The 57002-nt window shown below is 61.1% G+C and carries 51 protein-coding genes and 5 pseudogenes (1 of these 56 running past the window's edge); 37 read left to right on the forward strand and 19 right to left on the reverse strand.

From position 1 onward, the window contains the following. Nucleotides 1–112 precede the first annotated feature (112 nt). The gene (locus tag NKH01_RS16615) at nt 113–550 is read left to right on the forward strand and encodes a hypothetical protein (RefSeq protein ID WP_292659986.1); all 438 of its coding nucleotides are present in this window, start codon (nt 113–115) and stop codon (nt 548–550) included. Nucleotides 551–686: 136 nt separating this feature from the next. Here the strand turns inward: NKH01_RS16615 and NKH01_RS16620 are convergent. Beyond that, nucleotides 687–937, reverse strand: a pseudogene (locus tag NKH01_RS16620) (hypothetical protein). Between the two features lie 137 nt (nt 938–1074). Between NKH01_RS16620 and NKH01_RS16625 the strand changes: the two are divergent. Continuing rightward, nucleotides 1075–1269, forward strand: a complete 195-nt coding sequence (locus tag NKH01_RS16625; protein WP_352979823.1) for a hypothetical protein — start codon at nt 1075–1077, stop codon at nt 1267–1269. Between the two features lie 67 nt (nt 1270–1336). Continuing rightward, nucleotides 1337–5146 carry a methionine synthase gene (metH, locus tag NKH01_RS16630; protein WP_353021212.1) on the forward strand — a complete coding sequence of 1270 codons (3810 nt, stop codon included), beginning with the start codon at nt 1337–1339 and terminating at the stop codon, nt 5144–5146. A gap of 648 nt (nt 5147–5794) precedes the next feature. On the opposite strand, the gene NKH01_RS16635 is transcribed toward metH, so the two are convergent. After that, nucleotides 5795–6388: an SDR family NAD(P)-dependent oxidoreductase gene (locus NKH01_RS16635; protein ID WP_353021214.1), complete on the reverse strand. Its 594-nt coding sequence runs from the start codon at nt 6386–6388 to the stop codon at nt 5795–5797. A 36-nt stretch (nt 6389–6424) separates the two neighbouring features. On the opposite strand from NKH01_RS16635, the pseudogene NKH01_RS16640 reads away from it, so the two are divergent. Continuing rightward, a pseudogene (locus tag NKH01_RS16640) lies at nt 6425–6805 on the forward strand (secretin GspD/PilQ domain-containing protein); the annotation flags it as partial. Between the two features lie 114 nt (nt 6806–6919). Here NKH01_RS16640 and NKH01_RS16645 read toward each other — a convergent pair. Then, nucleotides 6920–7087: pseudogene (locus tag NKH01_RS16645) on the reverse strand (3-oxoadipyl-CoA thiolase); the annotation flags it as partial. Between the two features lie 263 nt (nt 7088–7350). Then, nucleotides 7351–8241, reverse strand: a complete 891-nt coding sequence (locus NKH01_RS16650; protein WP_353021215.1) for a LysR family transcriptional regulator — start codon at nt 8239–8241, stop codon at nt 7351–7353. 155 nt (nt 8242–8396) lie between these two features. Between NKH01_RS16650 and NKH01_RS16655 the strand changes: the two genes are divergently transcribed. Continuing rightward, nucleotides 8397–9131 (forward strand): SDR family oxidoreductase, encoded by a 735-nt coding sequence (locus NKH01_RS16655; protein WP_353021217.1) that lies wholly within the window; start codon nt 8397–8399, stop codon nt 9129–9131. Between the two features lie 502 nt (nt 9132–9633). Here the strand turns inward: NKH01_RS16655 and NKH01_RS16660 are convergent. The 3 genes from NKH01_RS16660 to NKH01_RS16670 form a co-directional block, all read right to left on the reverse strand. Then, nucleotides 9634–9909, reverse strand: coding sequence for a hypothetical protein (locus tag NKH01_RS16660; RefSeq protein WP_352639326.1), 276 nt, complete (start codon nt 9907–9909; stop codon nt 9634–9636). 199 nt (nt 9910–10108) lie between these two features. After that, a complete protein-coding gene (locus NKH01_RS16665) occupies nt 10109–10546 on the reverse strand; it encodes a helix-turn-helix domain-containing protein (RefSeq protein ID WP_353021219.1) in 438 nt (145 codons plus the stop codon). A 272-nt stretch (nt 10547–10818) separates the two neighbouring features. Continuing rightward, entirely contained in the window at nt 10819–10953 is a 135-nt protein-coding gene (locus NKH01_RS16670; protein ID WP_353021221.1) for a hypothetical protein, read from the reverse strand. Between the two features lie 142 nt (nt 10954–11095). Here NKH01_RS16670 and NKH01_RS16675 point away from each other — a divergent pair, with 142 nt between their 5' ends. Together NKH01_RS16675 and NKH01_RS16680 are read left to right on the forward strand one after the other, a co-directional pair. Continuing rightward, nucleotides 11096–12154, forward strand: coding sequence for a sugar phosphate isomerase/epimerase family protein (locus NKH01_RS16675; protein ID WP_353021223.1), 1059 nt, complete (start codon nt 11096–11098; stop codon nt 12152–12154). Between the two features lie 9 nt (nt 12155–12163). After that, the gene (locus NKH01_RS16680) at nt 12164–13045 is read left to right on the forward strand and encodes an alpha/beta fold hydrolase (RefSeq protein WP_352639331.1); all 882 of its coding nucleotides are present in this window, start codon (nt 12164–12166) and stop codon (nt 13043–13045) included. 114 nt (nt 13046–13159) lie between these two features. Here the strand turns inward: NKH01_RS16680 and NKH01_RS16685 are convergent. Both NKH01_RS16685 and NKH01_RS16690 read right to left on the reverse strand, forming a co-directional pair. Further along, nucleotides 13160–13357: pseudogene (locus tag NKH01_RS16685) on the reverse strand (FAD-dependent oxidoreductase); the annotation flags it as partial. A 67-nt stretch (nt 13358–13424) separates the two neighbouring features. After that, nucleotides 13425–14237: a class I SAM-dependent methyltransferase gene (locus NKH01_RS16690; protein ID WP_352815128.1), complete on the reverse strand. Its 813-nt coding sequence runs from the start codon at nt 14235–14237 to the stop codon at nt 13425–13427. 143 nt (nt 14238–14380) lie between these two features. On the opposite strand from NKH01_RS16690, the gene NKH01_RS16695 reads away from it, so the two are divergent. Genes NKH01_RS16695 through NKH01_RS16705 form a run of 3 tightly spaced genes read left to right on the forward strand, consistent with a single transcriptional unit; the run spans nt 14381 to nt 17392 of the window. Continuing rightward, a complete protein-coding gene (locus tag NKH01_RS16695) occupies nt 14381–15490 on the forward strand; it encodes an ABC transporter substrate-binding protein (protein WP_352639478.1) in 1110 nt (369 codons plus the stop codon). Continuing rightward, a complete protein-coding gene (locus NKH01_RS16700; protein ID WP_352589389.1) occupies nt 15480–16559 on the forward strand; it encodes a FecCD family ABC transporter permease in 1080 nt (359 codons plus the stop codon). Before NKH01_RS16695 ends, NKH01_RS16700 begins: the two co-directional genes overlap by 11 nt. After that, nucleotides 16553–17392, forward strand: coding sequence for an ABC transporter ATP-binding protein (locus NKH01_RS16705; RefSeq protein ID WP_353021226.1), 840 nt, complete (start codon nt 16553–16555; stop codon nt 17390–17392). The genes NKH01_RS16700 and NKH01_RS16705 overlap by 7 nt, the downstream gene beginning before the upstream one ends. Before the next feature lie 81 nt (nt 17393–17473). Here NKH01_RS16705 and NKH01_RS16710 read toward each other — a convergent pair whose 3' ends face one another. Continuing rightward, nucleotides 17474–18352 carry a GNAT family N-acetyltransferase gene (locus tag NKH01_RS16710; protein ID WP_353021229.1) on the reverse strand — a complete coding sequence of 293 codons (879 nt, stop codon included), beginning with the start codon at nt 18350–18352 and terminating at the stop codon, nt 17474–17476. Nucleotides 18353–18590: 238 nt separating this feature from the next. Between NKH01_RS16710 and argE the strand changes: the two genes are divergently transcribed. The 5 genes and pseudogenes from argE (at nt 18591) to NKH01_RS16735 (ending at nt 23737) form a co-directional block, all read left to right on the forward strand. Continuing rightward, a complete protein-coding gene (gene argE / locus NKH01_RS16715; RefSeq protein ID WP_352844779.1) occupies nt 18591–19715 on the forward strand; it encodes an acetylornithine deacetylase in 1125 nt (374 codons plus the stop codon). A gap of 17 nt (nt 19716–19732) precedes the next feature. After that, nucleotides 19733–20656: a 2-hydroxyacid dehydrogenase gene (locus NKH01_RS16720; protein WP_353021231.1), complete on the forward strand. Its 924-nt coding sequence runs from the start codon at nt 19733–19735 to the stop codon at nt 20654–20656. Between the two features lie 14 nt (nt 20657–20670). Then, nucleotides 20671–21028: pseudogene (locus NKH01_RS16725) on the forward strand (cupin domain-containing protein). Nucleotides 21029–21199: 171 nt separating this feature from the next. Continuing rightward, the gene (locus NKH01_RS16730; RefSeq protein ID WP_353021233.1) at nt 21200–22243 is read left to right on the forward strand and encodes a tartrate dehydrogenase; all 1044 of its coding nucleotides are present in this window, start codon (nt 21200–21202) and stop codon (nt 22241–22243) included. An 18-nt stretch (nt 22244–22261) separates the two neighbouring features. Beyond that, entirely contained in the window at nt 22262–23737 is a 1476-nt protein-coding gene (locus NKH01_RS16735) for an NAD-dependent succinate-semialdehyde dehydrogenase (RefSeq protein ID WP_353021235.1), read from the forward strand. Between the two features lie 156 nt (nt 23738–23893). Here the strand turns inward: NKH01_RS16735 and NKH01_RS16740 are convergent, their stop codons facing one another. Continuing rightward, entirely contained in the window at nt 23894–24583 is a 690-nt protein-coding gene (locus NKH01_RS16740) for a haloacid dehalogenase type II (RefSeq protein ID WP_353021237.1), read from the reverse strand. 426 nt (nt 24584–25009) lie between these two features. Here NKH01_RS16740 and NKH01_RS16745 point away from each other — a divergent pair, with 426 nt between their 5' ends. Next, entirely contained in the window at nt 25010–26386 is a 1377-nt protein-coding gene (locus NKH01_RS16745; protein ID WP_353021239.1) for an aspartate aminotransferase family protein, read from the forward strand. A gap of 308 nt (nt 26387–26694) precedes the next feature. On the opposite strand, the gene NKH01_RS16750 is transcribed toward NKH01_RS16745, so the two are convergent. Beyond that, nucleotides 26695–27171 (reverse strand): Lrp/AsnC family transcriptional regulator, encoded by a 477-nt coding sequence (locus tag NKH01_RS16750; protein ID WP_353021240.1) that lies wholly within the window; start codon nt 27169–27171, stop codon nt 26695–26697. Between the two features lie 10 nt (nt 27172–27181). After that, on the reverse strand, nt 27182–28255 hold the full coding sequence (locus NKH01_RS16755; RefSeq protein WP_352639340.1) for a tartrate dehydrogenase: 1074 nt from the start codon (nt 28253–28255) through the stop codon (nt 27182–27184). Between the two features lie 846 nt (nt 28256–29101). On the opposite strand from NKH01_RS16755, the gene NKH01_RS16760 reads away from it, so the two are divergent. The 5 genes from NKH01_RS16760 to NKH01_RS16780 all read left to right on the forward strand — a co-directional run bounded on the left by NKH01_RS16760 (nt 29102) and on the right by NKH01_RS16780 (nt 35763). Next, nucleotides 29102–30766 carry an ABC transporter ATP-binding protein gene (locus tag NKH01_RS16760; RefSeq protein ID WP_023718595.1) on the forward strand — a complete coding sequence of 555 codons (1665 nt, stop codon included), beginning with the start codon at nt 29102–29104 and terminating at the stop codon, nt 30764–30766. A 23-nt stretch (nt 30767–30789) separates the two neighbouring features. Next, complete coding sequence (locus tag NKH01_RS16765; RefSeq protein ID WP_353021243.1) at nt 30790–32460, forward strand: peptide ABC transporter substrate-binding protein; 1671 nt, start codon at nt 30790–30792, stop codon at nt 32458–32460. A gap of 78 nt (nt 32461–32538) precedes the next feature. Beyond that, the gene (locus NKH01_RS16770; protein ID WP_023718593.1) at nt 32539–33489 is read left to right on the forward strand and encodes an ABC transporter permease; all 951 of its coding nucleotides are present in this window, start codon (nt 32539–32541) and stop codon (nt 33487–33489) included. A 32-nt stretch (nt 33490–33521) separates the two neighbouring features. Continuing rightward, on the forward strand, nt 33522–34400 hold the full coding sequence (locus NKH01_RS16775; protein WP_353021245.1) for an ABC transporter permease: 879 nt from the start codon (nt 33522–33524) through the stop codon (nt 34398–34400). A 112-nt stretch (nt 34401–34512) separates the two neighbouring features. Continuing rightward, the gene (locus NKH01_RS16780; protein ID WP_502896329.1) at nt 34513–35763 is read left to right on the forward strand and encodes an NAD(P)/FAD-dependent oxidoreductase; all 1251 of its coding nucleotides are present in this window, start codon (nt 34513–34515) and stop codon (nt 35761–35763) included. 278 nt (nt 35764–36041) lie between these two features. On the opposite strand, the gene NKH01_RS16785 is transcribed toward NKH01_RS16780, so the two are convergent. Next, on the reverse strand, nt 36042–36980 hold the full coding sequence (locus NKH01_RS16785; protein ID WP_352483209.1) for an ornithine cyclodeaminase family protein: 939 nt from the start codon (nt 36978–36980) through the stop codon (nt 36042–36044). Between the two features lie 121 nt (nt 36981–37101). Here NKH01_RS16785 and NKH01_RS16790 point away from each other — a divergent pair, with 121 nt between their 5' ends. From NKH01_RS16790 to NKH01_RS16855, 14 genes are all read left to right on the forward strand, one after another. Then, nucleotides 37102–38139, forward strand: coding sequence for a GNAT family N-acetyltransferase (locus tag NKH01_RS16790; protein WP_353021250.1), 1038 nt, complete (start codon nt 37102–37104; stop codon nt 38137–38139). 11 nt (nt 38140–38150) lie between these two features. After that, nucleotides 38151–39329: an alanine racemase gene (locus NKH01_RS16795; RefSeq protein WP_353021252.1), complete on the forward strand. Its 1179-nt coding sequence runs from the start codon at nt 38151–38153 to the stop codon at nt 39327–39329. A 59-nt stretch (nt 39330–39388) separates the two neighbouring features. Then, complete coding sequence (locus tag NKH01_RS16800; RefSeq protein WP_353021254.1) at nt 39389–40663, forward strand: NAD(P)/FAD-dependent oxidoreductase; 1275 nt, start codon at nt 39389–39391, stop codon at nt 40661–40663. Continuing rightward, nucleotides 40660–42114, forward strand: a complete 1455-nt coding sequence (locus NKH01_RS16805) for an aldehyde dehydrogenase family protein (RefSeq protein WP_353021256.1) — start codon at nt 40660–40662, stop codon at nt 42112–42114. Before NKH01_RS16800 ends, NKH01_RS16805 begins: the two co-directional genes overlap by 4 nt. Nucleotides 42115–42595: 481 nt before the next feature. Beyond that, entirely contained in the window at nt 42596–43918 is a 1323-nt protein-coding gene (locus NKH01_RS16810) for an NAD(P)/FAD-dependent oxidoreductase (protein WP_353021258.1), read from the forward strand. Beyond that, entirely contained in the window at nt 43905–44111 is a 207-nt protein-coding gene (locus NKH01_RS16815) for a hypothetical protein (protein WP_352589407.1), read from the forward strand. Before NKH01_RS16810 ends, NKH01_RS16815 begins: the two co-directional genes overlap by 14 nt. 3 nt (nt 44112–44114) lie before the next feature. Beyond that, a complete protein-coding gene (locus NKH01_RS16820) occupies nt 44115–44276 on the forward strand; it encodes a hypothetical protein (RefSeq protein WP_353021261.1) in 162 nt (53 codons plus the stop codon). 132 nt (nt 44277–44408) lie between these two features. Continuing rightward, nucleotides 44409–45050 (forward strand): NADPH-dependent F420 reductase, encoded by a 642-nt coding sequence (locus NKH01_RS16825; RefSeq protein WP_353021264.1) that lies wholly within the window; start codon nt 44409–44411, stop codon nt 45048–45050. After that, a complete protein-coding gene (locus NKH01_RS16830; protein ID WP_353021267.1) occupies nt 45047–46546 on the forward strand; it encodes an aldehyde dehydrogenase family protein in 1500 nt (499 codons plus the stop codon). Before NKH01_RS16825 ends, NKH01_RS16830 begins: the two co-directional genes overlap by 4 nt. Beyond that, nucleotides 46543–47313, forward strand: a complete 771-nt coding sequence (locus NKH01_RS16835) for a type 1 glutamine amidotransferase domain-containing protein (RefSeq protein ID WP_352639351.1) — start codon at nt 46543–46545, stop codon at nt 47311–47313. Before NKH01_RS16830 ends, NKH01_RS16835 begins: the two co-directional genes overlap by 4 nt. A 144-nt stretch (nt 47314–47457) precedes the next feature. Further along, nucleotides 47458–47802 (forward strand): hypothetical protein, encoded by a 345-nt coding sequence (locus tag NKH01_RS16840; protein WP_023718579.1) that lies wholly within the window; start codon nt 47458–47460, stop codon nt 47800–47802. Nucleotides 47803–47877: 75 nt separating this feature from the next. Continuing rightward, complete coding sequence (locus NKH01_RS16845) at nt 47878–48672, forward strand: helix-turn-helix domain-containing protein (RefSeq protein WP_353021270.1); 795 nt, start codon at nt 47878–47880, stop codon at nt 48670–48672. A 46-nt stretch (nt 48673–48718) separates the two neighbouring features. Beyond that, entirely contained in the window at nt 48719–48934 is a 216-nt protein-coding gene (locus NKH01_RS16850) for a YdeI/OmpD-associated family protein (protein ID WP_353021272.1), read from the forward strand. A 185-nt stretch (nt 48935–49119) separates the two neighbouring features. Continuing rightward, a complete protein-coding gene (locus tag NKH01_RS16855) occupies nt 49120–49935 on the forward strand; it encodes an MBL fold metallo-hydrolase (protein ID WP_353021274.1) in 816 nt (271 codons plus the stop codon). Between the two features lie 82 nt (nt 49936–50017). Here NKH01_RS16855 and NKH01_RS35305 read toward each other — a convergent pair whose 3' ends face one another. Continuing rightward, entirely contained in the window at nt 50018–50119 is a 102-nt protein-coding gene (locus NKH01_RS35305; protein ID WP_156948055.1) for a DUF2274 domain-containing protein, read from the reverse strand. 98 nt (nt 50120–50217) lie between these two features. Beyond that, a complete protein-coding gene (locus tag NKH01_RS16860; protein ID WP_352589419.1) occupies nt 50218–51087 on the reverse strand; it encodes a LysR family transcriptional regulator in 870 nt (289 codons plus the stop codon). 235 nt (nt 51088–51322) lie between these two features. Between NKH01_RS16860 and NKH01_RS16865 the strand changes: the two genes are divergently transcribed. After that, nucleotides 51323–51478 carry a YjiS-like domain-containing protein gene (locus tag NKH01_RS16865; protein WP_352589422.1) on the forward strand — a complete coding sequence of 52 codons (156 nt, stop codon included), beginning with the start codon at nt 51323–51325 and terminating at the stop codon, nt 51476–51478. 10 nt (nt 51479–51488) lie between these two features. Beyond that, the gene (locus NKH01_RS16870; RefSeq protein ID WP_352855592.1) at nt 51489–52472 is read left to right on the forward strand and encodes an aldo/keto reductase; all 984 of its coding nucleotides are present in this window, start codon (nt 51489–51491) and stop codon (nt 52470–52472) included. 168 nt (nt 52473–52640) lie between these two features. Here the strand turns inward: NKH01_RS16870 and NKH01_RS16875 are convergent, their stop codons facing one another. The 3 genes from NKH01_RS16875 to NKH01_RS16885 form a co-directional block, all read right to left on the reverse strand. Next, nucleotides 52641–54755 (reverse strand): hypothetical protein, encoded by a 2115-nt coding sequence (locus NKH01_RS16875; protein WP_353021277.1) that lies wholly within the window; start codon nt 54753–54755, stop codon nt 52641–52643. A gap of 381 nt (nt 54756–55136) precedes the next feature. After that, nucleotides 55137–56246: an acyltransferase family protein gene (locus NKH01_RS16880; protein ID WP_353021279.1), complete on the reverse strand. Its 1110-nt coding sequence runs from the start codon at nt 56244–56246 to the stop codon at nt 55137–55139. 64 nt (nt 56247–56310) lie between these two features. Beyond that, on the reverse strand, nt 56311–57002 hold the 3' portion of the coding sequence (locus NKH01_RS16885; RefSeq protein ID WP_353021281.1) for a class I SAM-dependent methyltransferase. It continues 94 nt past the right edge of the window; only the last 692 of its 786 coding nucleotides appear in the window; its start codon lies beyond the right edge, outside the window; the stop codon is at nt 56311–56313.

Below are 57002 nucleotides of genomic sequence, written 5' to 3' on the forward strand. Positions count from 1 at the left end.
GAAGCCCTCCCAGCATCATCGTGATTGGACTTCACGATCGGTCGGAGTCACGCTGGCCGCAGGTATAAGAAGGATATGGGTGGGCCAACTATCGTCCGAATAGGAGGCTAAAATGAAGCACCAGACGCTTGAGCAACTGCAGATCGTCGCCGAGATCGATCAGGACTACCTGCGCCAGGCCATGTCGCGCAGCGAACGTCTTGAACGCTGGGCGGAGCTCCTTGAACGGAACCCTGACCGGCGACTCTCGACGCTACACCAGACCGAGTATCAGCCGGTTAGATCACGCGGGGCCATGCGCGGCGACGGCTCGCCGATCTCAGTCGCTTTCGAGGATCCTGTCCTCCGCGCCGCCGGGTTGGAAAACGACAACTACGGCGAAGCGAAGCGGTTCTTCGAACTGACCGACAGGCAATTGCATGAGATCATCTGCTATTGTCATTTCGGCGCGACGGTGAGCGCCGTAACGGCCGCCCGTCACATCCGTGCGGCGATTGCCGGGAGACAGCCCGGCATGTTCGCTCGGATGCGTGAGGCGTTCGTCGGATAAGCCGGCGACGCTTCGCGGCATCATTGTTGAAGCGGGCTCGCATGGAAAGCCGCCGCCGCAGCGCAGGCAAGCGCTCCCCACGCGGGAAGGCTACGTTGCATGAGCGATGGTGCGGTCATGATTATCCAAGGTCCTTTTAGAGAGCGGCGTCAACTGCTGGGCTGAGCTGCACCATCTGTTGCGCCGAACTCTGCAGGGCGATTGCCGGCAGGTGAATGAACGCGCCGACGCGTCGCCAGGCAAGCCTGGAGGATCCCCTCAATCGATTCCTCGTCGTGATCGACGCGGTAGTCTCCGGTAGGTTGCGGCGCCTCAAAACTCGGCAGCCGGAACGCGGATGAAAGCGGATGAAAAGTGAACGACGGTCTGCGTGGTGCGACTGGCCAAATCGGCCAAATTCACGGGATCTATATATGTCTCGATGCACATTCAATCAAGGCTCAATAGGTTTGGGTCGTAAATTGCGGATTAATATAGTCTGTTGTCGGCAAAATTAAGAGGGATGAATTACAATAAAATTGCTTATGGCTCCGCTTTTCGGACGGCCAAAAGCGCCGGTAAAAACGACTGATTTACATTTCAAATATTTCCGGCTTGAGGAATTAAAAAATTGGCACTCCTATCATTCGAGTGCCAAAGGGCTGCTGCGGGCCAGCGGCGTCACCAGCCCCAAGGCCGGCGAAACCGATGCGTGGGGAACAAGTGACAAACAGAGCTAGAGGGCGTATGTTGACATAAAGATGTCTTTATGTGACTTGAGTGCGACTGCGGTCTTGAGGATGAAAAATGTCGCAAAGTTCTTCATCGCTGGATGACCTGTTCGGCCTCGCCGCAGCAAAACCCGACGGTTCCGAAGTGCTTGCTGCGCTGACCGCAGCGGCGCACGAACGCATCCTCATCCTTGACGGCGCCATGGGCACGCAGATCCAGGGCCTGGGGTTTGACGAGGACCATTTCCGGGGTGAGGCCTTCGCCGGCTGTGCCTGCCACCAGCAGGGCAACAACGATCTGCTGATCCTGACGCAGCCTGGGGCGATCGAGGAGATCCACTATCAGTACGCCATCGCCGGCGCGGATATCCTTGAAACCAACACCTTCTCCTCGACCTCAATCGCCCAGGCCGATTACGGCATGGAGGATGCGGTCTACGCGTTGAACCGCGATGGCGCGCGACTGGTACGCCGCGCCGCTGTTCGTGCCGAGCAGGAGGACGGCAAGCGCCGTTTCGTCGCCGGCGCGCTCGGGCCGACCAACCGTACCGCCTCGATGTCGCCAGACGTGAACAATCCCGGCTATCGCGCCGTGACGTTCGACGACCTGCGCCTTGCCTATGGCGAGCAGCTGCGTGGCCTGATCGACGGCGGCGCCGACATCATCCTGATCGAGACGATCTTCGACACGCTGAACGCCAAGGCGGCGATCTTCGCCTGCAACGAGATCTTCATCGAGAAGGGCGTGTACCTGCCGGTGATGATCTCCGGCACCATCACCGACCTGTCCGGCCGCACGCTGTCCGGGCAGACGCCGACCGCCTTCTGGCATTCGGTGCGCCATGCCAGCCCCTTCACCATCGGCCTGAATTGCGCGCTCGGCGCCAACGCCATGCGCGCGCATCTGGCCGAGATATCCGGTGTCGCCGATACGTTCACCTGCGCCTATCCGAATGCCGGCCTGCCCAATGAATTCGGCAGGTATGACGAGAGCCCGGAATTCATGGCCGCGCAGGTCGGGGATTTTGCGCGGGAAGGGCTGGTCAATGTCGTCGGCGGCTGCTGCGGCTCGACACCCGATCATATCCGCGCCATCGCCGAGGCGGTCAAAAAGTATCCGCCGCGCGCCATTCCCGAGATCGAACGCAAGATGCGCCTGTCGGGCCTGGAGCCGTTCACGCTGACCGACGAGATTCCCTTCGTCAATGTCGGCGAGCGCACGAATGTCACCGGGTCGGCCAAGTTCAGGAAGCTGATCACGGCGGGCGACTATGTGACCGCGCTCGATGTGGCGCGCGACCAGGTCGCCAATGGCGCGCAGATCATCGACATCAACATGGACGAGGGCCTGATCGATTCCAAGAAGGCGATGGTCGAGTACCTCAACCTGATCGCCGCCGAGCCGGATATCGCCCGTCTGCCCGTCATGGTCGACAGTTCGAAATGGGAGATCATCGAGGCCGGCCTGAAATGCGTGCAGGGCAAGCCGCTGGTCAATTCCATCTCGATGAAGGAAGGCGAGGAAGCGTTCCTGCATCATGCAAAGCTGGTGCGCGCCTATGGCGCGGCCGTGGTCGTCATGGCCTTCGACGAGGCCGGGCAGGCCGACACCAAGGCGCGCAAGGTCCAGATCTGCACCCGTGCCTACAAGCTGCTCACCGAGCAAGCCGGTTTCCCGCCCGAGGATATCGTCTTCGATCCCAACGTCTTCGCGGTTGCCACCGGCATCGAAGAGCACGACAATTACGGCGTCGACTTCATCGAAGCCACCGGCGAGATCACCTCGACGCTGCCGCATGTCCATATTTCCGGCGGCGTGTCGAACCTGTCCTTCTCGTTTCGCGGCAACGAGCCGGTGCGCGAGGCCATGCATGCGGTGTTCCTCTATCACGCCATCCAGCGCGGCATGGATATGGGTATCGTCAATGCCGGCCAGCTCGCCGTCTACGATACGATCGAGCCCGCGCTGCGCGAGGCCTGCGAGGATGTTGTGCTCAACCGCGTGCCTAGGGTCGGCGGCACCGCCACGGAGCGCATGCTGGAGATCGCCGAACGCTTCAAGGGCACGGCGGGCAAAGAGGCGCGGGAGCGCGATCTCGCCTGGCGCGACCTGCCGGTCGAGCAGCGGATTTCCCACGCGCTGGTCAACGGCATCACCGAATTCATCGACGCCGACACCGAGGAAGCACGGCTGGCGGCCGAGCGGCCGCTGCACGTCATCGAAGGCCCGTTGATGGCCGGCATGAATGTCGTCGGCGACCTGTTCGGCGCGGGCAAGATGTTCTTGCCGCAAGTGGTGAAGTCGGCGCGGGTGATGAAGCAGGCAGTGGCCGGGCTGCTGCCGCACATGGAGGCCGAGAAGCTGGCCAACGCCGCCAATGGCATCGACACTGACGAGCGCCAGACGGCCGGAAAAATCCTGATGGCGACCGTCAAGGGCGATGTCCACGACATCGGCAAGAACATCGTCGGCGTCGTTCTCGCCTGCAACAATTATGAGATCATCGATCTCGGCGTCATGGTGCCGGCGGCCAAGATCCTGCAGACGGCGCGTGAGCAACGTGTCGACATTATCGGCCTGTCCGGCCTGATCACGCCGTCGCTTGACGAGATGGTGCATATGGCCTCCGAGATGGAGCGCGAAGGCTTCGACATTCCGCTGCTGATCGGCGGCGCGACGACCAGCCGCGTGCACACGGCGGTGAAGATCCACCCGCGCTATTCCAGGGGCCAGACGGTCTACGTCACCGACGCAAGCCGCGCCGTCGGCGTGGTGTCGTCGCTTTTGTCAAACGAGACCAAGGGCGGTTATGTCGAGACCGTGCGGGCCGAGTACAAGAAGGTCGCCGACGCGCATGCCCGCTCCGAAGCCGACAAGCAGCGACTGCCGCTGCCCAGGGCGAGGGCCAATGCGCACCGGATCGACTGGTCGGCCTATGAGCCGCCAAAACCGTCCTTCACCGGCGTAAAAGTGTTCGACAACTGGAACTTGACGGAGCTTGCGCGCTACATCGACTGGACGCCATTCTTCCAGACCTGGGAGCTGAAGGGCCGTTATCCTAGGATCCTCGAGGATGAGGCGCAGGGGCCAGCCGCGCGCCAGCTGTTCGAGGATGCGCAGGCGATGCTGAAGAAGATCATCGCCGAAAAGTGGTTCGCGCCACGCGGCGTCATCGGTTTCTGGCCGGCCAATGCCGTCGGCGACGATATCAGGCTGTTTACCGACGAGGCGCGATCGCAGGAACTGGCGACGTTCTTCACCTTGCGCCAGCAACTGACCAAGCGAGACGGCAAGGCCAATGTCGCGCTGTCGGATTTCGTCGCACCCACCGAGAGTGGCAAGCCCGATTATATCGGTGGCTTCATCGTCACCGCCGGCGTCGAGGAGGTGGCGATATCAGAGCGATTCGAACGGGCCAATGACGATTATTCCTCGATCATGGTCAAGGCGCTGGCCGACCGTTTCGCCGAGGCCTTCGCCGAGCGTATGCACGAGAAGGTGCGCAAGGAATTCTGGGGCTACGCAACTGACGAGGCATTGGCACCGGACGATTTGATCGGTGAGTCCTATTGCGGCATCCGCCCGGCGCCCGGCTATCCGGCGCAGCCCGACCATACCGAAAAGGCAACGCTGTTCCGGCTGCTCGACGGCGAGCGCAATGCCGGCGTCAGCCTGACCGAAAGCTATGCGATGTGGCCGGGCTCTTCCGTGTCGGGCATTTATCTCGCCCATCCCGAAAGCTATTATTTCGGCGTCGCCAAGATCGAACGCGACCAGGTCGAGGATTATGCGCGCCGTAAGGCGATGCCAATCGCCGATGTCGAGCGCTGGCTCGGCCCCATTCTCAACTATGTGCCGGCACACTATGCCGAGGCGGCTGAATAGCGCCGGCAAGCTCTGTCTTTTTCGATCTGACAGCTAGCGGTGACGGTACTTTTCGAGTCGGCTGGGCGCGCCGTCGAAAAGGGGGGAGGGTGGAAAAATCGCCCGATTGGCCCCGATAGTTGGCGAAACCTCAATATTTCTTGCGGCGATTTTCCTTTTAAAATCAAAAGCGTAACTTTTTGACGGACCATGCGCCGGCTTTCGGTGCCGCAAGCAAGAAAACCCAGCTAGATCAATGACCTAGCTGGGCTAAAAACAATCGAGTGGGAGTGAGGGGGAACGGCGGTATCGTAAATTCGTGCCTTCTAAATCTCCGCTGTCTTTTCGATCGGATGCTTTCGACAGTTTCTTGTGCTCCTTCCTAGCCAAGCGTTTGACCGATCTGATACGTCGTTGCTTCGGGAGTAAATCCCATTCCGCCTCATAGAGGGCGATGGCGTGCAAATCGGCGGCTCATAAAAGCCCGAACCAACGACGAAGCCGGCCCGCTCGCGCCAGAAACAGACCCATGCGGTCAAACCAGATACTTGCCTGAGTCAAGGCCACAAGGACATCAGCCATCCAAAGGTGCGGACCACTTGCCGGTTCGCTTCGCGCCTATTTCAGCCGCTGCTGGAGGACTGTGAAGCGACAGGGCGGGCCAATCCATCAGCCTGCCATCCAACCGCCATCCACCATCAGGTTGATGCCGGTGACGTAGCTCGCCATGTCGCTGGCGAGGAATAGGGCTGCACCGGCAACGTCGCTCGGGGCCCCAAGCCGTGGCCACGGCGTGCGCCGGCGTGAATAGTCGAGCGCATCCGGGTCGTTGGCCACGCCCGGCTTGCCGGTGATGATCTTGCCGGGCGCGATGTCATTGCATGCGATGAGGTCGTCGGCGTGGTCGACAGCGATCTGCCGTGTCATCTGCACGATGCCGCCCTTGCTCACCGAATAGGGCAAGTCGCCCGGGCAGGCGACCATGCCGTGCTGCGAGGAAATGTTGATCATGCGGCCGCGCACGTCGTTGACCGGCGCTTGGTCGAGCATCTGCATCGCCGCCCGTTTGCAGCAGTAGAAGAAGCCGGTCAGGTTGACGCCGATGACGCGGCTCCATTGCTCCGGTGATGTCTCGATCAGGTTGGTGCTGGTATAGATCGCCGCGTTATTGACCATCGCATCCAGTCGGCTGAAACGCGCCACGGTGGTGGCGACCAGCGCATCGACCGACTTCCAGTCCGAAATGTCGGTCGCGACATACATGGCCGTTCCGCCGGCCTGCCCGATCGGGCTGGCGGTGCTTTGGCCATCCGCAAGCGGCTTGCCGATACCACCGTTGAACTGCCGTCCGGCGGGTCAATGATGATAGCGGGCCTGGTTCGAGATGACGTCAGGCAAGCGGTAAGCGGCTATCCGGGGCTTTCGAAACTCCCAGTGCTTGGCACTTTGTTTCGTAGCCGCGACTTTATACGCGACGAAACCGAACTGGTGATCATTGTGACGCCGTACCTTGTACGGCCGGTACCCGCCGATGAACTTTCGAAACCCGATGACAATTTCAATGCTGCAAGTGACTCAGCTGGAATGTTTCTGGGAGAAGTAAACAGAATATATGGAGGAGGCAAGGCGAACGGCGCAGAGAAACAATATCATGGGACCGTCGGTTACATCTATAAGTGAGGCTGTCCGGGGAATCCTGGGCCAGGTCAAGTGGTCAACGCGAAGATCAAGAGTTCGGCCCAGGCACGCCCTCGGCGGATCAACGGGTAAGGCGCCGATGCAACGAGATTTCCGTCATACCGTCTCCAGCGCTATTGCAAATGCCCTGACCGACACCGATGCACATGGTGGCAAGCGCGTATCTGGCGCTGCGTTCGCGAAGCTCCAGCGCCGCCGTGCCGGTGATGCGCGCCGGACATGCCGAGCGAATGGCCGAGCGATGGCGCCGCCATTCGGGTTGACGCTGCCAGGCACTGAGCGCGAAGCCGCGCCAGCGCAGGGACTTGCTGGAAACGGAAATCCCCTACGCTTGAGAACCTTTTGTCTCCACGCATTCCTGAGGGGATGCGTCGGTTCCCTCAACAGCGCATCGATTTCCGTCATTCATCAAGTCCAATCAGGGAACGCACCAGCGTTTCCTTCGCGGAATCGAGATGTGTCCGGCAGGCACCTCGATACGCCCGAGGTCGCGGCTTTCGAGCGCGTTTCAGTCCGCTTGCCTGGCGTCACGTCTCGAAGAAAGTGAGAAGCTCGAGAAAGGCCCGCGCAGCGCCGTTAACGGGAGCCGACCCTTCACCCCGCAAGTGGGCCACCACCAGTTCCCAGCAGATGACGGGCTCGGCCATCTCCGTGATGGCGATCCTGGGTGTGCGCATCTCGGCAATCGTTTCGGGCAAGAGCGCGATGCCAAGCCCCTTGCTGACCAGGTCGATGATCGTCTCGACATCCGTGACGTCGAAAACGGTTCGCCTTTGGAAGCCTGCCAGGCCGAACGCACGATCGATCAGAGGTCGAGTGCCCCAGCCAATCTCGAAATCCACGAAGGGGTAACCAACCAGTTCATCAAGGGTCACCTCACCTCGTCCGGCGAGCGGATGGTTTTGAGGTGTGGCGACAACCATGTCCTCGCAGGCGACGATCCTGGTGACAATGTCGTCGGGTGGGTCAAGCAGCGGCAGGAAGGCAAGGTCCAACTGGCCGGCACGAAGTTGTCCCATGAGCCCGGCAGAATCACCTTGCCTCAGGCGGACCTCGATTCCGGAGTTCGTCCCGTGAAATCGCGAGATGAGGGACGGCAAATCTAGAAAAGCTGGCAAGCTGTGGACGGTCCCAATGGAAAGCGAGCCGCTTCGCAGGCCTTCGATATCTGCAACGGATTCGCGGCCGACATCGATCACTCTCAGGACCTCGCGCGCCTTTTCCAGGAAAACCTGCCCAGCAGGCGTCAACTGAACCTGCCGCGTGCTTCGCACGAAAAGTCGCGCCTGCAGATCTTCCTCGAGTGTTCGAATGGAGGTCGACAGCGCGGACTGGACGATGTGGATCCGCTCTGCCGCTCGCGTAAAACTGCGCTCTTCGGCGACGGCGATGAAATGCTGAAGCTGTCGCAACTCCATCCTTTCCTCCATTTATCTACGCAATAGATCGAGGCGATCTGTACTATCTGTTGGACGCATAAACAACTGTAGACCATGCTTATTTTGAGCTTGAGATAAATCTCTCGCCAGCCGATTTCGCCTGCCGCGAATTCAGATGAAGAAAAGGAGCTGTTGTGCCGGGGAAACTTGCAGGCAAGGTCGCCATCATATCTGGTGCCAGTTCTGGCATCGGGCACGCAAGCGCGCGTGGCCTGGCGCGCGAAGGGGCTCGCCTCGTTCTTTCTGCTCGCCGGCGCGAGCGGCTCGATGCCCTCATCGAGGAAATACGAGCGCTCGGCAGTGACGCGATCGCAGTCATTGGCGACGCCCGTGACGAGGCGACGGCGCTCAACACGGTGGAGGCAGCCAAGAAGGCGTTCGGCCGCATCGATATCCTCATCAACAATGTTGGGGTCGGCAACTATAAGCCGCTGATCGACACCAGTCTCGAGGACTACGTCGAGATGATGGATGTGAATGTCCGTTCCACCTTCCTTTTTACCCGCCATGTCGTGCCCGTGATGATCCAGCAGAGCGGAGGTCTCGTTCTGATGATTTCCTCAATGGCGGGCGTCTACGGCTTTCCCGGTGAGGCCGTCTATTGCGCGACAAAATTCGCCCAGGTCGGCCTCGCGCAGGGACTGGACAAGGAGTTGCGCGCCCATGGAATCAAGGTGGGCACGATCTGTCCCGGCGGCGTGAAGACCGAATTCGCGATCGGCAAGGGACGTACGGACGCAAGCGTCCGAGAATCACAAATGCTGGAAGCGGACGACGTCGCGGCGGCCGTCCTTTTCGCCTGCACTCAACCGGCGAGCTCGCGCATCATTCAGGTGCAGATGCGCACGATGGCGGAAGCGCTCGCTTGACGTGAGGCAGCCATGCCAGCCGGTGCATCGGATCGATTTGGAGGAAGCGCCGGTACTTACGCCGGTTCTATAAAAAGGGGAGAGCATGACATGATGCTCGCGGCAGGTGCGATCGACGATCGGTTGGCTTACTGGCGCTGGCGGATCCAGCCGAAAGCCGGGAGTTCAAAGCGCTTGCGAGCAATAATTGCCTCTCGAGTGGCTCCTGCTTCGAGTGCAGTTGCTGCCGAGTCGATGCAGCGGACTGAGTGATGTGCCGAGATTCGATCTCGCGCAGCAACTTGGTTCGGAGCCAGCAAACGCATAGAAGGCTACTAGAATCGACATTGTGGATGCTACGGAACCATGCGGAACGATACGGGAAGCATTCTGATTTTCGCCCACGAAAAACCCAACAAAATCAACGTTTCCGGCACATCCTCCGGGCCCACCAAAGTCCATAATTGTGCCGACACGCTCGTCGTCGCGCCAGATCACCTCATTGCCGATCAGAATTGGCGCGCTATCGGCGCCGCCAAGAGAGAACTGAAGCAGGCGCGAGCGCGGCGCCTTGCCTCGCTGGGGCCTCCACGATATGGCGCCCTATGAAATCGTCTGGCTTGCTCCAACCGACAGCCAAGCCCAGGCCGGCCTCGATCGGGGTGTCCTCGGCGCCGATATCGATGCCCATAAGACGATAACCGCGCTCCAAGCGGCATGCGGCGACGGCATGAAGGCCGGCATAGCGGAGAGCGAATTGGTCGCCTGCCGATACGAGCAAGTCGTGCAGTAGCCGCACATCTCACATGGCCCTATACGTGGATTCCCCTCTGCGAGAGGCAGGGTCTCGGGATCCAATGCAGCAATGCGCTCCAGCGAGGGCAGCGCCAGAGCCGTCCCCGCGATGTCCTGGACAATTCCTCCCAGATCGCGAATTCGCCCTTCCCGATCCAGCAGTCCGGGACGTTCGGCGCCGGCAGGCCCGTAGCGAAGCAGTTTCATGCATGTGTCTCGATTGTCACTCGTTTCTTACTGGAAATCGCTTGCCGCATTGCCCGGCGGTACTGCTTCGGCGCTACGCCGGTTTGCTGGCGGAAGAATCGTGAAAAATTCCCTTGGGCATCGAAGCCCAGATCGCCGGCTAGCCGGGTGAGGTTCGTTCCTTGCTGTCTCATGATCGAAATAGCGTGCTCGATGCGCAAGGTGTTCCAGTACGTACCTGGTGTGAGATCCATATGGTCGCGGAACATCGAAAAGAAACGGGCCTGCGACATCCCGGCGTGGCGAGCGATCTCGTTAAGCGAATGCTCGCGGGCGATATCGGCCTGCATCAAGCGGATGGCCTTTGACAGGCGAAAATCGAGCGGGGGCCTTCCGTCGGCACTGTCTCGTCCGCCCTTCGCGGCGCCAAGCAAGCCGAGCAGCAGTGCTTCCATACGTGCGTCGATCTGGAGACCGTTGCCGCCGGCGAGGTCGCGCCCAATCCCGGCGGCAAGGGCCTGGCTTGTCCGGTCGAGCTTCAGTTCGACCGTCGTAAAACGGCTCGTCGGATCGGCCCCAGCGAGAATGGTCCCCAGCCAGCGCCGGTCAAGATAGAATGACAGCGTCTTAGCGCGGCCTCCCTGAGGTAGCGAGACGCTATGAGATACAAACGGCGCGATGAGCGTAGCCCGATCTTGATCGAACCCGCCGCGTTTCGACGCTACACTTAGCTCGACCGGGTCCCTTCGAGCCAGACGCTGAGATTGGCCATCGAGTGCGCGTGCTCGGCTAGCGGATCCGAAAGCTCCAATACGCTCACATGGCCGAACGAGCCGTAGTGAAGCTCATAGATCAAGGACACGGCTTCCTCCCAAAGCGTGACCGATTGCTTCGCAATCAATCTATTCGTCTATTCTTGAGCGAGCGACCAATAATAGGATTGACTCGGCAGCGCAAGTGATTGTTTATCGATCGACAAACAAAGTGCACGAGGAGACCATGATATGAACACGATGAAGGGGCCTGGCCTGATGCTCGCCCAATTCAGTGCCGATGCCGCACCATTCAACAGCCTCGAGGGCATTGCCGACTGGTGCGCCAATCTCGGCTTCAAGGGTGTCCAAATACCGGCTTGGGATCGGAGGCTGTTCGACGTGGAAAAGGCGGCGGAAAGCCAGGCCTATTGCGACGACATCAAGGGTATGCTCGCTGAGCGTGGCATCGTCATCACGGAACTCGCGACCCATCTTTTTGGGCAACTCGTCGCCGTGCACCCGGCCTATGACGCGATGTGCGACGGCTTTGCCCCAGAAGCTCTGCGCGGGAAGCCCAACGAGCGAAGCGCGTGGGCCGTGCAGCAGGTGAACCTAGCGGCAAGGGCTTCGAGGAGGCTCGGGCTTAGCGCGATGGGAACATTCTCGGGAGCGCTACTGTGGCCCTATTTTTTCCCTTTTCCTCAGCGTCCGGAAGGGATCGTAGACATTGCATTCGAAGAATTGGCGAAGCGATGGTTGCCAATCCTGGACGCTTGCGAGGAATCAGGCATCGACCTCTGCTACGAAATTCACCCGAGCGAAGACCTGCATGACGGCGAAACCTTCGAAATGTTCCTCGAAAAGGTCGGAGGCCATCGGCGCTGCAACATCCTCTACGATCCGAGCCACCTGCTGCTGCAACAACTGAAATACCTGGACTACATCGACATTTACCACGAGCGCATCCGGATGTTTCACGTCAAGGACGCGGAGTTCAATCCGACCGGTCGACAAGGCGTCTACGGCGGATATCGGGGCTGGACTGACCGGGCGGGCCGCTTCCGCTCGCTGGGAGATGGCCAGGTCGCGTTCCGACCGATCTTCTCAAAACTCGCGCAATACGGGTTCGAAGGCTGGGCGGTTCTGGAATGGGAATGCTGCCTGAAGAATCAGGAAGATGGAGCTGCCGAAGGTGCTGCGTTCATCCGTGACCACATCATCAGGGTCACCGACAAGGTCTTCGACGACTTCGCCGGAACGGGTGCCGATCGGGATGCCAATCGCCGGATGCTCGGGCTGGGCGTGTAGGAGGAAGTCATGCAACGCACAACTGTAGAGAATGACTCTGAGGCCGGCTTCGTTCACGGCTACAGCGAGGTCGGCGACGTTCGCCTGCACCATGTTTCGGTCGGCGATGGACTGCCGGTCCTGCTCATCCCCGGCTGGCCCCAGACCTGGTATGTCTGGCGGCATGTCATGAAAGGCCTCGCCGAGGCGGGTTTCAAGGCTATCGCGGTCGATCCCCGCGGCATCGGGCAGTCGAGCCGGCCGGCTCGAGGATATGATACCGCGACCGCAGCGGCGGATCTGCACGGCTTGATGCGTTTGCTCGGATATGCGCGGTTTCAGGTCGTTGGCCACGACATCGGCAAGTGGATCGGCTACGCGCTCGCAGCCGATTTCCCGGATGCGGTGGAGCGCGTCGCTCTCATGGATGCGAGCATTCCGGGGATCGCCCCAAATGCCGAAATCTTCGGCCCTGTCGAGAAACTCAAGTTCCGCTGGCATTTCATGTTCAACCAGCTCTCTGACCTCCCAGAGATGCTGATCCAGGGTCGCGAGGCGCAATATCTCACCTGGATGTTCGAACAGTGGTCGGTTCAGCGCGAGGCGGTCGCGGTTGACACCTACATCGCCGCCTATTCAAGCCCGGGCGCCCTCAGGGCGGGTTTTTCATACTATCGAGCTATCCCGGAAACGATCGCCCAGAACACGGAGCGCCGGAAAACTCGACTGAAGATGCCGGTTCTGGCGATGGGCGGGGAGTTTTCCGCCGGCGACGGATCGCGCGCGATCCTCGTCGACGTGACAGAACAACTGCGCGGCGTCGTCGTGAAAGGTAGTGGCCACATCGTTCCGGAAGAGGCGCCGGAAGCCGTGCTTCGCGATCTTGTTCCATTCCTTGCGGGTACCGACTGAAATCTTGGGAATCCCTTTGGAGTCCCTTGAGGCCGGTCAAGAGCGAGAGGTGCCGATACGATGAATCCTTCTGTTGGCGGTGTCGGTCGGCCATATTGAGGCCTCTCGATGGAATCAAGTTGGCATGTCCTTTAGCCGATAATAGGTGCCTACCATCGGCAGGAACCGCGGCTTGCCGGTATGCAGCGGGACTGCATTCCAGTGCATGCCATCGATTGGATTGGTATCCGTGCGGCCCATTGCAATGTCTGCTAAAACACTTCCGATCAGCGTCGATAATTGCGCGCCATGCCCCGAATAGCCCATGCCGTAGATCAGGCGGCACCGAGTAGCTGGGGGCTGGCGCCACCGGCCTCCGGAGCACGATGCCCGATGCTGGTCAGCATGTCGGCGAACCCATGCGCAAGGCCGGCTTCGTCACGCAGATCGCGTAGCGATGTTGCATCGACCGTTCCAGGACCTTGAGGAAGTTCATGTGCCGCGCCTGCGCGCGATGAATCGCGCCGAGCCGGGTGTCGACCACAGGTATTTCGAAGCCAGCCTCGACGAGAAGCGCGCAGACCTCGTCCGCTTTGGCGCCGTGCGAAAAGTGGAGCCGTGACAGGATGCTGCGATGGCGGCCCACCATCGCCTGATCCACTCCGTGGACTGGCCCGACTGTCCGGCCAACAGCCCTTTCCAGGACTTGTCGCAGAGGGGTTACCCAGGTCCTACTGACGAAATCACCATCAATGATCAGCAGCCGTCCGCCAGGCTTGAGCAGCGAGAACCATTCGGCGAACGCCGCTCGCGGATCCACCAACGTCCAGACGAGATGACGGGTGACGAGGACGTCGTAGCTTTCTCCTTTTTCAAGGGTGCGCTCGGCGTCGCCGATCAGAAACCGGATGCCGCTTTCCCTCTGCGTCGCCTTTGCACGCGCGCGGGCAAGCATGGCCTCTGACCAATCGAGCCCGGTCACGGCATAACCCAGGTCGTGCATGAGATGGGATACAACCCCGGTGCCGCAAGCGAGGTCGAGCGCGCGACGCCCATCCCCGGGGCCCAAGTGCTTGAGCATCAGCCTGTGCCAGGCCATGCGTTCCCGCTGTGAGAAGATTTCATGCCCCACCGAAAGGTCGAATGTTTCGGCGCGCGTCGACCAATAGTCGCGTATCTCGTCCCGCAGCGAATAATTGGGCTCGCCCGCCATTCCAGACCCCTTGTCGTCGTACCAGTCTGGAATTGCTCTAAAAGATATTTCTTGAGAATTGAAGTCATCTTTTATAAGGCACCTCTGGCTAATCCACTTCAAGAGAGGGCGCGATGAATTTCGGAAAGGTCCCAGCAGGGACGATGGCGGCCGCTATCGTCGCCCTGTCGATGACGCTGGCCGCCAGGGCCGAAATGGTTGCAGTGACTGACATCACGGGCCGCCAGGTCGAGGTGAACGTCCCGGTCGAGAGGGTAATCCTAGGTGAGGGCCGGCAGGTCTATCTCGTCGCGGCGCTCGACACCGAGGACCCGTTCAAGCGCATCGCTGGCTGGCGCGAGGATTTTAGCCAAGCGGATCCGGACAACTACGCCGCCTATCTCGAAAAATTCCCCAGGATGGCGGAGATCCCCACCTTCGGCGGTTTCAAGGACGGCACTTTCGACGTCGAGCAGGCGGTGTCGCTCAAGCCCGACGTCATCCTGATGAACATCGAGTCGAAGCAGGCCACGGAAGACGCCAAATATATCGAGAAGCTCGCCGCCGCCGGCATTCCGTTGGTCTATGTCGATTTCCGCGAGCGTCCCTTTACCAACACCGAACCCAGCATGCGCCTGTTCGGCAAGCTGTTCGGCAAGGAGGAGCGCGCCGAGGAATTCATCACCTGGCGCGCCGCCGAGATCGCGCGCGTTACCGACGTCATCGAGAAGGCCAAGCCGGAAAGGCCCAAGGTCTTCATCGAACGCGCCGGCGGCTATTCGGACGATTGCTGCATGAGCTTCGGCGACGACAATTTCGGCAAGTTCGTCGAGATGGCGGGCGGCGACAACATCGCCAATGACATCATCCCCGGCACGTTCGGCACACTCAATCCCGAACAGATCATCGCCTCCGACCCGGATCAGATCATCGTCACCGGCGGCTCGTGGGAAGCCTATGTGCCGGGCGGTGCCTGGGTCGGCGTCGGCCCCGGCCGTGATGAGGCAGAGGCGCTGCGCAAGCTGAAGGCGCTGACCGAGCGGCCGGCGCTGACCGGCGTGAAGGCCGTCGAGGACGGCGCCGTGCATGCCATCTGGCATCAGTTCTACAACAGCCCCTATCAGTTCGTCGCCATCCAGCAGATGGCGAAGTGGCTGCATCCGGATCTTTTCGCCGATCTCGATCCCGAGGCGACCTTCAGGGAGTTGCACGAGAAATTCCTGCCCGTCGCATACAGGCCCGGCCACTGGGTCTCGCTGACCGATGTCGATTGAATCGACGGCCATCAGCACCGCGCTCGACAGCACCGATGGACGAGGGCGTTACCGCGCTCTCGTCTGGCGGCGGCAGTTGATCCTTGCCGGCCTCGGCGCTGCCCTGCTCTTCAGCCTGTGCGTCGACCTTGCGGTCGGTCCCGCCCGCTACGGACTTGCCGAGGTCGTGCGGGCGCTTGTGTTTCCCGACACGGTGCCGCAGCAGGTGCGCGTGGTGCTCTGGGACATCCGCATGCCGGTAGCCCTGATGGCCATCGTCGTCGGGGCGGCGCTCGCCGTGGCCGGCGCACAGATGCAGACCATCCTCAACAACCCGCTGGCGAGCCCCTTCACGCTCGGCATATCCGCCGCCGCGAGCTTCGGCGCCGCGCTTGCACTTGCCTTCGGGGTGAGGCTTATCCCCGCCGCAGTCGAATATGTAGTGCCGATCAACGCCTTTGTGATGGCGATGCTGGCGGCCTTCCTCATTCACGTGCTGAGCGTAAAGCGCGGCGTCAGCGCGGAGACCATCGTGCTGCTCGGCATCGCGCTGGTTTTCACCTTCAATGCGCTGCTCGCGCTCGTCCAGTTTTTCGCGTCGGCGGAAGCGCTGGCGGCGGTCGTCTTCTGGACAATGGGCAGCCTCACCAAGGCCACCTGGCCCAAGCTTGCAGTCACCACATTCATTCTCCTCGCAGTCTTACCCATTTTCGCCCGGCGCACCTGGGCGCTGACGGCGTTGAGGCTTGGTGAGGACAAGGCGGCCAGCTTCGGCGTCAAGGTCGGCCGCCTGCGGCTTGAGACGCTGATTCTGGTGAGCCTTCTCGCCGCCATCCCCGTTGCCTTCGTCGGCACCATAGGCTTTATCGGACTTGTGGGCCCGCACATCGCGCGCATGGTCATCGGCGAGGACCAACGCTTCTTCCTGCCCGCCTCGGCCCTGTCGGGTGCGCTCATCCTGTCGGCCAGTTCGGTCGTCAGCAAGTCGCTTATCCCGGGGACGGTCTTCCCGATCGGCATCGTCACCTCACTCATTGGCATCCCGTTCTTCATCTCGCTCATCCTGTCTAGCACGAGGCGCTCATGGTGACGATCCGGCTCGAGGCGCTCGGCGCGCGCTACGGCACGAGCCTCCGGCTTCGGGATGTGACGACGCCAGCGTTCGAGGGCGGAGACATCGTGGCGGTGATCGGTCCGAATGCCGCCGGGAAGTCGACGCTCTTCAGGCGCATCGCCGGCCTCCTGCACGGACCGGGAGCAATGCATGTCGAGGGGGCCATTCGCGGGAAGAGCGGCATCTGCTACATGCCACAGGAAACATCCGCCAACGCGGTGCTCACCGTCTATGAGTCAGTGTTGCTCGCCCGCAAGCAGGGTATGGGCTGGTCCGTGAGCGACGATGATCTGGCTCGCATCGACGAGACCCTGGCGGCGCTCGGCATCGCCGATATCGCTTTCCGCAACATCGGCGAGCTTTCCGGCGGCCAGCGGCAACTCGCCAGCCTGGCACAAACGCTTGTGCGCGAGCCGGAGATCCTGCTGATGGACGAACCGACATCAGCACTCGATCTGTCGCGGCAGGTGGAAGTGCTCGGTCTCATGCGGGAACTTGCTCAGGCGCGAGGCATGGTCGTGCTGATCGCCCTGCACGACCTCAATCACGCCCTGCGCTTCAGCGATCAGACAATGGTCATCGCGGACGGCCGGCTGGTCGCATGCGGGTCATCGCCGGACGTCATCACATCCGATCTGCTGCGGGACATTTATCACCTCAACGCGCGCATCGAGCCGTGCTCGCGCGGCATCGGCCACGTCATCGTGGATGGCGTGGCGGATGGGCGTCGGACGCTCATAATGCCGGCAGCGGAAACCGAATCCGGGATTAGGAGCAGATTCGAAGCGGCAGCCGTTCCGGCCGCGTGACGGCAACCGCATTATGCCGGTTGATCGACGCGCGCACTGATCGACCTGATCCTCTGGTTGAAGGCGACAGCGTGCTTGCATTCAACTCAAGGCGTGGCCGGCCAATCCATAGACCCAAGGCCCATTGTCTTCCCGGTTCAGAAAACGGCGCCCTTTGGACATGGTCGTAACGGTCTCGGCAATGCCGAGGCCGCACTGCTGGAGAAACGCGGCAAACACGCCATCCTTCTCGCGCGTATCGACGCGGGCGAACCGTCCTGCCAGTTCCTTCAGATGCACGGCTGTGAGATGGACCGCGTCTAGATCGTTGCGCGCGACCATGGGGCCGATCACGTGGCCACGCCCGAACTCGCGACACATGGAATAGCCGACGATCTCGCCGCCACGGCTCAAAATGCAGATTGAGGCATCGGCCGCGAGCAAGGCGAGCAGCCTCTCGCGGTTTGTCCCAAACGCGCGCGTATCCAACGCTGTGATCTCCTTCAGCCTGTCGCTCGATAGCGCCTGCAATTGACCGTCCAGGGCCGGCATTGTTGGGAGTGTCTGTGGGACCTCCCCCTGGCGCATGTATACGATCGCCTCGGTCGTGAAACCGAGTGAGACGTAAAGAGGATAGGCAGCATGGGTAGCATTGAGTGCCAAGTTGCGATCGCCGCATTGCTCGAGCACCAAGTCCATGAGCCACCGGCCGCCTCCTTGCGCTTGCGTGCGGGGCGTTGTGATCACTACGCCGATGGTGGCGAAATCGTCCCCGTGAGGAAACCACATCGCGCTGCCGAAAACGCGTCCAATACCATCAACGGCAACAATGCCGCGGCCGGCACGGCGCAGAAAGTCCCAATCCTTCGGCCGATGAGGCCAGCGGACTGAGATCGACAGCGCGTGCAGTAGCTTGACGTCGACATCATCAATGTCCCGCGCGACCAGTTCGAAGGATTTCAGGCGTACTGATCTCTGCATCTCAGTCGATCCGGTCCTTCAACGAATGCGCAAGGCACGCGGTGCTAAGGCTCCGATTGCCATGTTTGCGACAGGCCTCTTTTGCAGCATCTTTACAGGGGAAAGCCAGCAGGTTTCGCTGGTTTGAGGTGCTTTTTCGCAATCTTCGGCCAAAGCACGGCGCGATTCGGCAGGGAACACTTCGCCATACGGGTAGGCTGGTCGCAACCGGTGATAGTGTGCAAGCAGAGCGACCGCCATGAACGTGGAAGAAATCCTCGCGACCCTGGTTGCATTTCCCTCTGTTGTGGGCACGCCAAACAGCGCGATCGTCGATTGGATCCGCGACTACTGTCAGGCGGCAGGAGCCGAGGTGACAGTTCTCCCCGGACCCGAGGGTGACCGGTCCAACCTCTTCGTCACGATCGGCCCGCGCGAGGCTCGGGGCTATATCATCTCTGGACATACGGATGTCGTGCCGGCCGGCGAGCCGGAATGGAGCTCGGATCCGTTTGTCCTGCGCCGCGAGGGCGGCAGGCTTTACGGCCGCGGCACCACCGACATGAAGGGCTTTCTCGCCTGCGCATTGGCCGCGCTTCCCGAACTTTTGGCGATGAATCTGCGACAGCCAGTTCATCTCGCGTTCTCCTACGACGAAGAGGCGGGTTGCCGTGGCGTGCCGCATCTCCTAGCCGCGTTGCCGAGCTTATGCGAGAAGCCGCTTGGCGCGATAGTCGGCGAGCCGAGCCGGATGCAGCCTGTGCGCGCTCACAAGGGGAAGGCGGCCGCGCGGCTCGAGGTGATCGGGCGATCCGGCCATTCGTCACGCCCCGATCTCGGACTCAATGCCGTGCACGCCATGGCCGGTGTCATCACGCACGCCGTGGCCTATGGCCAATCCCTCGCCGACGGGCCGTTCGATGATAATTTCAAGCCCCCATATACTTCCTTGCAGGTGGGCGTCATCGCCGGTGGACAAGCCGTCAACATCATCCCCGACCGTTGCACCGCTGACGTCGAGGTGCGTGCCGTGCCCGGCGTTTCTCCATCCTCCCTGCTTGAGCCGGTCAAGGCCCGGCTTTTCGATCTGCGCGACAGTGGCTTCGATGTGGCGTGGCACGAGTTGAGTTCCTATCCCGCCCTTGCGCCCGCGAATGGGAGTGAGCTAGCGGCCGTTCTGACGGAGCTGACGGGGCAGGAGCCGCTGACAGCCGTCAGCTTCGGCACGGAGGCCGGGCTTTATCAGCAGGCCGGCATCCATGCGATCATTTGCGGCCCCGGCCAGATCGGCCGTGCCCATCGTGCCGACGAATATATCGAGATCGGTGAACTCGCCGCTTGCCGGAAGATGATCGAGGGGCTCGGCGCACGTCTTGCGGCCTGAAGGAAGGGGCGGTCACCATGGCGTTTCTTTTCAATTCCGATGCCGTGCGTGCCGCGGTCTTCCGCGAGATCTTTGCGCGCCAGATCCCGGATCTGGAATTCTTCCATTCCGGCGATGAAATGGAGCCGGAGAAGGTGCGCTATCTCATCACCTGGACGGTGCCGGACGAGATCTCGCGCTATCGCAATCTGGAAGTGCTGTTTTCCATCGGCGCGGGCGTCGACCAGTTCAAGCAGGACGTGGTGCCAAGCCATGTGAAGCTGGTGCGCATGGTCGAGGATGGCATCATACGCATGATGCAGGAATACGTCGCGCTCGGCGTGTTGGCGCTCCACCGGCAGATGCCCGCCTATCTCGAGCAGCAGAAAAGGTGCCTCTGGCAACCGATTACCGGTCGACAGGCGGCCGAACGCCGGGTTGGCTTCCTCGGCCTTGGCATGCTGGCCCGCGCGGCTATCGAGCGCTTGAAGCCGTTCCAGTTTCCGCTTGCCGGGTGGAGCCGCAGCGAAAAGCGGATAGAGGACGTCGCCTGTTTTCACGGCAGGGACCAACTCGCGGGCTTTCTGACGCAAACGGATATTCTCGTCTGCCTGCTCCCGCTCACGGAACAAACGCACGGCATGCTCGATGCAGAGTTCTTCGACTTACTGCCCGTCGGGGCGCAGCTGCTGCATGTCGGCAGAGGTCCGCAACTAGACCAGGCCGCGCTGATCAACGCGCTCGACATCGGTCATGTATCTGCGGCGATGCTTGATGTCACTGATCCAGAACCGCTCCCGGAAGACCATCCGCTCTGGTCGCATCCGAAGGTGATGATAACGCCGCATATCGCCTCGGTGACGCAACCGCATACGGCGGCACAATCCGTCGTGGACAATATCCGGCGCCACCGCGCCGGAGAAGAACTGATCGGCCTCGTCGATCGGACACTCGGCTACTAACCAGGAAACATCACATGTCACTTCTGATCACGATCGACACAGTTCCAGACTTCGCGCCGAAGGAGGCATTACCGGCTCCGGAGCGGCTCATTTCCGGCACTCCATCCTTCAAGACCTGGGCGCAGGATGCCTCAAAAGGTGAGAAAGTTCTGACCGGCGTCTGGGAAGCGACGCCCGGCGAGACCGCATTCGATCAAGGGAACTATCTACGAGTTCTGCCACATCGTTTCGGGTCTCGTCGAAATCGAGGAGAAGGGCGGTGAGACCAAGACCTACCGCGCCGGCGACAGTTTCGTGATGAAGCCGGGTTTCGTCGGCGTCTGGCGCACTATCGAGACCGTGCGCAAGATCTACGTCAGCGTTTATGACTGAGTTCAGTGCTCAAGGTCCCGCCGAATAGAGCGCGGCGGTTCCAGAACAATCCGCTTTCCAAGTTCCGCCCGACGCGATTCGACGCCGTCGGGCGGCTCATTCTCGACGGAAAATGCGGCGGACGGTCCACTATTGTTCCGATGACGTTAGTGCGAACGAGGACCTCCATCAATGAAGACCTACAAGATAGCGCTCATCCCCGGCGACGGCATCGGCAAGGACGTGACGCAGGCGGCGTGGCAGGTGCTGCAGGCGGCGGCCAAGCGGGGCGGTTTCGCCCTTGCCGCCACAAGATTCCCATGGTCGTGCGCCTACTACCTGGAGACCGGTGCAATGATGCCGTCAGACGGCATCGAGACACTTCGAAAATTCGATGCGATCTATCTCGGCGCTGTGGGCTGGTCGGCGGAAGTGCCCGACTCAGTATCGCTTCACGGACTGCTCCTGCCGATCCGGAAAGGGTTCACGCAGTACGCCAACATACGACCGCACCGGCTGTTGCCGGGCGTTCAGGGGCCGCTCCGCTCCGATGGTTTCGACATCCTGTGCATCCGCGAGAATACGGAAGGCGAATATTCCGGCGCCGGTGGGCGCGTTCATTCCGGCACGGCTAATGAGGTCGCGGTTGAGACTGCGATCTTCACGCGTGCGGGTGTCGAACGGATCATCCGTTTCGGGTTCGAACAGGCGCGGGCGCGCCGAAAGAAGCTGGCATCTGTCACCAAATCCAACGCGCAGAAACATTCCATGGTTTTCTGGGATGAGGTCACGCGCGAGTTGGCGAACGACTATGCCGATGTGGAGGTCTCGCATTACCACGTCGACGCCATTGCCGCCCGCATGGTGCTGGCCCCGGAAAGCCTCGACGTAGTCGTCGCCTCGAACCTGTTTGGCGACATCCTCACTGATATTGGAGCGGCCATCCAGGGCGGGCTGGGTTACGCCGCCTCTGCCAATATCAATCCCGATCGCAGCGCGCCTTCGATGTTCGAGCCGGTCCATGGTTCGGCGCCCGACATCGCGCATCTCGGCGTCGCCAATCCGATCGCCGCGATCTGGTCCGGCGCGATGATGCTCGGGCATCTGGGTGAGGGGCAGGCTGCGGCAGAAGTGATGTCGGCAATCGAGTCCGCAACCGCGCGGGGGATTGGCACGATCGCAGGCAAGGACAGGACCGAAACAATCACGCAGGCCGTGCTGGCAGGATTAAGCTGAAAGAGCAGAGGAAAGACCATGAATGCAATGACGAAGATTGGCATGTTCAATGACTCCGACCTTTTCCGCCAGCAGGCGCTGATTGGCGGTGTCTGGTGGGATGCGGAAACGATGGGCGTGGTCGATGTCATTGACCCCGCCAGCCAAAGTGTTCTCGGCACCGTTCCCGCAATGGGGGAGAACGAGACGAGAGCGGCAATCGACGCTGCGGCTGGGGCCTTCAAAAGCTGGAAGAAAAGGACCCATGCCGAGCGTGCAGGACTTCTGGAGCGCTGGCACGACCTCATCCGCCAGCACGAACAGGATCTCGCGCTCCTGCTGACGCTGGAACAAGGCAAGCCGCTTGCCGAGGCGTTGGCGGAAATCCGCTACGGCGCCTCTTTTGTGAAATGGTTTGCGGAGGAGGCGCGCCGGATCGGTGGCTCGACCATTCCGTCACCCACACCCGATCGCCGAATTCTGGTTCTCAAGGAAGCAGTCGGGGTCTGCGCCATCATCACGCCATGGAATTTCCCCAACGCGATGATCACGCGCAAAGTAGCACCGGCGCTGGCCGCAGGTTGTACGGTTGTCATCAAGCCGTCGGAATTTACGCCATTCTCGGCGCTGGCGCTCGGCGTTCTGGCGGAACGGGCAGGTATCCCTGCCGGCGTGATCAACATTGTGACCGGCATGCCCATCGAAATCGGCAACGAACTGATGGCCAACGAAACCGTGCGCAAGATCTCGTTCACCGGTTCGACCCGCGTCGGTGCGCTGCTCATGCGTGGCGCGGCCGATAGCATCAAGCGGCTGAGCCTGGAGCTTGGTGGCAACGCGCCCTTTATCGTCTTTGACGACGCCGATCTGGAGAAGGCAGTTGAAGGGGTGATCGCATCCAAGTTCCGCAATGGCGGTCAAACCTGCGTTTGCGCGAACCGGATTCTCGTGCAGGAAGGCGTTTATGACGCTTTCGCCGAAAAGCTGAGCCAGCGCGTAATGCGGATGAAGGTTGGCGCAGGGACCGACGAGGGCACTGAGATCGGCCCGATGATCAACGCGGCCGCGATCGACAAGATCGAGCGTCACATCGCGGATGCCCAGGCGAAAGGTGCGCAGATCATCGCCCAAAGCGAGACGGTGCCGGAGGGCAAGCAATATGCACGGCCCGTCGTGCTGGGAGAGGCTACTACCGAGATGCTCCTGGCATTGGAAGAGACGTTCGGTCCGGTGGCGCCGCTTTTTCGCTTCGAGACGGAGGAAGAGGCCATCGCCATCGCGAACGGTACGCCGTTCGGCCTTGCCGCCTACTTCTACACCGACAACCTCAAGCGGTCATGGCGTGTTGCCGAGGCGCTGGAGTTCGGTATGGTCGGGCTCAACACAGGCATGATCTCGACCGAGGTTGCGCCTTTCGGCGGTGTCAAGCAGTCGGGAGTGGGGCGCGAAGGATCACAGCTCGGCATCGAGGAATATCTTGAAGTCAAGACGCTTCATGTTGGCGGGCTTAACTAGTTATCTTGCAAGCAGGTGGAAACACTTGCAGCCCCTAAAGCGTTGGAACAACAAAGAAAGGGGCGGTGAAAACCGCCCCTTTCTCTATTGCGACCAGTGATTATCAACGTTTTGGGAGTGCCTCAATCTGGTGCGACTGCGCAAGCAAACAGAGGTTCAGGCGAATTCCCGAACAGGCTCCAGCCCGACGGCACCGGCCAGACCGCCGATATCCTTGATTTCGGTATATTCGTAGAAGGGGTTTGCAGGCTCGTGGCCGCGGTTCACCCAGACCTTGCTCTTGATACCGAGATCATAGGCGGTCATGAGATCATAGCGAAATGAGGACGACACGTGCGTAATGTCCTCCGGGCCGCAGCCGAGCTTGTCGAACATATATTCGAAGCCCTTCATCAAAGGCTTGTAGGCGCCAGTCTCCTCGGCCGTGATGACCATGTAGAACGGTGCGCCGAGTTTTTCCACGTTCGACATGATCAGGCTGTTCATGGAGTTCGACAGGATCACCAGCGGGATTTCCTTGGCGACCTTGGCCAGGCCCGCCGGGACATCCGGGTGCGGACCCCATGTCGGCACTTCCGCATAGATGCGCTGGGCATCCTCGGGCCGGAATGCGACGCCGTTGCGTTTGCAGGTCCGTTCCACAGAATTGTGCACGACCTCGCTGTACGGCTTCCAGGCGCCAAGAACCTCATCGAGGCGATAGGCGGAGAAATCCCTGATGAACTGCGCCATCACAGCTGGGGAGAGCTGCGCGCCGTATACGCGTCTCGCCGCGCCGGCCATGTCGAAGTTGGTCAGTGTACCGTAGCAGTCGAAGGTGATGTATTTCGGTCTGAACTGGGTCATGGGCGTCGATCCTTCCAATCCTGTCGGCACTGCGTGCCTTTAACAGCAAGGATCATAATGAGAACCGGAGAAGACTAGTCGCCGCATTTGATGCGCCCTGAAGCAGATTGTTTTGTATTGCGTGAGAGGTTTGGCAGAGAGTTGCGCCTGAGTTCGTTCGAGCTTCGGCGGGAGCGCGACCCTTCAGCCGTGCGTCGGCATTAGATGCGGCGCCGGCGGCAAAGGAAAGTCAAAACGCCTATCGCTCAGGTTCTGGTCGGGAGGAACTGCTGTCCTCGGCAGCCTATCTTGGACCTAGAGAATTCAGGCCCGGAATGAACGTGACCGCGTAGCAGATCACGCTGGAAAACGAGCTGAAGGACGAAACCACACCACACCCGACTTATGCTCTCGTCAGTCAGGCACTACGCTGAATCGGAGGAAGAAATGCTGGCAAACTCACTGATCGAACTCGATCGCGCACATCTGGTTCACCCGTTTTCATGCTATCGGAGCCACGAGGAGACGGGCGTGCGGGTGCTCAAATCCGCCAAGGGCGCAACAGTGACCGATGCAAGCGGGAAGACCCTGCTGGACGGATTCGCCGGTCTATGGTGTGTAAACATCGGATACGGCCAGGAAAGCGTCGTTGAAGCAGCCGCAAAGCAGCTAAGAGAGCTTCCCTATGCGACGGGATATTTCGGGCTGGGATCCGAGCCTGCCATTCGCCTTGCTGCCAGGCTCGCCGAACTAGCGCCCGGCGATTTGAACCATGTCTATTTCACGCTTGGCGGCTCCGACGCAGTCGACAGTACGATCCGCTTCATTCGCTATTACTACCATGCCAAGGGTACGCCGCAAAAGGACCAGTTCATCTCGGTCGAGTATGGCTACCATGGATCCTCGACGGCAGGGTCAGGTCTGACCGCGATCCCGGCTTTCCATGCGGGTTTCGGCGTGCCATACGACTGGCAGCACAAAATTCCTTCGCACTACGCCTATCGCAATCCGGTCGGTTCCGACCCGCAGGCGATCATCGATGCATCGGTCGCGGCCCTGCGGGCCAAAATCGCGGAACTCGGCGCGGGCCGCGTTGCGGCCTTCTACGCCGAACCCATCCAGGGTTCGGGCGGTGTCCTCGTTCCACCGACGGGTTGGCTGAAGGCTCTGCACGCCGTGTGCAAGGAACACGACATTCTGTTCGTTGCCGACGAAGTTATCACTGCCTTTGGCCGTACCGGCCCCCTCTTTGCCTGTGAGGAAGACGAGGTCGTACCGGATTTCATGACCACGGCGAAGGGACTGACCTCGGGCTACGTGCCGATGGGCGCCGTCTTCATGTCGGACCACGTCTACAATACCATCGCGGACGGAGCCGGCAAAGCGGCCGTCGGCCATGGCTATACTTATTCGGCCCATCCCGTGAGCGCGGCGGTCGGGCTCGAATGCCTGCGTCTCTATGAAGATGGCTTGCTCGAGAATGGGCGCAAGGCCGGGAAGCGCTTGATGGAAGGCCTTCGCTCGCTCGCCGACCACCCGCTGGTTGGCGACATCCGCGGTCGCGGCATGCTGGCAGCAATTGAGTTGGTCACCGACAAGGAGCGCAAAACGCCGCTGCCGGCGGCGGCCGATCCGGGGCGCCGCATCTTCGAGCGCGCGTGGGCGAACGGCCTTGTCATCCGCTCCTTCAACAGCGGCATCCTCGGCTTTGCGCCGCCGCTCTGCTGCACGGACGACGATATTGATGGAATCCTCGAACGTACGCGAATGACGCTGGATCAAACCCTCGAAGACAAGGACGTGCGGGCAGCGATGAAGGGATGATCATTGCCATCACCGAAGCGAGCTGGGTCAATGCGGTAGACGCCTAATGCATGTCGCGCAAAAGTGTGCAGCGGTTTTGCGATAACGACATGCATCAAAACAAGAACCTAAAGCGCGTCGCATGAGGCCGGTTGAACGCGACGCGCGTTAGCGCCCCGAAGCAAATCCTCATGTGATGCCGCCGTCTGCCAAGTGCAAAGCAATTTGCCGGTATGTGGAATCTCTTGCCGTTGCACAAGCGCAGCGAAAACAGCAAGAGGGAGCGCTGGCGCGCGGCTCTCCAGGTCCAAGACTGCGGAGCAGCTTTCTCATTTGTCGAAAATGATGTCGAGAGGCAAATGGGATTTCACGATTGGGGACTTCAGCACGACGAAGCTGAAATATTTGTCGATTCCGATATCCAATTCGATCATGCGCTCCATGATCGTCTGGTACTCGCTGATGCCCGCTGTGACAAACTTCACTAGGTAGTCGTAACCGCCTGAAACCAGATGGCATTCGATGACAGAATCGACTTTCTGAATTGCGGCGAGAAATCTCGCGAAGTCGTTCTGTTGATGGTGCTTGAGCGTGACTTCGGTGAAGATCGTTAGAGTCTGTCCGAGCTTGGACACGTCGATCTGGGCGGAATAGCCGGTGATGAAGCCTTCCGCCTGAAGCTTCTTCACCCGCATCAGGCAAGGGCTCGGCGAAAGGTTGACCAGGTCGGCTAGCTCGACATTCGTGACCCGCCCGTTCTTTTGCAATTGGGATAAGATCTTGATGTCGATCTTGTCGAGCTTCATTGGAAACCTGTCACACGTTCGAACCGCGGATCGTCCGGCAGACGGCGTCGGTCACTTCCTGCGTGGTCGCTGTCCCTCCCACGTCGGGCGTCAGCACCCCTTCACTCGTCGCCGTTTCCACAGCGCTCATCAACCGGACGGCCGCTGCGCTCTCGCCCAGATGTTCGAGCATCTGGGCAGCGGTCCAGAAGGTGGCGACCGGGTTGGCGATACCCTTGCCGGCGATGTCGAATGCCGAGCCGTGAATTGGCTCGAACATCGAGGGATAGCGCCGCTCGGGATCAATGTTGGCGGTCGGTGCAACGCCGAGACTGCCCGCGAGCGCGCCTGCAAGGTCCGACAATATGTCGGCGTGAAGATTGGTGGCGACGATCGTATCTAGGCTCCGAGGTTTCAACGTCATACGCACTGTCATAGCATCGACTAGCATCTTGTCCCACGCGACGTCGGGGAATTCCCGCGCCACCTCGGCTGCGATTTCGTCCCACATTACCATGCCGTGACGCTGCGCGTTGGATTTCGTAACAACAGTCAGGAGCTTTCGCGGCCGTGACTGCGCCAGCCGGAATGCATAGCGCATGATGCGGGTGACGCCGACGCGCGTGAAGATCGCGACCTCGGTTCCGACCTCCTCGGGGAGGCCGCGATGGGCGCGGCCGCCGTGGCCCGAATACTCGCCCTCGGAATTCTCACGCACGATCACCCAATCCAGATCGCCAGGGCCAACGCCCGCCAGCGGCGAAACAATCCCGGGCAATATCCTGGTCGGCCGCACGTTGGCGTACTGATCAAAGCCTTGGCAGATCGGCAGCCGAAGGCCCCAGAGCGTGATGTCGTCGGGCAGATCGGGAGCGCCTACCGCGCCAAAGAAGATGGCGTCGAAGCGCTTCAGTTGCGCCACTCCATCTTCGGGCATCATCCGACCATGGGCCTTGTAATAGTCTGAGCCCCAGTCGAAGTGCTGGACGCGCAGCTTGAAGTCGCCGCAGCGCTGCTGCAGCACCTCAAGCGCCTGGAGACCTGCGGCAATCACCTCCGGGCCGATCCCGTCGGCAGGAATGGCGGCAATCTCATATTCGCGCATCGTTACTTCCCTGTTTTTGGTGCTGGCCGCCTCGTGACCTCAATCTCGTGCGCGACCGATTGTACCTTGGCAAGACGGTCTTCTCAGAATTCAGTGACCTGGCCCCACGCCACGGTCTTCAGGCGCTTCGGTCAACTAGGACGCGGATCGACACTGGTCTCGCTGCCCAAGCGCAGCCTAGCGTATGGGCCTCAGCCGTAAGCCGTGAACTTTGTACGAGGGCGGAACATCCTGCCGTTTGAGGCATGAAAGACGGGCAATTGTTGCGACGAATGACCGGTTGGGTCGCACCTCACCTGCGGAGTCGATCATACACTCATTGCATCGGATCGACCCCGGATGAGTATGAGGGTGACACGGTAATGAAGTTTGCTTCCTACTGGCACGATACTTCGGTTCCATTGGCGGATCCGTGGCCGATCCGGTCTCGGGGGATTTCGAGGTGGCCGTGATTCACACCGGCAAGCCATGGTTTCCTCCCATGCCTCCCACGGTAGGCACATACTATCGTCTGAAGGATGCGGTCGCGTGACCCGGGCGGCGGAAAACGCGCAGAGTGAAATGCCAAATTTGGCCTCCTTTGCAGAAGTTCCTGCTGCCTGCGTGCTAAGTTTCAACGACTCTGCCGGCCAGAAGGGGTCACACTCATTGTCGACTAAGGTCCGTTACTCCCCGGACATCCGCCAAGAGGCAGGCAGGCTCCGCAGGGCCACGACAGGGAGGCTTGAAAGTGAGCCGGAGAGCTCACGATAGGGAACAGTTTGACCGATTGATCGCCACGAGGCGGAGATCGAAAACGCAATCCGCAGCGGGCTAAAGAGCGCGGCTGAGAAGGGAGAGGTCTCGATGATCGCCAGCATCCAAGCTGTAGCTCCTCATGAAGTTGCGCTTTCGGTGCGCGACCTGACCGTAAGCCTGCCGGCCGGCATGGAGCGGGTCCATGCGGTCGAGAATATCTCGTTTGATCTGAAACGCGGCCAGATCCTCTGCATCATAGGCGAGTCCGGATCGGGTAAGTCGGTCACGGCGAACGCGATCATGGGGCTTCTGCCAAAGGTGATCCGCCTCTCATCGGGTGTCATCCAGCTGGAGGGGATGAACATCATCGGCATGTCGCCAGACAAGCTGCGCAACCTGCGTGGACGGGTCGTGTCGATGATCTTTCAGGATCCGCTCTCAGCGCTCAATCCCCTGATGACGGTGGGCGCGCAGATTGACGAGGTCATGGCCGCGCATGGCTTCGGTACGCCACAAACCTGCCGCAACCGCGCCGTTGAGCTGCTCACTGAAGTGGGCCTACCAGATCCCCAACTCATGTATCACCAGTATCCTTTCCGGCTTTCGGGCGGGCAACGGCAGCGCGTCATGATTGCCATGGCCTTGGCGCTCGAGCCGACGGTGCTGATCGCCGATGAGCCAACCACCGCCCTCGACGTCACCACCCAGGCACAGATCCTGCAACTGATCAGCGACATTCAGCGGCGCAAGGGCATGAGCGTGATGTTCATCACCCATGATTTCGGTGTGGTGGCAGAGATCGCCGACAGCGTCGTGGTGATGGAAAAGGGCCACATCGTCGAACAGGGTAGCGCCGAGCAGGTGTTGAAGTCGCCCAAGCATCCTTATACCCGGCGCCTGATCGCGGCCGTACCGCATTTGACCGGCGAAGATCGCCCTCGTCTGGAGTCGGCCAGCAAGGAGCCGATCCTGAAGGTTGAGGGTCTGGTGAAGACCTATCGTGGTGGCAGCGCGCTGTTCGGCGCGCAGCGGACTGTGACAGCGGTGAACGAGGTCTCGTTCGAACTCGCGCCCGGCCGCACGCTGGGGGTCGTAGGCGAGAGCGGTTCGGGAAAGTCGTCGCTGGGCCGGCTGTTGATCAAACTGCTGGACAGCGACGGCGGCGGGATTTTGTTCGAGGGATCTGACATAGCCAAGCTTTCCGAAGCGAAGTTCCGCCCTCTTCGACCGCGGATCCAGATGATCTTCCAGGATCCCTTCGCGTCGCTGAACCCACGCTCAACGGTTGGCCACATCATGACGGTAGGGCCGGTGGCACACGGGATGCCTTATGCCCAAGCGCGCGAGGAAGCGCGTGCGCTCCTGGCTCATGTCGGTCTCGATGCCGGCGCCTTTGGCCGCTATCCGCACGAGTTCTCGGGTGGGCAACGCCAGCGCATCGGCATCGCTCGTGCGCTGATGTTCAAGCCGAAGCTGCTCATTGCCGACGAGGCGGTCTCCGCACTCGACGTCTCGATCCAGGCGCAGATCCTGCAGCTTCTGGACCAGATCCAGCGCGAGACCGGCGTGTCGATGGTTTTCATCACACACGACCTGCGCGTCGCCAGCCAGATCTGCGACGAAATCGCTGTGATGCAGAAGGGCCGGATCGTCGAGCGCGGACCGCCCTCGCAGATATTCCTGAACCCGCAAGCAGCCTACACGCGCCAACTCGTAGCGGCAATTCCAGGAGAGCGGCCGGGCAATGCCCGTCCAGTTGCAGCAAACGCATAAGAAATAACAAGAGAGGAACTACCATGACCAGAAATTCATCGACTACGTCCAACTACTCGAGGCGCGAAGCGCTGCGACTGATGGCGATAGGTGGGGCTGCAGGCCTCATCGCGCCCAACCTGCTGGGCAAGCCCGCCTTCGCCAAGACCCCTCCTGCGGGCCCGGCCGGTCGCGTCGTCGTCGGCCTCTCGCAAGAGCCGACCGTGTTCAATCCGTTGATGGCGCATATCGAAGTCGATGACGCGGTCCATTTCTCGGTTTTCGACGCGCTGGTCCGCATGGATCCCCAAGGTGGCCTACATCCAAACCTCGCAGCCGAGGTGCCAAGCCAGAAGAATGGCGGCATTTCGGAGGACGGTCTCAACTGGCGCATCCGGTTGCGTGACAATGCCCGCTGGCACGATGGTGAGCCCTTCACGGCCGAGGACGTGAAATTCACCCTTGAGCTCATCACGAACCCGAAGTTTCGCGCTTGGCGCACGAGCGGCCATTCGCTCGTGCAGGACATCACAGTGGTTTCGCCCACCGAGATCACTTGGCGGATGAAGGAGGCTTTTGCGCCCTATCTTTCGTTCTTGGCCGAAACCTTCATCGTGCCCAAGCACATTCTGGAGAAAGAGGCCGATCCGAATACAGCCGCCTTCAACCAGGCGCCAGTCGGCACCGGCGCATTCAAATGGAGCCAGCGCGTCGCGGGCGATCATATCGAGCTCGTCGCCAATCCTGAGTACGCGGGCGAGGGCCCCTATATCGAGCAGCTCATCTTCAAATACATCCCCGATATGACGGTGCTCTACACGCAGTTCAAGAGCGGCGACGTGGACCTGGTCGATCAGTCGTTCATCACCGCCGACCATTATACTGAAGCCCGCGAACTACCAGACCGCGTGGTGACACTGGAGACAGGGGCATCCTTGGAGTCGATCTACCTCAATTTGGGCCGCCCGCAGTTCAAGGAGTTGGCAGTGCGCCAGGCGCTCTACGCCGCGTTGGACAGGAACGCGATCGTCGACACGATCTATTACGGCGTGGGCACTCTCACCGAGACCTTCATGCCGAAGGAGTCCTACTACTACGACCCGAACCTGCCGGTTCAGGAGTTCAATCTGGACCGGGCGCGCCAAATCCTGGATGAGGCCGGCTGGGCGCCGGGGCCGGATGGAATCCGCGCCAAGGATGGGGTGCGACTGTCCTTCTCCAACTCAACAACTTCTGGCAACAACCTCCGCGAGCAGACGCAGCAGTTCCTGCAGCAGACGTTTGCCGAGATCGGCGTCGAGATGACGATCTCGAATTTGCCGGCTGCAGTCATGTGGGGCGAGTTCTGGCTGAAGTCGCAATTTGACACCGCCATGGTGGGCGTCACCTATCTGATTGCCGCGGACCCCGACGCCACAAACCGGCTCCATACGAAGGCAATCGCCGCTCAAGGCGGACACGGTTCGAACACCGGGCAATATTCCAACCCTGAAGTCGATGCCCTGCTCGAAAAGGGTGCTCGCAGCTTCGATCCGGAAGAACGGCGCGGGATCTATAATCGCGTGCAGGAAGTGGTGCGCCATGATCTGCCCTTCCTGCCGCTGTTCGCGTACACAATCGTCCTTGGGCGCAAGAAAGGGTTGGACGGCTTCGAGCCCAACGCCAACACCCGCACCGCGTCGTGGGATGCCGCGGCCTGGCAGTGGAAGGCCTAATCCACGCAGTTGCCGCCGCCCGATCCACTGCGGCGGCGGCAACACACTAAGATCATCAACCCACAATGGAGGACTCGGATGCGCGGCTTCCTGCTCAATCGCCTCTCGCAGAGCCTGGTGCTGCTTGTGATCGTCTCGATCATCGGCTTCGGCATTCTGAACCTCCTCCCCGGCGGCCCCCTGGCACAATTCGGACTCGATCCCGGAATGACCCAGCAGGATATCGAGCGCCTCAAGGGGCTGCTGGGCCTTGATCGGCCTATATGGATCCAATATTTGGACTGGGCATGGCGGCTGGTGCGGGGCGACTGGGGTCACTCCTTCCGCGACGGAGCGCCGGTATTGGAGATCATTGGCAGCCATCTCTTTGCCACGCTGCTGCTGATGGGGTCCTCAACCGCGATTGCGATCTCCATTGGCGCCTGGATTGGAATTCGGGGCGCCACGCGCCGCTACTCACTATTCGACTATCTCGCAACCGTTGGCGCTATGGTCGCATTGTCGGTCCCTACCTTCTGGTTCGGCCTCGTAGGCATCTACATCTTTTCCTTGAAGTTGGGCTGGCTGCCCGCGGGCAATATGTCCGAGATCGGCGATAGCTCGATCCTGGGCTATCTCCACCATCTGATCCTGCCAAGTGTCGTACTGTCGCTGGTCCATGTCGCGATCTGGAGCCGCTACATGCGGACGGCTACACTCGACGCCATTAGCCAGGACTTCGTTAAAACGGCTCGGGCCAAGGGGTTGAGTGAACGCCGGATTCTGATGAAGCATGTCGTTGGCAACGCGCTTTTGCCGATGATTACCTTGGCCGGGATGCAGCTTCCCAGCATTCTGACCGGCGCGCTGGTAACCGAAACTGTCTTTACCTGGCCAGGAATGGGACGGTTGTTCCTCGATAGCCTTGGTTACAGCGACTATCCGGTTGTGATGGGGCTGCTGATGTTCTCCGCTATCCTCGTTCTGCTTGGAAACCTGATCGCCGACATTGTCGTCGCTATTGTCGATCCGCGCATTCGCCTGGCTTGAGCGCGCAACTTCCCCGACAGGAGACAGCCGATATGACCGCTCTCACCGCAAATGCAGCTCCAAGCCGATGGAGAAACAACCGCGCGGCACTTCGTTTTATGCGACATCGCTTGGCGCTGCTTGGGTTGGCGATGATCATCTTCCTGAGCCTTGCTTGCGTCCTCGGCCCCCATCTCCTGCCTTATGACTCACTGTACATCGATCTGCGGGCCCGCTTTGCCCCGCCGCTCACGGGTTATCACTTTCTAGGCACCGATCCGCTTGGCCGCGACGTGGCGGCAAGGCTTTTGATGGCAGGACGAATCTCGCTGCTGGTCGGTTTCTTTGCCATGGTTTTGTCGACGCTCATCGGCACGCTGGTCGGCGTGATTGCAGGCTATCGCGGCGGCTGGGTTGGGGCGGCGCTGATGCGCACCGTCGATGGATTCCTGTCGTTCCCATCGATCTTTCTGCTGCTGGCGCTGGCTGCGGCACTGAAGCCCAGTCCTGTGATGATCACCATCATTATCGCCCTCACCAGTTGGATGGAGGTTGCCCGCATCGTCGAAGCGGAGGTCCGCTCGTTACGCGAACGCGAGTTCGTCCTGGCTGGCCGAATGCTGGGGCTGAGCGGCACGCACATCATGTTCCGCGAGATACTGCCCAACGCAATGGGCCCGATTATCGTCGCTTCCACCTTGACGGTCGCGCGCGCCATTCTCATGGAAGCCTACATCAGCTTCCTCGGCTACGGGATCCAGCCGCCACTGCCCAGCTGGGGCAACATGCTCAATGGCGCCCAGCAATATCTGGGCAGCGCACCTTGGCTGGCAATCATTCCCGGAGCTGCAATCACCATCGCGGTAACCAGTTTCAATTTCATTGGTGACGGACTGCGCGACGCGCTGGACGTACGAGATGACCATATTTGAGGTACCGCGACCGATCGCTTTCTTAATCCCTGGAACATCAAGAGAAGTCAGTCACGTGCACGAGCCCAAAATCGAGAAGCACACGCCCTATTGGTGGGAAGCGGCGCCCGTCATGCCGCTGCCGCGGAAGCCCCTCGCAAAAAAGCTTGACGTGGCAATTGTCGGCGCCGGTTATGCCGGGCTTTCGGCCGGGCTTGTGCTGGTGCGCGAAGGACGCTCGGTCGCAGCCTTTGATACGATGAATCCGGGCGAGGGTGCTTCTACACGCAACGGCGGAATTACCAGCGGAAGCATCCGGCCGGACTATGCCACGATCACCCGGCGCTTCGGTGAAGAGAAGGCCATGGCGATCGAGGCCGAGGGCAAGATCGCGCGCGAATTCCTCTACGACTTCATCAGGACCGAAGGGCTGGACTGCGACTTCCGACTGGTTGGCCAGTTCAAGGGCGCTTTTGGATATCAACAGTATGAGAAGATGGCGCGCGGCGCCGAGACGCTGGCGAAGAAACTGGGGATCGAGTCCTTCGCCGTTCCGCATGCTGAGCAACGAAATTATATCGGAACCGATTTCTACCGCGGCGGAACCGTTCGGATGGACATTGGCGCGCTGCACCCCGCAAAATTCCACGCTGAACTCCTGCGGGTGGCGCTCGCATCCGGGTTGACGGTCCATTCGCATACAGTGGTCAAGTCGATCGAGAGGAATGGTTCGGGGTTCCGCGTCGCGACTTCGGCAGGGACGGTGGATGCACGGCAGGTTCTGGTCTGTACCAACGGCTATACCGACGGCGCCGCTCCCTTCCTTCGGCGCCGCCTGGTTCCGGTCCGCAGCCGGATCATCGTGACCGAGGAACTTGCGCCCGATGTCATGGCGCGACTGATGCCGAAGCTGATGACGATCACCGAGAACCGGCAACTCGGTTTCTATTATCGTCCCTCGCCCGACGGAAAACGCATTCTGCTGGGGGGACGTGACAGCTCTCGCGTCGGCGACCCGGCGGCGCCGAAACTTCTCCTACGCAAGGGCCTCGTGAACCTTTTCCCGGAGTTGGAGAACGTGCGCCTTTCGCATTGCTGGTTCGGCAATGTGGCGATGAACCGAGACATGCTGCCCCGCATCTTCGAAAAGGACGGTATGGTCTATGCAACCGGCTTCTGCGGTTCGGGCGTGGTCTGGGCGCCATGGATCGGTATGCGTGCGGCGCACAAGCTGATGGGGCATGGCGAGCAGTCGCGCACGGCGTTCGACTTTCGACCGCCTTCGGCCATCCCGCTCTATCGTGGCAATCCGTGGTTCATGCCGGCGATTATCCAAGGCTATCGGTTGCAAGACCGTATCGCCTTCTGGCGCGCCAGCCGCTGATCACCGGAAATATCAGGACATTCTCCAGGTTGGATTCGGCCTGGATTGTAGCTGCCCTACCGTGGCTGGAAAGAAAGCATCACCGAACTGCGACACGCGCCCATTCCGATCGCAATCGGTTTTGCGACATCCGGGGCGATCCGTGGTTCATGCGGGCAACCCTTGGCGTATCCGCCGCTGACACGACTGCAGACTCGCGCGGGACACGTTGTTGCCGGAGAGCACTCAAGCAGGGCGGAAAAATCCGTCGGGGCCGGGACCTATCGGTGCGAAGCTGATCAGTGTTGGGACGCCTTTGCGCGGATCAGCGCGTCGGCCATGTAGAGGTCCTGTAGGGAAATACCGGAACTGTCGAAAACCGTGATCTCGTTGTCGAAATGGCGTCCGGGCGCACGCTTTTCAATGACGTCGCCGATTGGTGTTACCGCAAGCACGCCGGCGTCGATCTCGTCGCGCACGTGTTGGAACTCGCCGATCTGGACGGACTGGGAAAGCAGATCACAAAACAGACGTGCCTTGGGAAACAATTCGCTCGGCAATTCGCGCTTGCCTGGAACATCCGACCCCATGCTGGCGATATGGGTTCCGGGTCCCACCCAAGCGGCATCGAACAGCGGTTCGCGTGAGGGCGTCGCAGTCACGACGATGTCGGCCGCGCGCACGGCGTCTTCGGGCACGGCAGCGCGCGCATCCAGGCCTCTTTCGCCGATCTGATCGACAAGAGCGTCGCGTCGCGACGAAGGCCGGGCGACGACCAGCACGGTTTCGATTGGGCGGACGCGTGCCAGCGCCATCACTTCGAAGCCCGCCTGGTTGCCGGCGCCGAATATCGCCAGAACCTTGGCTTGCTTGCGCGCAAGAAGATCGGCCGCGACCGCGTCGGCGGCGGCCGTCCTGTAGGCGTTGACCTTCCCGGCCTCGATTACGGCGCCGAGTCGACCTGTATGCTGATCGAGCAGCACGATGGTGGAGTTGTGGCGGGGAAGGCCACGTGCCGGGTTGCCCGACCAGAAGGAGCCGATTTTCACTCCGGTCAGGTCGTCCGACGAACCGGATTTGATTGAGAAAGTATTGGTCGCATCATGCGTGCGCCCGAGAACAGCAGGAAAGACCCAATTCTGCCGCGATGCTGATGCCACGAGAGCCTGCCGCGCCGCCTCGAAAGCAAGTTCATGCGTGACGAGGGCGGCTGACTCCTCTTCGCTGATGTAGATCATCCAAAATTCCTCCTGAGCATCAAGCGTTTCATCGCCGGGGAGTGTTGCGGCTATGCCATTGCCATTGGGGATCGTGCGGACGTGACGCCGATCGCGGGCAACCACGAAGCGGCGATTCAAAGTGCCAGGTATTCCTCGCCTGATTTGCGCGATTTGGCATGCCGAGGAACTGCTTAAAACGAACAATCCCGCTGATTTGAAGGGGCAAAACAGCAGCGAAATCTGTCCGCCGGGCGCGACTCTAAGGTCCGACTTCAATCCGACTCTGGATCAAGTGACAGCGTTGCACCTTATGACCGTTGAGCATGACAGAGATATCGTCAGCGCCCCGACCGAGCTGATGAAATTGGAAACCCGCCATTTGCCGGGCGCGCTGAAGCTGTCGCAGGAGATGGCCTGGCCCTACCGCCAGGAGGATTGGGAATTTGCCCTGATGGTCGGCAATGGCCTGGTCCTCGAGAGGGCAGGACAGGTGATTGGCACGGCCATGTCCTGGAATTACGGACATTCCTATGCCACGGTCGGGATGATCATAGTTACTGGCTCCGCGCAAGGCGGTGGCAACGGCGCCCGGCTCTTTGATGGATTGCTTGAGGCGACACACGGCCGCAACGTGCTGCTCAACTCAACCGAAGAGGGGCTGGCGCTCTACAAGCGACGCGGCTTCACTGCCTGGGGCACGGTGCTTCAGCACCAGGGCTCGCTGACTGTCCCCGTGACGCGGAGTACCGGCGACGACATCCGTCAAGCGACAGCCTCCGACCTCACGCCGATCCAGGCCTTCGACGAATCGGCCACGGGCATGCCCCGGCTGGCGATGGTGGCTGCGCTCGCCGATGTGGGCAACGCACTGGTCATTGAGCGCAGGGGACGGATTGCAGGCTACGCTATCGCGAGGAGGTTTGGCCGCGGCTATGTGGTCGGCCCTTGTGCAGCCGAGAGCGACCAAGACGCGCGGCTTCTGATCCTGGCCCAGCTTTCGAAGCTTCACGATCAATTCGTTCGCATCGACGTCTATGCCGAGGATGGATTGGGTGACTGGCTTGAGAGCCTTGGCCTTCAGCGGTCCGGCAGTGCGACCGCCATGGTCAAAGGACAACGACCCGTCGCCGAGGGGCCAGCCCATATGTATGCGTTGGCAAACCAGTCGTTCACTTAGGAAACGAGATTATGAACAAGGTGGCCGCAAACCTGGCAGTGAGCGAGACGGCTAGGACGATCGACGCCTTGGTCACGCCGGCGCTGCTTCTCGACCGTGGGCGGCTCGGACGCAACATTCAGCGCTTGGCTGAGCGCGCCAGGAGGCTTGGCGTGGTGCTGCGCCCGCATATGAAGACGGCCAAGAGCATCGATGTCGCCCGATACGCGTTTCACCGCGAACCCGGACCGATCACGGTCTCGACCATCGCAGAGGCGGAGTATTTCGCGGGCCATGGCTTTCGAGACATGACCTACGCGGTCGGCATCTCGCCGGCCTCGGCCAAGCGCGCCATGGAGCTTTGTCGCCGCGCCGGCGCTGATGTGAAGCTGTTGCTCGATTCGGTCGAGCAGGCCGATGCCCTGGCCAGCGTCCGCGTAGCCACCGGTATGACCCCATCCGTTTTCATCGAACTGGACTGCGATGACCATCGCGGTGGTTTGAGGCCGGACGACCCGAAGTTGCTCGACGTGGCCGGCAGTGTCGTCGCGGCCAGTGCCAAACTCGTCGGCGTTCTCGCCCATGCAGGCGAATCCTATGGCTTGAACACGCCCGATGCGCTGGTCAAGGCAGGCGAGAACGAGCGTTCAGCCACGGTGCGCGCCGCTGAAATCCTGCGCGCCCATGGCCATGCCTGCCCGATCGTCAGCGTCGGCTCGACCCCGACAGCGCATTTCGCCAGCAATCTTGAGGGGGTCACGGAGCTGCGCGCCGGGGTCTACATGTTCTTCGACCTGGTCCAGCACGGCGTTGGGGTGTGCGAACTCGACGACATCGCGATTTCCGTATTGGCCACGGTGATCGGCTCCAACCCGGAAAAGGGATGGGTGCTGGTTGACGCTGGATGGATGGCGCTTTCGCGCGACCGGGGAACCGCAAACCAGCAGATCGACCAGGGTTACGGCGTGGTCTGCGACGAAAAGGGGCGGGTGCTTGAAGATGTGATCGTGGCCCAGGCCAGCCAGGAACACGGTATCCTCACCATTCGTGCCGGTTCTGGAAAGTCCATGCCCGAGCTGCCGCTCGGGACACGGGTCCGGATTCTGCCCAACCATGCGTGTGCGACGGCCGCCCAGCATGATTTCTACAGCGTCGTCAACGGGGCCAGCCGCAAGATTGAAGCGCGCTGGGAGCGGATGCGCGGCTGGTAGGCGCGCGCAACTATGCCTCGGATGTCGCCCCACTCCAATCAGCACTGGTGGTCAAGAAAATGAAGTTTACTTCTTACTGGCTGGATACGTCTCAGCCGTTCAGTGAAGGGTCGTCCAAACCGCTCGAAGGCCACTACGACGTGGCGATTGTGGGCGGCGGCCTGACCGGCTCCTCCGCCGCGCTGGCCCTTGCCAAAAAGGGCGCCAGGGTTGCCCTGTTGGAGGCCGAAACGATCGGCAACGCCGCGTCCGGCCGCAATGGCGGGATGTGCAACAACGGCTTTGCCCAGAATTATGCAATCATGGCTGGCAAGCACGGCAAGCCCGCCGCAAATGCGCTCTACAAGGCTTTCGACGCCGGCGTCGATATGGTCGAGCGGTTGGTGCAGGAAGAGAAGATCGACTGCAGCTTCTCCCGCGTCGGCAAGCTCAAGCTTGCCGCCAAGCCCGAGCACTACGACATGCTGGCGCGCAGCCAGGAACTACTGGCTGCCAATGTCGATCCCGACACCAGGATGATCGCGCGCGAGGACCTGCGGACCGAAGTCGGCACCAACCGCTACCATGGCGGGCTGCTCTTTCCCAAGAGCGCGGCCATGCATGTCGGCCGGTTCGTCCGGGGCCTCGCGACCGCCGCTGCCCGGCGTGGCGCAGAGGTCCATGAACGCTCGCCCGTCATTGCGATGCGCAAGGTTTCAGGCGGGCATGAGGTAACGACGCCAACGGGCAAGATCGTCGCGCGGCAGGTCCTGTTGGCAAGCGGCATTTCCCAGGTTGGCCCGCTCGGCTGGATCCGCCGGCGCATGATCCCGGTCGGCGCATTTCTGATCGTGACCGAGCCACTGTCGCCTTCGCAACTCGAGCGCCTCATGCCGACCCGTCGCAATGTCGTCGACACGCGCAATCTCGTTGTCTACTGGCGGCTCACGCCGGACAATCGCCTTCTGTTCGGCGGGAGGGCGCGCTTTGCCGTGTCCAACCCCCAATCCGACGAAAAAAGCGGCCGGATACTCAAGGCGGCGATGGTCGAGGTCTTTCCGGAACTGGCCGGCACCCGCATCGGCTACTGCTGGGGCGGCATGGTCGATATGACCCGCGATCGCCTGCCGCGGGCCGGAGAGCGCGATGGCATCTATTACTCGATGGGCTATAGCGGACACGGGACCCAGATGTCGACGTTGATGGGCACCATCATGGCCGACGTCATGGACGGGCGCCCCGAGCTCAATCCCTGGAAGGATTTCGACTGGCCAGCGATCCCCGGTTATTTCGGGCGCCCCTGGTTCCTGCCGATTGTCGGCGCCTACTACCGCATGAAGGACCGTGTAGGGTGATGACGCCTCTCGAACACCTGGTCCGCAACGGCCACCTGGACAAGTTCTTCATCGACGGTCAATGGGTTGAGCCGAGCGGCACCGCGACGGGCGTCGTCGTCAATCCCGCCACAGAAGAGGTTGTGAGCCAGTTTCCGCTTGGAAATGGCAAGGACGTTGACGCGGCCGTTGCAGCGGCCCGCCGGGCATTCGCCACCTGGAGTCGGACCACGCCAGAAGACCGCGCGGGTCTGCTCGATCGCCTGCAAGCGCTGCTCGAGGCGCGCGGCGAACTGCTGGCTCAATGCCTGAGCCTCGAAATGGGCGCGGCGATCGGCTATGCGCGCAGCGCCCAGGTGCCGCTGGCGATCACGCATGTTAAGGTCGCTCGCGATGTGCTGACAGACTTTCGCTTCGTCAAGCAACGGGGGCAAACCGCCGTCACCCACGAACCGATCGGTGTCTGCGCCTTGATCACGCCGTGGAACTGGCCACTTTACCAGATCACCGCCAAGGTTTCGCCGGCGCTCGCTGCAGGCTGCACGATCGTGCTGAAGCCGAGTGAGCTTTCTCCCTTGGACGCCCTGCTATTCGCCGAGGCAATCGAGGAAGCCGGCTTCCCTGCCGGGGTTTTCAACCTCGTGCAAGGTGATGGTCCAGGCGTGGGTATGGGTCTCGCCTCCCATCCGGATGTCGACATGATCTCCATTACCGGGTCCACCCGCGCGGGCATTGTTGTGGCCCAGGCGGCAGCGCCAACGGTCAAGCGTGTCGCGCAGGAACTCGGCGGCAAGTCGCCGAACGTGATCCTGCCGGACGCCGATCTCGATCGCGCCGTTTCTCTGGGCGTAGTCGCCGCCTTCCGCAATCTCGGCCAGTCATGCAGCGCCCCGACGCGCATGATTGTGCCACGCGTGCTGCTCTCCGAGATCGAGGAAATCGCCAAGGGGGCCGCGGCCCAGATCGTCGTCGGCGATCCTCTTTCGGAAGCCACAACTCATGGTGCAATCGCCAACCGCGCCCAATTCGATCGCATCCAAACCATGATCGGCGTCGGCATTTCGGAAGGCGCCAGGCTCCTCACCGGAGGACCGGGTCGTGCGCACGATCTGAACGTCGGGTTCTATGTGAGGCCGACCATTTTTTCCGACGTGCGGACGAGCATGCGTATTGCCCAGGAAGAGGTCTTCGGGCCAGTTCTCTGCATCATCCCCTACGACACAGTCGAGGAGGCCGTCACCATCGCCAACGACACGGTCTACGGTCTGGGGGCCCATGTGCAGGGCGGGGATGTGGACGCCGTCAGGGACGTGGCCTCGCGGATTCGCTCCGGTCAGGTGCATCTTAACTACCCGGCCTGGGATCCGCACGCCCCGTTTGGCGGTTTCAAGCAGTCCGGAAACGGACGCGAATATGGCATCGAGGGCATGTTGGAGTATCTCGAGGTCAAATCCATCCTCGGCTATTTCTAGGCGACATCTTCACCCAGCGCAGACGGCGGGATGCCGAGAAACATGGGCAATCCAGGCTCAACGCGGCGATGTATCGGCTCAGGAACCGGAACTGACGATCAGTCTGGCTCTACCAAGGGGACCACATCCGTGTGACCGGACAAAATGTAGCCGGGCACGTCAGGCGGGCCTACCGTTGCGAACAGGTCGCTACCGTCGCGCTGCCGGGCCGGGGCAACACAATCGCGGCAGCGCCGCAACTGGCGGCATCTTGCTGGAGTCCACGATTTCGCCATTGAGCCTGCCAAGGACCATGGGAAGACACGAGGCGCAGCGTCCACGGAGCACTAGGACAGTTCGAGTAGGAAAACTGACACTCCGAAAGAAGCGCGCGTTCCGTGTCACGATATTCGGCGCAAAATACCGAAAATCGGCGCCAGTCGGAGCATTTCTGCGGCACCAATCGCCGATACTGCTAGCTCCATTGATCGCCGAGGCCGCCATGTCCCCTGTTATCCACCAAATCAGTAGCGATAAGGCGCTACCCGAGTCAGCAGACGTCGTGGTGATCGGCGGCGGGATTGTCGGCGCCAGCGCGGCCTATTTCCTGGCGCGGCGCGGCCTGTCGGTGGCGCTTGTCGAAAAGGGGTATGTCGGCTGCGAACAGTCGAGCCGGAACTGGGGCTGGTGCCGTCGGCAGAACCGCGATGCACGTGAGTTGCCGCTTGCCAATCTGTCGATGCGCCTGTGGGAAGAGCTCACCAAAGAGATTGGGCACGACCTTGGCTTCCGCCGTTGCGGGCTCACCTATGCGACGAACGATCCAAAGCAGCTCGCCGAATGGGACAAGTGGCGCGAGGTTGCGCGGCGGTTCGACGTCAATACGCGGATGCTTACCGCCGACGAGGCTGCTGCCGCCGTTCCAGCGGCGGGCGGCAAATGGCTGGGCGGCGTCCACGCAGCAGACGATGGCAAGGCCGAACCCTGGCTTGCCGCCCCTCGGATCGCCGAGGGCGCGCGCAAGCATAGCGCGACCATTCATCAGAACTGCGCGGCACGCGGCCTGGATATCACCAATGGGCAAGTGAGCGGCGTCGTCACCGAGAAAGGCCTTATCCGCACCAGCGCGGTGCTATGTGCCGCCGGCGCCTGGGCTTCTGCTTTCCTGCGCATGCATGCGGTTTCGCTGCCGCAGGCCAGCGTCCGTCAGACCGCCTTACGGACCGCTCCTGCACCGGATTTTGGCGAGGCTGTCTATACTTCCGACTTTGCCATGACGCGCCGGCTCGATGGCAGCTACACGATCGCGGTCAGCGGCAGGGCGACCCTCGAGATCACGCCGCAGGGGATCCGCTATGTCCGCCCGTTTCTGCCGATGTTCATGAAACGGCTGAAGGCCGTCGAGATCGGCATAGGCCGCTCGTTCTTCCAGGGCCCGGAAACACTCCGTCGCTGGCATCTCGACAGGCCGACCCCCTTTGAGCGAATCCGCGTCCTCGATCCTGCGCCGGACAAGCGAATGGTGGCAACCATCATGACGCGGGTAAAAGCCCTGTTCCCCACCGTTGCCGATGCCGGCGTCGTGTCCTCCTGGGGTGGATATATCGACTCCACACCGGACGCCGTACCCGTGATTTCACCGGTGGACAGCATCGGTGGAGTGTTCGTCGCCGCAGGCTGTTCCGGACACGGCTTCGGCGTCGGCCCTGGAATTGGCCATCTGGCGGCGGATCTGGTCGCAGGTGACGCGGCAAGCGTCGACCCGACTCCATTCCGCCTGTCGCGCTTCACGGACAGATCGAAAATTGAAGTTGGCGACTTCTGATGCAATTTTGCCGCGTAGCGGCAGCAAAGAGCGCTGGGTCTGGCCGCATATCTACGGGCTCAAGCGCGATCTGGACCGTTTCGTGACCGCTATGGCCGATGCGGTCGCACAGGTGCATCGCAGGGAGCTTGCACTGCAGGAGCTGACGGTCGCGGATACGTGCGGCCAGGCGATCAGAAGATGGGCGAGATGATCCATGATCTTCCTGGCAACTATGCCGCGGTCTTCTGGCAAATCATGGCTCGGTATTGCAACCCAAGACCTGGAGAGCGCCGTCGACGGAGCCGATGAACTGGAAGAAACCGCCAACGTCTGCTGCAAGGCGCCGGAAGAGGATTCTCGCGCGAGACCAGGTTGATGAACTGGTCCAAACATCCGGTTCCGCCGCCGATCCATGTGACGAGTGCGCCCGATCGTGCAAGGGCAATTCGTGAAATAAGCGCGACTGCAATGGTGCTAGGCAAGCCCGACCGCGTGTCGGGAGGCAGTTGTGAAAGTTGCGATCATCAGACCAGGCTCGCTCGGCAAAGCCTTGGCGAAATGTCTTGGCCTCGCCGGGCACGAAATTCGCCTCAGCTTCAGTCGTGACGAAGGCAAGTTGCGCGCAATCGCGGCAACCCTCCGTGTTGACTTCGGTGCCCCTGACGAAGTGGCGAGATGGGCCGACGTAATTGCCCTGGCGACGCCATGGCCGGCTCTCGAGTTGGCAATGGACGCGCTTGGCGATTTGTCGGGCAAGATCGTCTGGGACAATACCAATGCAGTCGCGCCTGATCTTTCCACGATGCTGGTCGGCACTACGACGTCGGTAGGCGAGGAGGTTCAGAGGCTCGCGCCGGGCGCGCTTGTCGTCAAGTGCATTCCGACCTTTGCCGAATTGCTTGACAGGGATGATCCGCGTCTCAACGGCGATCCGGTAACGAGCTATGTCGCCGGCAATGACGCAGATGCCAAGGCGGCGATTTGCCGGCTTCTCGCCGATCTACCGACAATGCCGGTCGATGTCGGCGATCTCACGGCCTCGCGCCTGATCGAGCCGATGATGCTGCTATTGGTCCAACTCGCCTATTGGCGCGGGATGGGGCCGAGAATTTCCTTCAATCTCATTCGACAGGACGGGACCGGTTCATGACTGATTATCTACCCGCGCGGCGCAAGGCGATTCCAGTAGGACGTCTGCTGATCGATGGCCAATGGCGCGATGCTGTCAGTGGCGAGACGTCGACGACTTTTGATCCGACCACGGAGGCGGCGATCACCAATATTGCGAAGGCTGGCGTCACCGACACAAGCGATGCCGTCGCGGCCGCGCGGCGGGCTTTCGAGCAAGGACCCTGGGCGCGGATGCATCATGAGGAGCGCGCGAAGGTCCTGTTCCGCATCGCCGATCTGTTGGACGAGCGCGCCGAGGATTTCGCGGTGCGCGAGGCGATGGACATGGGTATGCCCTATCGCGATTTCCGCGATATCATCATGCCGCACTGCTCGGGACTGTTCCGCTTTCATGGCGGGCTCGCCATGAGCGCAATGGACGGCGCCTATCGTACCAGCTACGAACCAAATATCAGGATCCTGACGCGGCGTGAGCCGCTCGGCGTGGTCGCTGCGATCACCCCGTTCAATTTTCCCCTCGCGCTGTCCTGTTCAAAGATCGCGCCGGCACTCGCGGCGGGTAACACGGTCGTTCACAAGCCTGCGACCGACACGCCCCTGACGGCCCTCGCCTTGGCGCAAGTCATCCTCGACGCAGGCGTGCCGCCAGGCGTCTACAATCTCGTCACCGGCCCAGGCGGCACCATCGGCGACGCGCTGGTCAACGATGCCCGCCTCGACAAGATCGCCTTCACCGGGTCGACCGCCGTTGGCCAGGGCATCATGCGCAACGGTGCCGGGACGATGAAACACCTGACCATGGAGCTCGGCGGCAAGAGTCCCAATATCGTTTTCGCCGATGCCGATATCGATGCCGCGATACAGGCAGCCTTCTGGGGCATCTTCTGGAACAAGGGCGAAGTCTGCGTGGCCGGATCGCGCCTGCTGGTCGAACGCGCCTGCTATGACGAGGTCGTCGAGCAGCTGAGCGCCATGGCGAAGTCGGCGACGCTCGGCGATCCGCTGGACCCTGCGACGATGATCGGGCCGATCGCGTCGCGCGGCGAGTATGACAAGGTCTTGAGCTATATCGAAGAGGGCAAGCGCACCGCGCGACTGACCGCGGGCGGCGGCACCCGCCAGGTCAACGGCAAGGGCCTTTTCGTCGAGCCGACTATCTTCGCCGATGCGACCAACGACCTAAGGATATCGCGCGAAGAGATTTTCGGCCCCGTCCTGCCGGTGATTCCATTCGACAGCGAGGAGGACGCGATCCGGATCGCAAACGACACGAGCTACGGGCTCGCCTCGGGCATCCAGACCAGCGATCTCGGCCGCGCCTTGCGGCTCGCCGACCGGATCAAGGCAGGCACGGTCTGGCTGAACTGCTGGCACAAGTACCATCCTAATGCGCCGTTCGGAGGCTTCAAGATGAGCGGCTATGGCCGCGAGCAGGGCCGCGAGGCGTGGGAAAGCTACACCCAATACAAGACGATTTGGGCGAATCTTGGCGAACCAGTCGAGATGGCGCGATGAGCGTGCGTGATCCCAACCCACTCGACCCGCTGCATCCAAAGCGGGTCGCGATGGTCCTTTCAAACCCGGCTGTATCAACCACCACAGGCTGGCCGGTCGGGTTTTGGTGGAGCGAGTTAACTCATCCCTGGCTCGCCTTCACGGAGCGCGGATACGAAGTCGCGATCTTCTCGCCTGAGGGCGGCAAATGCGAGGCGGATGCGTTGAGCGACCCGCGTGATCCGTCCGGCTATTCGGATACGGATCTGATCTCGCTCGGTTTCCTGTCGACGCCGAAACTGGCGGCGCTGGTGGAGACGACCCGGCCCATCGCAGAGCTGTCGTTCGACGCGTTCGACGCGATCGTCGTCGCTGGCGGCCAGGCGCCGATGTTCACCTTCCAAGGCGCGACTGAGTTGCAGCGGCTGTTCGTCGCCTTTTTTGCGGCCGGCAAGGTCGCGGCCGCCTTGTGTCATGGCGTCGCGCTGCTGCGCTACGCGCGCCTCTCAACCGGCGAGCTGCTGGCCAAAGGGCGCACTGTCACAGGTTTCGCCAATGTCGAGGAAGACTTCGCCGATAATGCCGTCTGGGAGATGGGCGCGCTGCCGCACGGTACGCATCTGATGCCATGGCGGATCGAGGATGAGATGCGTGCGCTCGGCGCGAACTATATTCAGGCCGGGCTGTGGCGCGATTTTGCCGTGCGCGACGGCAATTTGATCACCGGCCAGCAGAACTTCTCCGGAGCGGCGACCGCCCGTCTTGTCATCGAGGCGCTCGGTGGCTGAGGACCAAAGGCCGCTCCTGTGGGTGAACTTCGGGAGTCAAACTCGCGGTCAGGACAGCGATGCCAAACGACATCGGCCCAATAGATTCGGGGCCCGTCCAAGAACTCCACTTCAAACAACCACTATCAGCAGCGAGGATGAACCATGGCCGTAGTGACGACACTTGATATTGCCGGCCTGACGGCCGAAGATTATAGCCGCATCCTCGATCGGATCGGCGTGGAGAAACGGCCCGCTGGCGGCATCTACCAGCACATCGCGCATGCCACCGACGATGGCTATCGCATCATCGAGATATGGGACGACAAGGCAGGCCTGGAACTCTTCTTGCAGGACACATTGTTTCCCGCCGCACAGGAACTGCAAATTCAGCGTGAAATGACCATTATGACCCAGACACTGCACAACATCTTTGTGCCCCGGATCGGTGACCTGACTGCCCTGGCAAATGATGCCCCTGGTGGACCAGTCAAACGGGCAAAAGTGTAGGCGTCAAGGATCGAGGATGCGGCGATCGATCATCGAAGTCCTGGAGGAACTTGCGTCCGGACGCCCGGTACAACGATGGTGACCGCGGCAAGTGCAAAGAGGTTGTTCTTTCCTGCCGGCGACTATCGCCATGCACCGGCCGGAGTCGTTCAGCTGCGTGTGATTCGCAGCGGTTCATCCTATGCAGAGATCGATCTTGGCCGCGGGCTGCGGCGCGTCTTCACGCGCCCCGGTGATCTGCTGCTCAGTCTTCCCGAGCGGGCCACGCGGTTCAAGATCGAGGAGCCGCGAGAGCTGACGATGATCACCGTTGACTCCGCGCTGGCGTCAAGGCTCCTGGTATCCGCAGCCGGGACCCTTGAGGACCTGGTGATCCTGACCGATCGACCGATACGCGATTCGCTGGTGGCCGAGTTGTGCCGACGCCTCGAAGGCGACCCGCCAGCCAATGCCATCGTCCGTGAATGGACGCTGGGCCTGATTTTCGTGAACCTGCTCCGTCTCGGGCATGCACGCCAGCGGCGGCAGAAATCTCCGCTCCTGACCTCGCAGCGGTTCGACCGGGTCCTCGCTGCGATTGACGGCGATCTGGAAAAGGGGGTCTCGATCGACCATCTTGCCGGAATCTCGGGAATGCCACGACGCGCCTTCACCGCCGCCTTTCGCGAGGCGACGCAATTGCCGGTACATCAATTCATTTTACGCCGCCGCGTTGATCGCGCGGTCGAGCTTTTGGAAAATAGCGATCTGCCGCTGGCCGAGATTGCTCAACATGCGGGTTTCACTCACCAGGCCCATATGAATCGCGTCGTGACCCGATTGAAAGGGCTGTCGCCAGGCCGGCTGCGGTCTCGCAGGCGCGAGGGCTGACTTGTGATCTATTCCATCATCAGAATTCGAATAGCGGAGACGTGATTTGCTGAAACGTCTGTTGGCTAAAATGCCCGACAGTTTGCGTGCAGAGCTCGAGGCCGCAAATCTGATGCCTGCTTTCAAGCAACGGCCTCCCTATCAGCGCAATGATTACTTGCACTGGATCGCGCGCGCCCGTCACCCGGAAACACGCCGAAAGCGCATAAATCAGATGATTGAAGAGCTTACGAAGGGAGGAATCTACATGGGCATGCAATAAGAGCTGGCATCGCCACGAAGCTAGCAGGTCGGTCAACGATCATTTTCCAATCCGTCGCTTATCGAGATCTGATGCTTTCCGGATTGATCTTCACCGGTTTCCCCACGACTTTGCGTAGAGGGTGCAGAGAGCCAATAGTGACAATCGAACCTATCCTCCATTTTCGTTTGCGGCAGGTGGCCTTAATGATCGTGACATCGCAAAGCAGCAACGTGCTTGGCAGCACGTCGGGAAGGTGGCGCGTCTGGTCGCTCTCGGACGGTTACATCGAGATGCCGGCGGACCTTCTGCGGGATCCGCAGGATAATCCGCTGCCGCAAGCTGCGCAGGCAGGGGCGCTTCGCCTGTCTGTCAATTGCTTCGCCCTTGCAGGTCCAGGCGTTGACGGCGTTCTTATCGACAGCGGAGGAGGGGGCTGGGCCCCGACAGTGGGGCGTCTTGAGCAGGCCATGGCGGAAGCCAGGATTGACCCGGCTTCGATCACGGTCTTGGCGCTCACCCACGCCCATCAGGATCATGTGCACGGACTTTTGACCCCCGACGGCCGAGCGCTCTTTCCAAACTTGAAGGCGATCGTAATTCCCGAGGCGGCTGTGGAGAGCTTTTTCGCTTACGCGCACCTTGCGCAGTTCCGGCCCCTGCTGAAGCCCGTCCAGAATGGCGACCAGGTGGGTGAGCGATTGAGGGCGGTCGCCCTGCCCGGTCATGCTGCCGGCCATACCGGCTACGCGTTCGACGCGGACGAGGACCGTTTCCTATTCTTCGGGGACATCGTTCATGTGCCGGCCTTGCAGTTCGGCAATCCCGCGTTCAGTTGGGGCTATGACGACGATCAGCTGACCGCGCGCGCAACCCGCCTAAAGGTTTTCAGTGACGCGGCCGAGGCGGGGACGTGGATCGCCGGCGCGCACCTTGGCTGGCCGGGCATCGGTCGCGTGGCGCGTAAGGGCGAAGCATACGGCTATGAGCCGGCTCGAGCGATGCCGCCGCGTTCAAAGTGATACCGCATCTTTCCCGTCGCGCTGTGCCTTGGCTAAACCTCGATCCCTGGCCATGAAATGCTCTATCACGGAGGAATGCGCTTTATGGGACGGGAGACGTGTTTGCCTGGCTCCAGCGCAGGACTTCAGCATAAGTGACCAACGCCCGATGCACCGCCGCCGAAAGCTCTTGCGTCACCTTCATTTTGGCACACGAAAAGATCAATTAAATCAACGGCAGCGGCATCTCGTCCGGCCCACCAAAGTATTCTTGATCCACTGCGGCCGATCGACACCTGAGGCTTACCGGAACGGCGTCTCGCCACGAAACAGCGGCTGGTGCGCCCGCATCAAGGCGACAATCCGGTCGGCGACTTTTCGTACCGGCGGCGAGTGACGTTCCTCGTGATGGGTGACGATCCATTGGTCGGTTTCGAGTTCGGGGATAGGCTGAGCGACGCGAACCAGCCGCGGATCACTGTCACCGACGAAGCACGGAAAGATCGAAAGGCCGGCGCCGGCGGCTACCAGTTCGCGCACCGAATGGGTGTTGTTGCCGCGAACGGCGATGCGGTCGCCGTGGTGGGCTTGCAGCCAGCGCGCCGAGGCAATGTTTGCCCCTTCGCCGGTGACGCCGACGAACAATCCGGCGGCGATGCCGTTGATCAGGTGGCGTCCGGAATAAATGGCGTGGGCGACCTTGCCGCTCAGACGGCCGGCCAGCCACTGCTCGGTCGGGCGCTCGCTGCGGATGCCGATGTCGGCGGCGCGGCGGCCGATGTCGACCCGGTCGGTGGTGGTGACGAGTTCCACCCTTATGCCATCATCGACCGTCCAGATCTCGCCGATATGGGCGGAAACGAAGGCCGAGGTCCATGGCCCAGCCGAGACGCGGACAATGCGGTCGGGCAGGTTTCCCTCGCGCCAGCGGGTCAGCGACTGCATTGCTGCCTCGACGTCTTCGGCGCGCCGCAGCAGTTCTTCCCCGACCGGGGTCAGCCGGTAGCCGGTCTGCTGGCGCACGAACAGCGGTTCGCCAATCTGCTTTTCGAGCGCGGTGACGCGTCGTCCAAGGGTGGCTGCGCTGAGGCGCGTGGTTCCCGTCGCTGCGCTCAAGCCACCCAGCCGCGCAACGTCGAGAAACAACCTCAGATCGTCCCAGCCAATATCCATTTTGCAGAAATGAAAAACTCCTTGCGACCGTGGCTGTAGCGCGAAGCGGGCATCGCGCGCAAGTATGCAGGAATTGGAGGCGTTGGATAATCTTGCCTGACGGGACAGGGATAAGCGCCTCGGCTGGCCAAGAAGCGAGCGCCATCTTTTCGATCGAGCATGCGATTCGCGCAGATGCTTTGCGCTTTCGATCAACCCAGGCGCGCGGGCATTCTGCGCGCCAAAGGAGACGACCATGTTGTATGAACTTCGATACCGTTTCACCCGCTGGATTGCCTATCGCCAGACGCTTGCGAGCTTGAGGCAGGCCCCGGACAGCACACTGGTGGATGCTGGCATTTCCCGCGATGAGATCCGCGAGCGTGCCCGCCATGCCAGCCTGCGTCATTGAGGAAACGGGCATGGAGATGATGGAGCTTTGGGATGGCCGATCGGTGCCGCGCATCGGGATCGGCACCTGGGCAGCGGGGGGTGCCGCGCGCTGGCGCGACACGGCGACAATCTATGGCGAGGTCGACGATATCAGGTCGCAAGCCGCGCTGGCGATGGCCTATGACATCGGCGCGCGGGTGTTCGACACGGCTGCCGCCTATGGCGCCGGCAATGCCGAACTAATCCTCGGGCGGGCGTTGAAGGGTAAGGACGAAGCCGTCATCGTCACCAAGGTCGGCTATTTCGGCGATCCCGAAACGCGCAAGATCGCTCCCGAGGATGCCTCTGCCGCGGCGATCCGGACATCGATCGACAATTCGCGGCAGCGCCTGCAGCGCGATTTTATCGACGTCGTGCTGCTACACATCAACGAATATCCGATCGAACGCGCCGGCGAGGTGTTCGATACGCTCGGCCTGTTGCGCCAGGAGGGCAAGATAGGCGGCTTCGGCTGGAGCACCGATCACTGCGAACGGCTTGCGGCCTACGCGCCGCGCGAGGGTTTCGTCGCCGTAGAGAACGACTTCAATGTGTTTACCCCGGCGAACGAGCTGATGGCCGTTGCGGCGCGCGAGCACCTCGTCTCGTTCAGCCGGCTGCCGCTGGCAATGGGACTGCTCACCGGCAAATACACGCCGGCCATGAGGCTGCCCACCGATGACGTGCGCGGCGGGAATGCCGATTGGATGGTGTTTTTCAGGGATGGCGCCGCCAACCCGCAGTATCTGTCAAGGCTCTCGGCAATCCGCGACCTGCTCACCTCGGGCGGACGCACGCTTGCGCAGGGTGCGCTCGGCTGGATCCTCGCCAAGTCGGCAATCGCCTTGCCGGTTCCCGGCTTCACGCGGCCCGAGCAGGTCGCGGACAATCTCGGTGCGCTGGAAAGAGGGCCGCTGCCGGCAGCGGTGATGGCCGAGATCGACGCCGTGCTGAAAATTGCCGAGACCGCTTAGTGTTGCGAATCCGAAATTCGCATTTGGTGATGATGCCGACCAACTTCGATCTCTCCGATGTCCGCCGGTATCTTATCTTCCCTTGGCCAAGCTTCCGTGGCGCAATTGAACAAAGACGGAGCGGCGGACCCGACTCCATTTGAAGGTCCGCCACTCCGGGTTTTCAGATCACAAAGACTGATGCTGCCACGGGAAATGGGTAGCGAGCTGCGCTTGAGCTGCGCCGCCGACTTCATCGCTGTCGATAGAGAGCGATCCGGTTGTACTGTCAAAGATGATGTGGTGGGAACCATCATCGGCGGCCGTATCAGCAGAGGAAGCATGCAATGAAAGCCCGCCCGACTTAAGCTCGGTAAGAGCGGGTTGATCGAGGTGGAGCTTGTCCTGGAGCTTGCTGAAGTCGAAGGCGTCGTTGCCTCCGTGGCCGGACATGATCTCGGCGGCGCCATTTTTTGCCTGGGCGCCGACATTTTCATCGGGCTGGACGGTCTGCGCGAACCCGTGGCGAACCAGGCTGGTTGCCGTTGTGTCGGACGGGTCGTTGGTCGGGAGAAGCTCCGAGCCGGCCGAAAGAGAATGGTTCAACGCAGCCAATATGCGGTCAACGCTGCTGCCCTCGCTTACCTTGTCGCCGGCATTATCGTGGGTGGTGTCAGTCGAACTGCCGTCGCTGGCAAGGAGGTGCGAAAGCGCGGTCTTGCTATCACTGCCATCGCTTGTGGTGGCGCCGGAAGCGGCGGTATCAGTCGAACTGCCATTGCCAGCGAGGAGGTGCGAGAGCGCGGTCTTGCCATGACTGCTATCGCTGATGGTGGCGCCGGAAGCGGTGGTATCAGTCGAACTGCCATTGCCGGCGAGGAGGTGCGAAAGCGCGGTCTTGCCATGACTGCCATCGCTGGTGGTGGTGCCCGAAGCGGCGGTAGCAGTCGAACTGCCGTCGCTGGCGAGGAAGGGCGAAAGCGCGGTCTTGCCATGACTGCCATCGCTTGTGGTGGCGCTGGAAGCGGCGGTATCAGTCGAACGGCCATTGCCGGCGAGGAGATGCGAAAGCGCGGTCTTGCTATCACTACCATCGCTTGTGGAGGCGGCGGTGTCGGTCGAACTGCTATTGCCAGCGAGGAGGTGCGAAAGCGCGGTCTTGCTATGATTGCTATCGCCGGTAGTGGTCTCGGCAGGGGCAGTCGCAGTCGAGCTGCTATCGCCGGTGATGGCCCCGGAAGGGGCGGTGGCAGTCGAGGTGCTGTCGCTGGGGGTGGCCCCGGACGGGGCCGTGGCAGTCGAGGTGCTGTCGCTGGGGGTAGCCTCGGACGGGGCCGTGGCAGTCGGGGTGCCATCGCCGGTGGTGGCCTCGGCAGGGGCAGTCGAGGCGCTATCGCCGGTGGTGGCCTCGGACGGGGCCGTGGCAGTCGAGGCGCTATCGTTGGGGGTGGCCTCGGACGGAGCCGTGGCAGTCGAGGCGCTATCGCCGGTGGTGGCTTCGGAAGGGATGCTCGCCGTAGAACTGGGATCAGTAGCCGCGGCTTCGGAAGGAGCAGTCCCTCCAGTGTTGAGATTGTGTTCCCGGAAAACGGCCTGCAGTTCCGAAGAGCTCTCCAACGCTGTGTCGCCTCGCTGCGAACCCCAGGCGTATGCGTAGTCGAAGGCGGGTGACGGAACCAGCTTGGCCCAGTGGTCCATCATGGTTTCCATCTGGGTGGCGGTGGGCACGACATATTTGCCACCCATGTCGGTGTTATAGTCGCCACCTCCAAACGTCTGGTAGCCTGGAATGATCTGGCTCGTCGGGATGCCCGATGCCTGAGCGGCGGCGACGAATTTGTCGATCATGTTGTAGTCGACCGCGCCATCCGTGCGGACAGGATAGACATCCACGCCGTAGTAATCGATACCCGTACTGGCGGGATTGTAGGTGTTCGAAAAATCTGGATTCGCCGACGTCCCCAGGCTCATCATCGTGATATAGGTCTTGGCATCCGGCACATTGGAATGAATCCAGTCGGATTCTGCCTTCAGATTTGCGGCAGAGGCGTAGGTACCCCATTGGCCGGTGGGATCCGGCTCGTCAACCAGGAAGAATCCGAACAGCTTTGGATTACCGATGAAGGGCGTGACCTTGTCGACAAAGGAGGAGGTTACTCCGTCGGTTTCGTTCAGATAGACCATGCCTTTCATACCGTCCGGCAGCGCATTGAGTTGGTCAACGGATGAAACGTCAGCCAGATTGAATCCGGCTTGAGCAATTTCCGTGCCCGATCCACCTGACGTGTAATGCAGAGTTGTCATCCAATATTCCTTTTTCTGTTTCGACAGCGCCCTACCTACAGACTGCGTATATTAGCGCCAAATCACATACCGGCACCCCGTGAGAGAAACTTTGATCGTAAGTTGATACACACAGTGCGACCTTCTCCCCGATAAGCCCTTCGATGCGGTGCCAGGTCGCAAGAGAGTCTTGCGCCATGTGCCGGACCTGGCGTGCGCTATTTGGAGTGCGCTTCGCTGCTCTTGAAGCCTCGTCATGCGGGGTGCTGGGGAATCGGCTGAGCCGTCAATGAAACCGGAAGCGGGACACATCCAGTGTGCCGTACAGCGTCCCAAGCCCGGATACCCCGGTGTTTCGCGATTAACGCGAATCTTTCTGGGACACCCGCCGAGCGCCTCTGATCACGATGTTCGTGCGGACGAGGTTGGCCGGATTGGCTGCGAGGCTGGTGCAAGGCGATATATCCCAGACACCAGAGCGCGAACGAGCGGCTTGCGTACCGGCGTCTCGATGAAGCGCCAGACGAGAAAAGAGGCAAGAAGAGTCCCGGCAAAGACAACGAAGAATGCGGCGTTCTTTCCGACATGCGGCGCCAGCGCGTTAAGCGAGATGTAGCCAATATACTGATGCAAAAGATACAGCGGATAAGTCAATCCTCCGATCATCATGACAACCTTGGATGGAGCAATCACCGAGCGGAGCAGTATCGCGCCAGAGAAGACTCCGTAGATCACTATATTGGCGGCGAGGAGAGCAGGATACGAAATGGCAGCGCCAAAGTGCTCATGCATCCAGTTGTGAGAGAAGATTATGGTCTGGCAAGACACCAGGAATGCGACGGCAAGAAGCAGGAACGCAGCCGGCGAACGGCCCCTTGCAACGATGTCTTCCGCGAGGATGCCGGCGGCAAACAAAGGCGCATAGTTTGTAATAAAGAGAATGCGTATCACCGTGTTCTCAAAGAAGAACTCGTTGCTTGCCGAAATTGCGAGCCAGATGGCAGCGATAGGTATTTTCCAGCGCTGAAAGGCACCCGCAAAAATCAGCACTGCAACCCAGCCGTAGAACAGGATCTCGAGCATGATCGACCAGTAGGCCCCATCCATGGATGGTCTGCCGAAGAGGCGAGCGAACATAGAGAGATTGGCTACATAGGTCGCAATATCGGTCGGAAAACGCTGGTCTTTGGCGACGACGAGAACAACAAAAGTTGCGGTCATGCAGACGAGGAATCCGGGATAAAGCCGGGCGAAGCGGGCGACCGCGAATTCCTGCCAGGTTCGACCTTCGGCCGACCACGCGATGACGAAACCGCTGATCAGGAAAAACAGATTGACGCCGAGATAGCCATAGATGGCGTAAGGTGCTGCGGCAGGATATTCCACATCGAGACTTCCGGCGATCGCGCCGCCAAAAAGATAATGATAGAGCACGACCGCGAGGGCTGCGGCCAAGCGCAGCAGGTCGAGTGATGCCATGCGCGCCGGAATGGCTTTGCCTGCCGGTTCCACAGCCACCTCCCGTCGCCGTTTCAGCTTTTGACACCCATCAGCGGCTTGATCCGCAATGCCAGTGCTAACGCGAAGGCTGCAAACCGGCGGCAGGCCACGCCTTTACCTTCTCAAGTACGAACAGCTGCTCGCAGGACAGGAACCGGAGGACGCTGAAAGAGCGTACCAGCTCGAGCCCCGCCTCTGCGAAATCCTGTCGTGCAACGTTAAGATTGACGGGATGAGGCGCCGACAGCCTTCCGGTGATTATCTTCCGCAGCCTTAGTCGCATTCTCTGGAGGCGGGTGCCAACGCCGTAGGATACGATCAGACGGCGGCTGGCAACGCGCGCGAGCTCCATGATAATGTCGCGCCTGAGATGTGGCGGGATAAGATGGATGAGGCGAAGACAGACCACCGTGTCAAAGCTTTCGTCAGCGAACGGCAGTTGCGTCACGTCACATCGGATGAATCCCCGAAATCCGGACTGACCTTCATATGCTGACTTAGCCAGGGCCATCATTTCCATTGAAATGTCTGCAGCCAGCACCTGACAATCATGCCGGCCCAGCACGCCAGCCAGCTTCCCGGTTCCGCATGGGATATCGAGCACCTGAGATGGAGGCGGGCTGCACCTCGCCAGCGCCTTGGCGATGCAGCGCTGCTCCCGTCGCGCAATGACGTAGGATGCAATTGTAGACAGCCTCAAGCGGCCTGCATATCCGTCCAGGTACCAGCTCGCAAAGCTGGGATCCTGATATCTCTGCTTTGTTGGGA

Origin of the sequence: Mesorhizobium sp. M1403 (assembly GCF_040317695.1) — a bacterium.
Lineage (GTDB): Bacteria > Pseudomonadota > Alphaproteobacteria > Rhizobiales > Rhizobiaceae > Mesorhizobium.

Coding starts and splice junctions, on each gene's coding strand:
- NKH01_RS16870 (WP_352855592.1), top strand. CDS start 51,489: ATGGAGATGATGGAGCTTTGGGATGGCCGATCGGTGCCGCGCATCGGG.
- metH (WP_353021212.1), top strand. CDS start 1,337: ATGTCGCAAAGTTCTTCATCGCTGGATGACCTGTTCGGCCTCGCCGCA.
- NKH01_RS16820 (WP_353021261.1), top strand. CDS start 44,115: ATGATCTTCCTGGCAACTATGCCGCGGTCTTCTGGCAAATCATGGCTC.
- NKH01_RS16740 (WP_353021237.1), bottom strand. CDS start 24,583: ATGACCCAGTTCAGACCGAAATACATCACCTTCGACTGCTACGGTACA.
- NKH01_RS16700 (WP_352589389.1), top strand. CDS start 15,480: ATGTCGATTGAATCGACGGCCATCAGCACCGCGCTCGACAGCACCGAT.
- NKH01_RS16710 (WP_353021229.1), bottom strand. CDS start 18,352: ATGCAGAGATCAGTACGCCTGAAATCCTTCGAACTGGTCGCGCGGGAC.
- argE (WP_352844779.1), top strand. CDS start 18,591: ATGAACGTGGAAGAAATCCTCGCGACCCTGGTTGCATTTCCCTCTGTT.
- NKH01_RS16625 (WP_352979823.1), top strand. CDS start 1,075: ATGGCTCCGCTTTTCGGACGGCCAAAAGCGCCGGTAAAAACGACTGAT.
- NKH01_RS16800 (WP_353021254.1), top strand. CDS start 39,389: ATGAAGTTTACTTCTTACTGGCTGGATACGTCTCAGCCGTTCAGTGAA.
- NKH01_RS16795 (WP_353021252.1), top strand. CDS start 38,151: ATGAACAAGGTGGCCGCAAACCTGGCAGTGAGCGAGACGGCTAGGACG.
- NKH01_RS16735 (WP_353021235.1), top strand. CDS start 22,262: ATGAATGCAATGACGAAGATTGGCATGTTCAATGACTCCGACCTTTTC.
- NKH01_RS16865 (WP_352589422.1), top strand. CDS start 51,323: ATGTTGTATGAACTTCGATACCGTTTCACCCGCTGGATTGCCTATCGC.
- NKH01_RS16765 (WP_353021243.1), top strand. CDS start 30,790: ATGACCAGAAATTCATCGACTACGTCCAACTACTCGAGGCGCGAAGCG.
- NKH01_RS16755 (WP_352639340.1), bottom strand. CDS start 28,255: ATGCGCGAATATGAGATTGCCGCCATTCCTGCCGACGGGATCGGCCCG.
- NKH01_RS16690 (WP_352815128.1), bottom strand. CDS start 14,237: ATGGCGGGCGAGCCCAATTATTCGCTGCGGGACGAGATACGCGACTAT.
- NKH01_RS16680 (WP_352639331.1), top strand. CDS start 12,164: ATGCAACGCACAACTGTAGAGAATGACTCTGAGGCCGGCTTCGTTCAC.
- NKH01_RS16760 (WP_023718595.1), top strand. CDS start 29,102: ATGATCGCCAGCATCCAAGCTGTAGCTCCTCATGAAGTTGCGCTTTCG.
- NKH01_RS16835 (WP_352639351.1), top strand. CDS start 46,543: ATGAGCGTGCGTGATCCCAACCCACTCGACCCGCTGCATCCAAAGCGG.
- NKH01_RS16810 (WP_353021258.1), top strand. CDS start 42,596: ATGTCCCCTGTTATCCACCAAATCAGTAGCGATAAGGCGCTACCCGAG.
- NKH01_RS16695 (WP_352639478.1), top strand. CDS start 14,381: ATGGCGGCCGCTATCGTCGCCCTGTCGATGACGCTGGCCGCCAGGGCC.
- NKH01_RS16750 (WP_353021240.1), bottom strand. CDS start 27,171: ATGAAGCTCGACAAGATCGACATCAAGATCTTATCCCAATTGCAAAAG.
- NKH01_RS16780 (WP_502896329.1), top strand. CDS start 34,513: ATGCCGCTGCCGCGGAAGCCCCTCGCAAAAAAGCTTGACGTGGCAATT.
- NKH01_RS16830 (WP_353021267.1), top strand. CDS start 45,047: ATGACTGATTATCTACCCGCGCGGCGCAAGGCGATTCCAGTAGGACGT.
- NKH01_RS16785 (WP_352483209.1), bottom strand. CDS start 36,980: ATGATCTACATCAGCGAAGAGGAGTCAGCCGCCCTCGTCACGCATGAA.
- NKH01_RS16615 (WP_292659986.1), top strand. CDS start 113: ATGAAGCACCAGACGCTTGAGCAACTGCAGATCGTCGCCGAGATCGAT.
- NKH01_RS16650 (WP_353021215.1), bottom strand. CDS start 8,241: ATGGAGTTGCGACAGCTTCAGCATTTCATCGCCGTCGCCGAAGAGCGC.
- NKH01_RS16860 (WP_352589419.1), bottom strand. CDS start 51,087: ATGGATATTGGCTGGGACGATCTGAGGTTGTTTCTCGACGTTGCGCGG.
- NKH01_RS16845 (WP_353021270.1), top strand. CDS start 47,878: ATGGTGACCGCGGCAAGTGCAAAGAGGTTGTTCTTTCCTGCCGGCGAC.
- NKH01_RS16665 (WP_353021219.1), bottom strand. CDS start 10,546: ATGGAAGCACTGCTGCTCGGCTTGCTTGGCGCCGCGAAGGGCGGACGA.
- NKH01_RS16745 (WP_353021239.1), top strand. CDS start 25,010: ATGCTGGCAAACTCACTGATCGAACTCGATCGCGCACATCTGGTTCAC.
- NKH01_RS16775 (WP_353021245.1), top strand. CDS start 33,522: ATGACCGCTCTCACCGCAAATGCAGCTCCAAGCCGATGGAGAAACAAC.
- NKH01_RS16855 (WP_353021274.1), top strand. CDS start 49,120: ATGATCGTGACATCGCAAAGCAGCAACGTGCTTGGCAGCACGTCGGGA.
- NKH01_RS16730 (WP_353021233.1), top strand. CDS start 21,200: ATGAAGACCTACAAGATAGCGCTCATCCCCGGCGACGGCATCGGCAAG.
- NKH01_RS16705 (WP_353021226.1), top strand. CDS start 16,553: ATGGTGACGATCCGGCTCGAGGCGCTCGGCGCGCGCTACGGCACGAGC.
- NKH01_RS16770 (WP_023718593.1), top strand. CDS start 32,539: ATGCGCGGCTTCCTGCTCAATCGCCTCTCGCAGAGCCTGGTGCTGCTT.
- NKH01_RS16675 (WP_353021223.1), top strand. CDS start 11,096: ATGAACACGATGAAGGGGCCTGGCCTGATGCTCGCCCAATTCAGTGCC.
- NKH01_RS16875 (WP_353021277.1), bottom strand. CDS start 54,755: ATGACAACTCTGCATTACACGTCAGGTGGATCGGGCACGGAAATTGCT.
- NKH01_RS16635 (WP_353021214.1), bottom strand. CDS start 6,388: ATGTATGTCGCGACCGACATTTCGGACTGGAAGTCGGTCGATGCGCTG.
- NKH01_RS16840 (WP_023718579.1), top strand. CDS start 47,458: ATGGCCGTAGTGACGACACTTGATATTGCCGGCCTGACGGCCGAAGAT.
- NKH01_RS16720 (WP_353021231.1), top strand. CDS start 19,733: ATGGCGTTTCTTTTCAATTCCGATGCCGTGCGTGCCGCGGTCTTCCGC.
- NKH01_RS35305 (WP_156948055.1), bottom strand. CDS start 50,119: ATGAAGGTGACGCAAGAGCTTTCGGCGGCGGTGCATCGGGCGTTGGTC.